The organism is Paenibacillus sp. FSL K6-2862, assembly GCF_038005125.1.
Taxonomy (GTDB): Bacteria; Bacillota; Bacilli; order Paenibacillales; family Paenibacillaceae; genus Paenibacillus; species Paenibacillus illinoisensis_A.
Map to the genome: position 1 here is coordinate 4,267,501 of NZ_JBBOSN010000001.1, position 57,671 is coordinate 4,325,171.

At 47.1% G+C, this 57,671-nt stretch carries 55 protein-coding genes (2 of these 55 only partly in view); 16 read left to right on the forward strand and 39 right to left on the reverse strand.

The window, feature by feature from the left end; genetic code table 11:
* Window positions 1–67 carry the beginning of a hypothetical protein gene (locus MHB82_RS19130; RefSeq protein WP_341175612.1) on the reverse strand. 410 nt of this gene lie to the left of the window's left edge, so the window shows 67 of its 477 coding nt (coding positions 1–67); it begins with the start codon at window positions 65–67; its stop codon lies off the left edge, out of view.
* A gap of 106 nt (window positions 68–173) precedes the next feature.
* On the opposite strand from MHB82_RS19130, the gene MHB82_RS19135 reads away from it, so the two are divergent.
* Window positions 174–473, forward strand: a complete 300-nt coding sequence (locus MHB82_RS19135; protein WP_341175613.1) for a hypothetical protein — start codon at window positions 174–176, stop codon at window positions 471–473.
* 62 nt (window positions 474–535) lie between these two features.
* On the opposite strand, the gene MHB82_RS19140 is transcribed toward MHB82_RS19135, so the two are convergent.
* From MHB82_RS19140 to MHB82_RS19170, 7 genes are read right to left on the reverse strand one after another with little or no spacing between them, the layout of a single operon-like run.
* Window positions 536–1,147, reverse strand: a complete 612-nt coding sequence (locus MHB82_RS19140; RefSeq protein WP_341175614.1) for an SMI1/KNR4 family protein — start codon at window positions 1,145–1,147, stop codon at window positions 536–538.
* Entirely contained in the window at window positions 1,144–1,590 is a 447-nt protein-coding gene (locus MHB82_RS19145) for a hypothetical protein (RefSeq protein WP_341175615.1), read from the reverse strand. Before MHB82_RS19145 ends, MHB82_RS19140 begins: the two co-directional genes overlap by 4 nt.
* A gap of 44 nt (window positions 1,591–1,634) precedes the next feature.
* Complete coding sequence (locus MHB82_RS19150) at window positions 1,635–2,936, reverse strand: hypothetical protein (RefSeq protein ID WP_341175616.1); 1,302 nt, start codon at window positions 2,934–2,936, stop codon at window positions 1,635–1,637.
* 21 nt (window positions 2,937–2,957) lie between these two features.
* Window positions 2,958–3,692 (reverse strand): SMI1/KNR4 family protein, encoded by a 735-nt coding sequence (locus MHB82_RS19155; protein WP_341175617.1) that lies wholly within the window; start codon window positions 3,690–3,692, stop codon window positions 2,958–2,960.
* 55 nt (window positions 3,693–3,747) lie between these two features.
* Window positions 3,748–4,305 carry a hypothetical protein gene (locus tag MHB82_RS19160; protein WP_341175618.1) on the reverse strand — a complete coding sequence of 186 codons (558 nt, stop codon included), beginning with the start codon at window positions 4,303–4,305 and terminating at the stop codon, window positions 3,748–3,750.
* Window positions 4,302–4,955, reverse strand: coding sequence for a hypothetical protein (locus MHB82_RS19165; protein WP_341175619.1), 654 nt, complete (start codon window positions 4,953–4,955; stop codon window positions 4,302–4,304). The genes MHB82_RS19160 and MHB82_RS19165 overlap by 4 nt, the downstream gene beginning before the upstream one ends.
* Window positions 4,956–4,989: 34 nt before the next feature.
* The gene (locus tag MHB82_RS19170) at window positions 4,990–5,598 is read right to left on the reverse strand and encodes a hypothetical protein (protein WP_095361823.1); all 609 of its coding nucleotides are present in this window, start codon (window positions 5,596–5,598) and stop codon (window positions 4,990–4,992) included.
* 303 nt (window positions 5,599–5,901) lie between these two features.
* Between MHB82_RS19170 and MHB82_RS19175 the strand changes: the two genes are divergently transcribed.
* The 3 genes from MHB82_RS19175 (at window position 5,902) to MHB82_RS19185 (ending at window position 8,175) form a co-directional block, all read left to right on the forward strand.
* The gene (locus MHB82_RS19175) at window positions 5,902–6,879 is read left to right on the forward strand and encodes a multicopper oxidase domain-containing protein (protein WP_341175620.1); all 978 of its coding nucleotides are present in this window, start codon (window positions 5,902–5,904) and stop codon (window positions 6,877–6,879) included.
* A 57-nt stretch (window positions 6,880–6,936) separates the two neighbouring features.
* Window positions 6,937–7,620, forward strand: a complete 684-nt coding sequence (locus tag MHB82_RS19180; protein WP_341175621.1) for a Crp/Fnr family transcriptional regulator — start codon at window positions 6,937–6,939, stop codon at window positions 7,618–7,620.
* Window positions 7,621–7,749: 129 nt separating this feature from the next.
* Window positions 7,750–8,175 carry a YlbF family regulator gene (locus MHB82_RS19185; RefSeq protein WP_110758870.1) on the forward strand — a complete coding sequence of 142 codons (426 nt, stop codon included), beginning with the start codon at window positions 7,750–7,752 and terminating at the stop codon, window positions 8,173–8,175.
* 114 nt (window positions 8,176–8,289) lie between these two features.
* Here the strand turns inward: MHB82_RS19185 and MHB82_RS19190 are convergent, their stop codons facing one another.
* Both MHB82_RS19190 and MHB82_RS19195 read right to left on the reverse strand, forming a co-directional pair.
* The gene (locus MHB82_RS19190; RefSeq protein WP_110758872.1) at window positions 8,290–9,021 is read right to left on the reverse strand and encodes a ZIP family metal transporter; all 732 of its coding nucleotides are present in this window, start codon (window positions 9,019–9,021) and stop codon (window positions 8,290–8,292) included.
* 195 nt (window positions 9,022–9,216) lie between these two features.
* Entirely contained in the window at window positions 9,217–9,939 is a 723-nt protein-coding gene (locus MHB82_RS19195; RefSeq protein ID WP_341175622.1) for a YwiC-like family protein, read from the reverse strand.
* Window positions 9,940–9,988: 49 nt separating this feature from the next.
* Between MHB82_RS19195 and MHB82_RS19200 the strand changes: the two genes are divergently transcribed.
* Complete coding sequence (locus MHB82_RS19200; RefSeq protein WP_095361829.1) at window positions 9,989–10,696, forward strand: Crp/Fnr family transcriptional regulator; 708 nt, start codon at window positions 9,989–9,991, stop codon at window positions 10,694–10,696.
* Between the two features lie 91 nt (window positions 10,697–10,787).
* Here the strand turns inward: MHB82_RS19200 and MHB82_RS19205 are convergent, their stop codons facing one another.
* The 6 genes from MHB82_RS19205 to moaA form a co-directional block, all read right to left on the reverse strand.
* A complete protein-coding gene (locus MHB82_RS19205) occupies window positions 10,788–12,299 on the reverse strand; it encodes an MFS transporter (RefSeq protein WP_341175623.1) in 1,512 nt (503 codons plus the stop codon).
* Window positions 12,300–13,031, reverse strand: coding sequence for a respiratory nitrate reductase subunit gamma (gene narI / locus MHB82_RS19210; RefSeq protein WP_341175624.1), 732 nt, complete (start codon window positions 13,029–13,031; stop codon window positions 12,300–12,302). It abuts the gene before it with no gap.
* The gene (gene narJ, locus MHB82_RS19215; RefSeq protein ID WP_341175625.1) at window positions 13,028–13,666 is read right to left on the reverse strand and encodes a nitrate reductase molybdenum cofactor assembly chaperone; all 639 of its coding nucleotides are present in this window, start codon (window positions 13,664–13,666) and stop codon (window positions 13,028–13,030) included. Before narJ ends, narI begins: the two co-directional genes overlap by 4 nt.
* A gap of 23 nt (window positions 13,667–13,689) precedes the next feature.
* Entirely contained in the window at window positions 13,690–15,159 is a 1,470-nt protein-coding gene (gene narH / locus MHB82_RS19220; protein WP_341175626.1) for a nitrate reductase subunit beta, read from the reverse strand.
* Window positions 15,149–18,913, reverse strand: coding sequence for a nitrate reductase subunit alpha (locus tag MHB82_RS19225; RefSeq protein WP_341175627.1), 3,765 nt, complete (start codon window positions 18,911–18,913; stop codon window positions 15,149–15,151). The genes narH and MHB82_RS19225 overlap by 11 nt, the downstream gene beginning before the upstream one ends.
* 78 nt (window positions 18,914–18,991) lie before the next feature.
* Entirely contained in the window at window positions 18,992–19,990 is a 999-nt protein-coding gene (gene moaA / locus MHB82_RS19230; RefSeq protein ID WP_341175628.1) for a GTP 3',8-cyclase MoaA, read from the reverse strand.
* Window positions 19,991–20,312: 322 nt separating this feature from the next.
* On the opposite strand from moaA, the gene MHB82_RS19235 reads away from it, so the two are divergent.
* From MHB82_RS19235 to MHB82_RS19250, 4 genes are read left to right on the forward strand one after another with little or no spacing between them, the layout of a single operon-like run.
* Window positions 20,313–20,546 (forward strand): DUF2249 domain-containing protein, encoded by a 234-nt coding sequence (locus tag MHB82_RS19235; protein ID WP_341175629.1) that lies wholly within the window; start codon window positions 20,313–20,315, stop codon window positions 20,544–20,546.
* Window positions 20,547–20,550: 4 nt separating this feature from the next.
* Window positions 20,551–21,183, forward strand: coding sequence for a DUF2249 domain-containing protein (locus MHB82_RS19240; RefSeq protein ID WP_341175630.1), 633 nt, complete (start codon window positions 20,551–20,553; stop codon window positions 21,181–21,183).
* A gap of 14 nt (window positions 21,184–21,197) precedes the next feature.
* Window positions 21,198–22,430 carry a hypothetical protein gene (locus MHB82_RS19245; RefSeq protein WP_095361838.1) on the forward strand — a complete coding sequence of 411 codons (1,233 nt, stop codon included), beginning with the start codon at window positions 21,198–21,200 and terminating at the stop codon, window positions 22,428–22,430.
* 33 nt (window positions 22,431–22,463) lie between these two features.
* On the forward strand, window positions 22,464–22,763 hold the full coding sequence (locus MHB82_RS19250; RefSeq protein ID WP_110759305.1) for a metal-sulfur cluster assembly factor: 300 nt from the start codon (window positions 22,464–22,466) through the stop codon (window positions 22,761–22,763).
* A 151-nt stretch (window positions 22,764–22,914) separates the two neighbouring features.
* Here MHB82_RS19250 and MHB82_RS19255 read toward each other — a convergent pair whose 3' ends face one another.
* The 5 genes from MHB82_RS19255 to MHB82_RS19275 form a co-directional block, all read right to left on the reverse strand.
* A complete protein-coding gene (locus MHB82_RS19255) occupies window positions 22,915–23,256 on the reverse strand; it encodes a cupin domain-containing protein (RefSeq protein WP_341175631.1) in 342 nt (113 codons plus the stop codon).
* A 102-nt stretch (window positions 23,257–23,358) separates the two neighbouring features.
* A complete protein-coding gene (locus MHB82_RS19260; protein WP_341175632.1) occupies window positions 23,359–24,384 on the reverse strand; it encodes a sugar kinase in 1,026 nt (341 codons plus the stop codon).
* A complete protein-coding gene (locus tag MHB82_RS19265) occupies window positions 24,381–25,421 on the reverse strand; it encodes an SPFH domain-containing protein (protein WP_341175633.1) in 1,041 nt (346 codons plus the stop codon). The genes MHB82_RS19260 and MHB82_RS19265 overlap by 4 nt, the downstream gene beginning before the upstream one ends.
* 163 nt (window positions 25,422–25,584) lie before the next feature.
* Window positions 25,585–29,916, reverse strand: coding sequence for a glycosyl hydrolase 53 family protein (locus MHB82_RS19270; RefSeq protein ID WP_341175634.1), 4,332 nt, complete (start codon window positions 29,914–29,916; stop codon window positions 25,585–25,587).
* 346 nt (window positions 29,917–30,262) lie between these two features.
* Window positions 30,263–30,976, reverse strand: coding sequence for a YceI family protein (locus MHB82_RS19275; protein WP_341175635.1), 714 nt, complete (start codon window positions 30,974–30,976; stop codon window positions 30,263–30,265).
* A gap of 188 nt (window positions 30,977–31,164) precedes the next feature.
* Between MHB82_RS19275 and MHB82_RS19280 the strand changes: the two genes are divergently transcribed.
* Window positions 31,165–31,851 carry a response regulator transcription factor gene (locus tag MHB82_RS19280; RefSeq protein ID WP_095361848.1) on the forward strand — a complete coding sequence of 229 codons (687 nt, stop codon included), beginning with the start codon at window positions 31,165–31,167 and terminating at the stop codon, window positions 31,849–31,851.
* Entirely contained in the window at window positions 31,836–33,299 is a 1,464-nt protein-coding gene (locus MHB82_RS19285; protein ID WP_341175636.1) for a sensor histidine kinase, read from the forward strand. Before MHB82_RS19280 ends, MHB82_RS19285 begins: the two co-directional genes overlap by 16 nt.
* Window positions 33,300–33,414: 115 nt before the next feature.
* Here the strand turns inward: MHB82_RS19285 and MHB82_RS19290 are convergent, their stop codons facing one another.
* Entirely contained in the window at window positions 33,415–34,227 is an 813-nt protein-coding gene (locus MHB82_RS19290; protein WP_095361850.1) for an AAA family ATPase, read from the reverse strand.
* A gap of 457 nt (window positions 34,228–34,684) precedes the next feature.
* Between MHB82_RS19290 and MHB82_RS19295 the strand changes: the two genes are divergently transcribed.
* Window positions 34,685–34,837: a DUF1540 domain-containing protein gene (locus MHB82_RS19295; protein ID WP_095292667.1), complete on the forward strand. Its 153-nt coding sequence runs from the start codon at window positions 34,685–34,687 to the stop codon at window positions 34,835–34,837.
* 203 nt (window positions 34,838–35,040) lie between these two features.
* Window positions 35,041–36,498 (forward strand): 4-hydroxyphenylacetate 3-hydroxylase family protein, encoded by a 1,458-nt coding sequence (locus MHB82_RS19300; RefSeq protein WP_341175637.1) that lies wholly within the window; start codon window positions 35,041–35,043, stop codon window positions 36,496–36,498.
* Window positions 36,499–36,524: 26 nt separating this feature from the next.
* Here the strand turns inward: MHB82_RS19300 and MHB82_RS19305 are convergent, their stop codons facing one another.
* Genes MHB82_RS19305 through MHB82_RS19315 form a run of 3 tightly spaced genes read right to left on the reverse strand, consistent with a single transcriptional unit; the run spans window position 36,525 to window position 38,402 of the window.
* Window positions 36,525–37,088, reverse strand: coding sequence for a nitroreductase family protein (locus MHB82_RS19305; protein ID WP_095361852.1), 564 nt, complete (start codon window positions 37,086–37,088; stop codon window positions 36,525–36,527).
* Between the two features lie 52 nt (window positions 37,089–37,140).
* Window positions 37,141–37,944, reverse strand: a complete 804-nt coding sequence (locus MHB82_RS19310; RefSeq protein ID WP_095361853.1) for a hypothetical protein — start codon at window positions 37,942–37,944, stop codon at window positions 37,141–37,143.
* A gap of 5 nt (window positions 37,945–37,949) precedes the next feature.
* Complete coding sequence (locus MHB82_RS19315) at window positions 37,950–38,402, reverse strand: flavodoxin (protein WP_251643628.1); 453 nt, start codon at window positions 38,400–38,402, stop codon at window positions 37,950–37,952.
* Between the two features lie 250 nt (window positions 38,403–38,652).
* Here MHB82_RS19315 and MHB82_RS19320 point away from each other — a divergent pair, with 250 nt between their 5' ends.
* The 3 genes from MHB82_RS19320 to MHB82_RS19330 all read left to right on the forward strand — a co-directional run bounded on the left by MHB82_RS19320 (window position 38,653) and on the right by MHB82_RS19330 (window position 40,747).
* Entirely contained in the window at window positions 38,653–39,516 is an 864-nt protein-coding gene (locus tag MHB82_RS19320; RefSeq protein ID WP_095292682.1) for a class I SAM-dependent methyltransferase, read from the forward strand.
* Window positions 39,513–40,241 carry an RluA family pseudouridine synthase gene (locus MHB82_RS19325; protein WP_261780034.1) on the forward strand — a complete coding sequence of 243 codons (729 nt, stop codon included), beginning with the start codon at window positions 39,513–39,515 and terminating at the stop codon, window positions 40,239–40,241. The genes MHB82_RS19320 and MHB82_RS19325 overlap by 4 nt, the downstream gene beginning before the upstream one ends.
* 161 nt (window positions 40,242–40,402) lie before the next feature.
* On the forward strand, window positions 40,403–40,747 hold the full coding sequence (locus tag MHB82_RS19330; RefSeq protein ID WP_095361857.1) for an MGMT family protein: 345 nt from the start codon (window positions 40,403–40,405) through the stop codon (window positions 40,745–40,747).
* A 128-nt stretch (window positions 40,748–40,875) separates the two neighbouring features.
* On the opposite strand, the gene MHB82_RS19335 is transcribed toward MHB82_RS19330, so the two are convergent.
* From MHB82_RS19335 to MHB82_RS19400, 14 genes are all read right to left on the reverse strand, one after another.
* Window positions 40,876–42,387, reverse strand: a complete 1,512-nt coding sequence (locus MHB82_RS19335) for a DHA2 family efflux MFS transporter permease subunit (protein ID WP_095361858.1) — start codon at window positions 42,385–42,387, stop codon at window positions 40,876–40,878.
* Entirely contained in the window at window positions 42,384–42,830 is a 447-nt protein-coding gene (locus MHB82_RS19340; RefSeq protein WP_095361859.1) for a MarR family winged helix-turn-helix transcriptional regulator, read from the reverse strand. Before MHB82_RS19340 ends, MHB82_RS19335 begins: the two co-directional genes overlap by 4 nt.
* Before the next feature lie 269 nt (window positions 42,831–43,099).
* Window positions 43,100–43,540, reverse strand: coding sequence for a MarR family winged helix-turn-helix transcriptional regulator (locus tag MHB82_RS19345; protein ID WP_110758922.1), 441 nt, complete (start codon window positions 43,538–43,540; stop codon window positions 43,100–43,102).
* A gap of 228 nt (window positions 43,541–43,768) precedes the next feature.
* Complete coding sequence (gene gyrA, locus MHB82_RS19350) at window positions 43,769–46,231, reverse strand: DNA gyrase subunit A (protein WP_183521571.1); 2,463 nt, start codon at window positions 46,229–46,231, stop codon at window positions 43,769–43,771.
* 12 nt (window positions 46,232–46,243) lie between these two features.
* Window positions 46,244–48,223 carry a DNA topoisomerase IV subunit B gene (gene parE / locus MHB82_RS19355; RefSeq protein WP_095361862.1) on the reverse strand — a complete coding sequence of 660 codons (1,980 nt, stop codon included), beginning with the start codon at window positions 48,221–48,223 and terminating at the stop codon, window positions 46,244–46,246.
* A 76-nt stretch (window positions 48,224–48,299) separates the two neighbouring features.
* Window positions 48,300–49,289: an ABC transporter permease gene (locus tag MHB82_RS19360; protein WP_095292704.1), complete on the reverse strand. Its 990-nt coding sequence runs from the start codon at window positions 49,287–49,289 to the stop codon at window positions 48,300–48,302.
* Window positions 49,282–50,247, reverse strand: coding sequence for an ABC transporter ATP-binding protein (locus tag MHB82_RS19365; RefSeq protein WP_095361864.1), 966 nt, complete (start codon window positions 50,245–50,247; stop codon window positions 49,282–49,284). Before MHB82_RS19365 ends, MHB82_RS19360 begins: the two co-directional genes overlap by 8 nt.
* Window positions 50,247–51,113 carry a GDSL-type esterase/lipase family protein gene (locus tag MHB82_RS19370; RefSeq protein ID WP_341175638.1) on the reverse strand — a complete coding sequence of 289 codons (867 nt, stop codon included), beginning with the start codon at window positions 51,111–51,113 and terminating at the stop codon, window positions 50,247–50,249. Before MHB82_RS19370 ends, MHB82_RS19365 begins: the two co-directional genes overlap by 1 nt.
* 233 nt (window positions 51,114–51,346) lie before the next feature.
* Window positions 51,347–52,156: a CAP domain-containing protein gene (locus MHB82_RS19375; RefSeq protein ID WP_341175639.1), complete on the reverse strand. Its 810-nt coding sequence runs from the start codon at window positions 52,154–52,156 to the stop codon at window positions 51,347–51,349.
* A 443-nt stretch (window positions 52,157–52,599) separates the two neighbouring features.
* Complete coding sequence (locus MHB82_RS19380) at window positions 52,600–53,058, reverse strand: GNAT family N-acetyltransferase (RefSeq protein WP_095292715.1); 459 nt, start codon at window positions 53,056–53,058, stop codon at window positions 52,600–52,602.
* On the reverse strand, window positions 53,048–54,235 hold the full coding sequence (gene purT, locus MHB82_RS19385) for a formate-dependent phosphoribosylglycinamide formyltransferase (RefSeq protein WP_341175640.1): 1,188 nt from the start codon (window positions 54,233–54,235) through the stop codon (window positions 53,048–53,050). The genes MHB82_RS19380 and purT overlap by 11 nt, the downstream gene beginning before the upstream one ends.
* Window positions 54,236–54,486: 251 nt before the next feature.
* Complete coding sequence (locus MHB82_RS19390) at window positions 54,487–55,509, reverse strand: NAD(P)/FAD-dependent oxidoreductase (RefSeq protein WP_341175641.1); 1,023 nt, start codon at window positions 55,507–55,509, stop codon at window positions 54,487–54,489.
* A gap of 62 nt (window positions 55,510–55,571) precedes the next feature.
* Window positions 55,572–56,561: an ABC transporter substrate-binding protein gene (locus MHB82_RS19395; protein WP_341175642.1), complete on the reverse strand. Its 990-nt coding sequence runs from the start codon at window positions 56,559–56,561 to the stop codon at window positions 55,572–55,574.
* Window positions 56,562–56,692: 131 nt separating this feature from the next.
* Window positions 56,693–57,671, reverse strand: the 3' portion of a protein-coding gene (locus tag MHB82_RS19400; RefSeq protein WP_341175643.1) for an AraC family transcriptional regulator. 671 nt of this gene lie beyond the right edge of the window; 979 of the gene's 1,650 nt are visible here — the last part of the coding sequence; its start codon lies off the right edge, out of view; its stop codon occupies window positions 56,693–56,695.

Here is a 57,671-nt window from a genome sequence, read left to right on the forward strand (position 1 = left end):
TCAATTCATCAATTAAATATCTATAGGCATCGCCAGTTGGAGCCGTATGAAAAGGTATTATTCTCATGTCTATCCCCCTACATGTTCAATATCTCTGACTATTTCTACAGTGTCATGCGATTGCATTGTGGCATAGGCTGATATCATCTATTCAATAACAGGAGGCTGATCACATGGCATACGGACCTGGTTCGACTTCATCTCCGTCCTCTACGGGGTATCCTTATCCATATTATCCACCAACACCGCCACCCCCTTATCCCTATCCTTATCCGTACCCCTATCCATACCCGCCATATTACCCACTGCCTTTGCCCATCCCCTTTGGCGGTCCTTGGTGGCATGGAGGATATCCGGGAGGCGGGTACCCAGGCGGACATCACGGACCATTCCCTGGAGGCGGCTATCCCGGTGGACCACATGGCGGAGGTCCTGGAGGTTTTCACGGTCATCGCTTTTTCCAGCAGGGATAACATTTGGAATCGTGCAGGAGCTGCTACAGGCAGTTCCTGCAATTTATAATTTCACTAGTTATCTAATACTCAATCTCATCCATAATCTCCAGGTTTCGATTAGAGTCTTTCAGCAGGTTAGTGAACGTGTCTGTAATAAAATAAACAAAATCGGGATCATGTACATAAATAATAATCTGGCCATAACTCCCCTGTTCTGACGGGTCAACGTCCAGCATCAAATACAGGGAACCACCGGCCATTGTCGCAAAGGGAATCCACGGTTTATGAAATAAATAAGGTTTGATCTCGGGGTCAAGTTTGCTGATCTCTTCTGCGGAATAATACTCACTCAGCTTCTCATCACGCTCACAGAAATATTGCTTGGTTTCCCGTATCTCATCAAGTGACATCATGTAAAACGGGGTGCATTCCTCTCTCTCGGCATCTCCGGGATACAGGATATGAAAGGCATAACCGCTACCATCTTTACATTTGTAGAATTCGCGAAAATCTTCGGGCAGCCGGACATCCATCTCGGTTTCAAAAGCAGCCAAACGATCCTCAGAGGCTCCTTTCTTCTCCTGATACTCGTTGTAAAGCTGCCTAATCTCTTCATCCTTCACTTTAACATCCAATAATTCATTCAAATGATTCAACAGTTCATGCATTCTTTCGCGTATATCTGACTTCACAACCTTCTCCCCTTCTCACCATTTTCTGCCTGTTCCCTCACATATTCCTTATATCCCCAGAACGCTTCTTCTTCACCGCCATCTTCAATCAGAATCATGACGGCGTAAGATAGAAGGTCCAGCCATTCTTCCATTAAAGCAATCTGCTCATCCGAAATAAGTTTGTTCCTGCGCAGCATGCCATCAGGCAATATCGCCCACGCTCGCCCCAAATGGATGATGCTCCATAAGCAGGACATCACTTCCCGGTTTAGTACGGGCTGCTTAAGTTGTGGTGCCAACGTGCGGACAATTTCCATTAACTCGTGAAAGTTATCTTCAATTAACTGTCCGCGAAAAGGGCGCAGGCTTCCCAGAAAGCCGTTCTCCATCTTGGGATGATCCAGATCGTTATGAACAAAGGCATGACATTTCAACAAAAGGACAGCTTCTTCAATTCTCAATGAGCGTTCCCCATTTCTGTTTGCATGTTATACAGCACGCCACTCTACCATCTTAAAGGCTGCTCTCCACGCCACACAATAAAGCGCTCTACTTCACGGAGTGTTCCTGTTCCAATACTATAGTCATCCATATGGTCAGCATGCAGATCAAGAATATGCACCATGCCTCCAAACGTACCTACAGCAAGCCTGGATTGGTCAGACGAAAGTGCCAGTGAATAGATGGTGCTGCCTACAAAATGTCTCCAAACTTCCTGACCCTTCTTATCTATACATTTGAGATAGCCGTAAGCATCACCAAGAACCATGCCTTCAGGTATTTCTACCGAAGCGTAGACACGAGCAATCTCATCCATTATCGGCCAATCTTCTCTGGATTGATTGCCTTCCACTTCACTCAATTCCACCTGCATTGTAACTCCATTATATAAATGACATGCATTAAACCATACCTTCAGGCTATCTCTGGTAAATAACGCATGATGCGGATAGCTGGACTCCGGATAGAGCGAATAAGTATGATTACGTTCAAGATCCAGAAGCATATGGTCACTGACCTGACTGCCAAACGCAATCCATCGTCCAGCCTGTGATACCGCAGCGTGACCCATGGAAATTTGTGTATCCTCCAATTCATGCTCCTCCACCTCTGCAGGATCAGGATGAATTGGAGATACCTTGCCATGTTTCACCAGATAAATTCCGTAAGTGGACAAAATGAGGAGTGCCTGACCTTCATTAAATGGAATAAGCCCTTCAAGTGTACGCTCCGGGTATTCACAGTCTGCAAGAGATTCAATTCGAGGCAGCGCCTGATGAATGGCCGATTGAATCTCGTCCCAGCGGAACATGGCCACTTCTTTTCCTTCCAGATGACGATCTGGATGTGTTATCACCCGAATCCCTTCACTGCCTGCTAGAGCATACTGTGCAGCATCCGGGGACTGCCCCGCAAATTGATATTGCGGAAAAGAAAGTACTTGCTCGGAATCCGCAGTATACACACATCCTTGATCCGTATGAAAACCACTATTGAATACAACGGTACTGTTGTTCAGATATCCGGCTATACGCACGGCCTGCATGGATGACTGGAAGGTTTCACTGAAAGGCCATGTCGCTGCTGGCAACTCCGTGCGCAGCCTTTGCAGATCGTTCTGCTCATTGGCCTTTTTCACCATGTCCCATACTTGCGCACTGATTCCGGCTCTTCCGTCGTCTGTCAGTTCGGATTCATCCGGCTCTTCTCCCGCCATACCTCTGCGCACAAAATCATTTACACTCTGGGCATAGCGTCTCCCTTCATTCCTCCACTGCTCCGCGATCTGTTCATTTAACCAACTCATCCATGATTCCTCCACTCCGTGTCAATTCATCATTTTACAGTGATGTGCCAGCAAAAATTGTTCGATGTCATAATCTGTCGTGCCTCGGTTGCCGTCCGTTTGCTCATAGAAAAGAGCAACTTCTCTCCCATACGCGTAATTAAAACGCAGGTATCCACCGATCGAAGCCATAAACAGCTTACAGGTATATTCATTTTCCATCACGGCATCCCACTTGAACTGCGATTGGCATAACTTGGACAAGCGGTGTAGGGAGAGCCCTTCCCCGTTATCCTGCAAGTGGTAAAAGATATGATTCCTCAGCTCATTCCACGGTTCATAATATCTTAGCGTGCTTGGAGCAGCTTGGCGGTAGTATCCACCATAGATCTTATCCAGCATATCTCCAAATTCCGATTCGGAATGTTCCCACAACGTAATCTGTTCATCGTGGCGAGGGAGCCACAGCAGCCCGTCAATCTCCGGATGAATGGCCAGAAAATCTCCATCCACAGAGCTGCCAATACTAATGCACTCCTTCAGCTGATCTTGACTGACAGGCGTATCGTCGGTGTGCATCCAAAAATCATACTCTGCAAAAGGCTTCAATACCTCCTGATCGGGCCGCTGGATATTCATCCAACCCGAATAGGTTCCTTCTCCGTATTGTTCAAGCCACTGACGATAGGATGCAGGCAATGATACAGAATACTGCTGCTCAAAATGTCCAAGCTCCTCCGCAGATACCGGTTTTAACCTATGAGTTACCACGTACATGAACGACATCTCCTATCTTCCAATCAGATCTCTGTCCTATAATTCAAATGAACAATCAGGCAAGCTCCTCCTGAACAATTTCCGTTGTTACGCCTTTACGATTCACGATCCTAATCGAGAATGCATCATATCCATCCCGTTTAACCTGGTCAAATTCCATATGTTCACCCGTAATCAATTCGTAGGTTCCGTCTTCATCCACATCTTCACCGAATTCCTCATCCCATGGAACGTTATAAAAGGCGGACAAGTGAACTTCAAACGTATCTTCTCCTTCTACATCCAGATAAGGACGCAGTGTCCTTTTGCTTAGCTCTTCCTCAGGATAAGTTTCACACAGCATCGCATCATAACCATGTTTGGCTGCATCAATAAGCAGGTAACGCTCTCCGGTCACCGTGTGCTCGGCATATACAAGTAACGGTGTCGAATCCTGCCAGGTTATCAGATCATCTTCCATCAAGTCACCATAATAAAAGATATGGAACTTGTCATGCCCATCACTCATTTGCAGCTTGCCTTTCCACTCCACTTCCTGGTTCTCCCCATCCGTTACTTTCTTAATGATCCCTTCCAGATATGCAGGTCCATTATGTACGCCAAACAAATTCATGGTCTCGCCTCCGCTTTATTCATTCGTATCCATACGATTTTCTTTTCTTCATCTACGGTCAGGTTGACATCCACATTCAGCTTATCGTGAAATAGTGCCGTAATGTTCAGGTACGGGTCACGTGCCGGTTCACTTCCTCCGTTATGGGAGCGTGTCATCCCTTGGTGAATAATGGATTGTACCAGATTCCCATCGCCTTTGCCCGTAGATTCATAAGTATAAATCTCCTGTCCTTCTTTGTTGTAAAAATGAAGGAAGGTGGTGTAATCCTTGGCATTGGAATATTCCATTTCCGATTTCACATACGTGGTTTCAAGGCTATGGTAGTCCACCTTCCCTGCCAAATAGGGATTCTCATTGTCGGGTGAAATGTCGTACTCCTGATAAGCCAATTGAAAAAGGTAGTTAATATCGCTCATATCTACCCGGTAATACAGCTGGGGATGGTCTCCACTCTTATCCATGGCAGCGAAACTGTTAATAAGCGGCCATGCAGCATACGGTTTTCCATCCACATCTATCGCGAGCGCATAGTCCGATAAAACTTTTTCTTTTTGGAACACGCCGAACGCCTGCAAAATAAAAAAAGCCGGGATCATCAGGATCCCTAAAATAATAGCCAAAGTAAGCAGCTTGCCGCGCAATTTCATTCCTTTCCTCCTTCAAACATGTACAGCACCAACCTTAGCCCGTCTTGTGCTGAAGCTTGGTGAGTGTACGCACCATTTGATCCCTGTTTTTTGCTTCCTTCATATATACAGGTAGATAGTGTGATGCTGTTTTTAACGGCACATTTCCACGTCGTACCCGCAGATCAGCGGAAACATACGAAATCAGATAATTTAAATGTGCCCTGTTAACAGCCCATACCAATTTGCCTCGAACGTGATCCAGGAAATATAACTCCATCCCAAAAACGGGGTCTCTCCCGTCACGGGTATCCATAATATATCTTCTGCTAACCGGCTTGCTATGCAGCTCGGCCTGATTGACTGCGCCGCAATGTGGACAATGGATGTGCGTTGATTTATGTGATACTTTTTTCTCATCTGTTACTTCAACATTGAACCATCGTTCACAGAGAGCACAACTACCCTTGGCATGATACTGATACACTTGTTTCTCCACCCCATGCGCATAACATGACGGGCACTTCCACGTGATTTCATCCTGACATTCTTCAATATACGCATGACCACCGCACGATTGACATGTGACATCCACACGCTCACCTCGGCGGAGTACCCAATAAAAATTATATTTATAGGCCCCTTCGTCCACAAATCGCTTCATTAATAAAACGACTCCTTTCTTGACTGAATTTTATTCGGCTTTCATCCACATGGCAGTAAACAGAAATTTCAACCCTCAATATTTCCCATCCGGCGCTACCTAAAATTATAAGTAACTCCATCGCGTAGTACAAGAAACATGACTATGTCTGCGGAAATTTTGAATATCGAGCCTCTGGGGAATGTGTTTCACGTCACACCTGTCTCCACTGAACTGTCGTACACTAGACATGGCTGCAGCAAGATATTGATTAGTTTGTGAATGATATCACTTAAATAAGGTTGTGTTCCCATGTTCTCCTGGATGAGTCTCATCAAATTGTCTTTCGCATTGGCATTAAGTACGGCCGTCCTATCCCATTGCAATGCTGCAGAAATAGATAAACCGGATCATCACGATACTGCTCCTGTTGACTCAATCAGTCATCAACCTGTTGACCCCATCATCCGTAGAGAAGGCACTAACGTATACATCGAGATGACGGCCCAAGTGACCGATATCGAGATCTCCGCAGGTGTCGTCTATAATGCCTGGACTTTTAACGGCACTGCACCTGGACCCGTTCTGCGCGTAACCGAAGGTGACACACTGATTTTCACTTTGAAAAATAAGGATTCTTCCTTGCCCCATTCTATGGATTTCCATGCCGTACACGCTTCACCAAGCAGCAAATTCGTCGACGTTATGCCAGGTGAGGAGGGTACATTCACTTATAGCACATCGTCGCCCGGAGTCTTCATGTATCATTGCGGAACCAGTCCGGTACTTGCCCATATTGCAAACGGTATGTATGGCATGATTATTGTTGAACCGAAGGCCGGCTACCCTTCTGACGGACAGATTGATCGGGAATACACACTCGTACAAAGTGAATGGTACAAAGAGCATAGCTACGATGCTTTTATGAATGATGAGCCGGATTATGTTGTCTTTAATGGCAACGACTATGGACTGGTCAATTCTCCTTTGCTCGCTAAAACGGGGGATACGGTTCGAATATATGTCAGCAATGCAGGGCCGAACGAAGTTTCGTCCTTCCATGTGGTAGGGACCATTATGGACCGGGTTTACACGGATGGAAATCCCCGCAATATCCAATATGGATTACAGACCGTTATGCTTCCTGCGAGCGGAGGTGCAGTCGTTGAGTTTACCGTAACAGAAGAGGGCGATTATCCCATTGTAACTCATCAGTTTAACCATGTATCCAAGGGTGCTTCAGCTGTTTTGCGAGTTACCTCTGATGGCAAGGATCACGGTGGTAAAGCGATGCAGCATTAAGTCCGTCTCCGTGCTTAAACAATAAAAAATTTGAACCCTGCGAGGTGAATTTTGATCATGCTATGTAGTTCTCAGGGTAAGACTCCCTGCCATGTCAAAGTCCCCCTTTTTCAGCACCTTGGACCTGAAGCATCATCCCTGCTCGTTTCCCTGCTGCAATCGCAGGTCTTTCATAAAGGGGAAATGGTCGTGAAGGAAGGAGAAGGTTCAGCTAAGTTATACATGGTTCATCAGGGATGTGTGAAATTATCCAAATACACCGAAAACGGCAAGGAGCACATTGTCCGTTTTCTGTTTCCTGGTGATTTCTTCGGGCATGACGCTCTGTTACATCAAAAACCGTATGGATTTCATGCAGAAGTATTGGAAACATCAAGTTTATGCACCCTTCATAGGCAGGATTTTGACCAATTGATAGAACATGATCCGAAGCTTGCTTATCATTTTCTTCTAGCTGTCACCGAACTTCTTGAACAATCTGAAGAATGGAATACCGCCCTCAGTTCCATGAACCCTGAACAACGAATTACTAAACTATTATTGAATTTTCATGTGAAAAATATAGAGACAGATGGAATCAAGCTTCCTGTTTTTAAAAAGGATCTAGCATTACTGGTAGGCATTACGCCCGAAACCTTGAGCCGCAAACTGGCCATTATGCAGTCCGAAGGTCTGCTTCAGGTAGCTGGGAATGTCATTCACCTTCTTCAACTGGAAGAGCTTCAGCAACGAATCCAATAACTCGGTATAGAGAATCCTGACAGGAAACGTTACATATTTCACACAAGATGTGAGTATCGTCACAGTGCACTATGGGGATCAGGTATACAGTGATACGTAAGAGAAACCACTCTACAGGAGGTTAACAAGATGAGTACAATCGTAAAAATGGACAAACAGGCGATCATGCTAAAAATGGAGGAATTATGCTCCGTGTTATTACAGGATGAAGGTTACCGTGAGATGCGGGAGATGATTGATCAGTTTGCCGCAGATGAGCAGGCTACAGCGCAATATGAGCAGTTTATGGAGAAGCATCAGGCTCTGGAAGAAAAAGAACGTCAAAATATTGAATTGCTGACATCTGAAATGCAGGTGTACGAACAAGAAGAACGTGCCCTCTACGATCACCCGCTTATTCGCAGATTCATGTATGCACAGCGTGAGTTTAGCCAGATGCATCAGCAGATCAGCCAGTATTTCACCAAGTCCGTTGAGTTAAACCGACTGCCCAAACCGGGCGAAGTATATAAGGAAGCATGTGGTTGTGGAGGGAACTGTTCAAGCAATCACTAGTCAATGGTCACTGGGGAACAATGTATATGCATTGGTAAGCAAAAGAGTATCCGTACCTCAAAATTACTTGAGCGGATACTCTTTTTTTGCTATGTTGCTTTTTTCGTGGAGATCTTACAGATCAAGCAGCAGGGATACAAGAAGCCCCATGGAAGCAATGAAGCCCACGACAGGACCACCTTCTTCAAAAGCTTCAGGCATCATGGTAGAACAGATCATGGCTATAATACCGCCGCCTGCAAATGCCCCAATGGCCGCAGCCATCTCATCCGGAAGCTGTTCGAGAAAAAGATATCCGCACAAGGCTGCAAGTGCAGAAATCAATAGTACACCAAGCCACATCCATATGATTCTGGACTTGGTGTAATGATTGCCTCGCAAACCAACAGTGCTGGACAAACCCTCCGGGATATTGCTGACGAATATAGAAACGATGAGTACTACGCTCACGCCTTTTCCGGTCAGCAAGCTAGCACCAAGCATGATGGATTCAGGAATGGCATCCATCACTGTTCCCGCAAAAATGCCGAGCCCGCTTTGGCTGCTGCCTCCGGGTTTCGGATGTGCTGAACGTTTACGTCCGGCACCACCCTTACTGGAAATAAGCAGGTCGAACAAGGTATACACTACAGCACCCGCCGTAAACCCTATGGCTGTTGGGACAATTCCGCCATCATTCAATGCATCTCCAATCAGCTCAAATGAAGCTGCCCCAATTAATGTCCCCGTACCGAAGGCCATAATCCAGCCAATCACTCGTTTCGGAATCTTGAGAAACAGTGCAGCAAGTGCACCAATAACTACTGCTGAAGCGGAGATGCCTCCCCACATGAATGCAGTCCACATTCGGGTCATCCCCTCTCATGTCTATATCACATCTATCCTTTCATTAACCTGCCTTGCTGCCGCAAAAACATATCGGGTAGCACTTGCTGCAAGATACAACCCATCTTGTCTGATCGTTAGTATTCCTCATCACATCCCATGTGATCTATGTCACTCGTTCATTTCTAATATCACGTTATGATAAAATGATGTTGATTAAAAGAGAGCAAACCAAATCAGGAATTGCACCGCGGCAGCAATCTCAATCATACCCACTTTCATCGGACGCAAAGTGCGACCAGCATATAGAAATGCTCGAACAGCTGAGTAGATATACGCTAAGCTCATCCATGGATATCCGGCGATGACGGGAATGATGAGCAGGATAATATGCAGCAGACGGGTCATTGTTACCCAGCGTTTGTTGTTTCGCTCCCGGAAGACTGATTTCACAAAGAACGTACTTCCTGTAAAATGTAAAAAGGAAAACAACAGCACGATCGCCATCCGGTAATCCCATACTCCTGATCCAATGAGATATGCTGCTGCACCTCCAAGCGAGAACATCAACATGGCGCATAGATCATTCGTAAGCGAACGCTCAGCCTTGTGTCTGACATGCCAGATATTAACGAGCAATAATATGACCAGAACCGGGGCAAATGCCAGTATGGAAGGATGTCCGATTAACGGGGGGACCAGACATACCACTGCAGCCATACTATATATCACCGCCCATGTGTACAGGCGTCGAAGATCCGCTTTTCTTTTAAGAGATTGCAGCAAAGGGTACGCCGCCAGGTATAGCCCAAGCCATGCCATGGATAGTGGCAAATGCAGCCACTGTGGTCCGCTGGCCATTACGCCTGCCGCAAAAGGCACACTTACCATGGCCCAACCGCCATGTTCATGTGGAATAACAATTTTATGTACTGTCACTTCACCATTGACCTCCTAATTGATAAGGATATAGAAAGGAAGAATCATAATGCGCAGGGAAAACAAAGATACGGCAGCAGAGTTTCTTCAACAGTTCCCCATTTTTCAGGATCTAAGTCCTGAGGAATTGAAGCAGGTTGAAGATATCGCCATTTCCAGAAGCATTCATAAAAAAATGGTCATTTTTGCCGAAGGTAGCGAAAAGGAAGCTGTATTTTTTATCCGAACCGGCATCGTAAAAGCATATAAAACGGATGAGAATGGGCACGAGCAGATCGTTTCCTTCCTGAAAACGGGAGATATGTTCCCACATACGGGGTTCTTCAATACCCATCCTTATCCCGCTACAGCAGAAGCCATTACTCCAGCTGAACTGATTGCCATTCCGGTCAGATTGTTTGAACGTCTTATGCTAAATACGCCATCCATTGCGATCAAAATTATGCGGGTCCTCGGCGATAAAATCCGCGAACTGCAGGATAAACTGCAAGTGCTCTCCGGCCAGGATGTCCGGAACCGCGTGCTGTCCTTCCTGCTGATGTTGGCAGAGCAGCACGGTCAGCTTTCCGGTCAAAAAATCATTATCGACCTGCCCATGACGCACCAGGAATTTGCCAATTCCATTGGCACGACCAGGGAAACCGCCAATCGTTTGTTGAATCAGCTCACCAAGGAAAATCTGCTCGAAGTCGATCGGAGACAGATCATCATCCATGATCTGCAGGCCTTGAAGCATCAGCGTGATACTAGACCCTAGCATGGTATACATCTATTTACGAATGAAAAGACCTTAACAAGAGTGGCATGTTGTTAAGGTCTTTTGCTGTATTTATCCTGTCATGTGGCTACTATGCTGAAGGAAGATCCCTTTTTCCCATATCACTGAACATGCCCGCGTAGAACTTTACTTCCCCTGCTTCATTGCGGATCGCTGTAATACTCAGCCATTCCAGATATATCTCTCCGTTTTTCTTCCGATTCCATATCTCTCCCTGCCAGTACCCTTGCTGCTTCAGATCAGCCCATAGCTGTTCGTAGAACGATTTATCCTGTTTACCTGATTTCAGCAAGCTCGGCTTCTGTCCCACCGCTTCATCGGATCGATAACCGGTGACTGCCGTAAATGCCGGATTCACTGAGCGAATAACGCTGTTTGTATCCGTAATCAGGATAGCCTCAATCGTATTTTCCAGTATGCTTGCGGACAGCTGAAGCTTCTCTTCGTAGAACATCCAGAAGACAAGTACCAAACTTACCAGTGCAACCATGGAGAGTGCCATGAATCCAATCGCATAGTGACCTGTCATGCTGTAGAGCAGCGTCAACATTAGTGGCGGGAAAAAGCCACCGAGTCCCCCCATTGCAGATATAATACCGTTAGCGACACCTGGTTGTTTAACGAAATACATTGGGACCAATTTAAAAATAGTTCCGTTTCCTGTACCGGCGCATAAGGCTACGGTCAGGCAGCCAACCGTATACATGTAGATTGACGGAGCGAAGGATAATACGATCGCCGCTACCGTTAAACCACCGAATACAAACATCAGTATTTTAAAAGAATTAAATCGGTCTCCAAGCCAGCCACCGACCGGACGCATAATGGTAGCAACCAGGATGAATCCCGCTGTGCGTATCCCTGCATCCACTTTATCCATCTGAAAGTGACTGACCAGGAAATTGGGAAGGTACACGGTGAATGCTACGAAGGAACCAAAGGTCAGGAAGTAAAATAAACAGAGCAGCCATAATTTAGGGCTACGCGATACCGCTTTTAATTGTTGAATTAGCGGCACGTTAACCCTTGTTTCCTGTTTGTCGCCCAATACAAAATTCAAAGCGGCTATTCCCAGCAGCAAAATGCTGTACAGAAGAACCGTTTTGGACCACCCTATGTGATCCGCAATCAGTGGGGCACCAAAAGCAGACAATGCCGTTCCCAGATTACCGATACCATAGATCCCATTAACAAACCCATGTTTCTCTTTTGGATAATATTTGGGCAGTGAAGTTACGCCTACAGAAAATACCGCTCCGCCAATCCCGAGAAAAAAGCCACCTATAATCAAATCCAGAAAAGAAGTGGATCGACTGATCCACCATACTGGCGCGAGCAGCAGAACAAAACTGATCATAAAAATATTGCGTGCTCCATATCGGTTCGTCCAGTATCCAATGGGGATACGGGCAACGGAGCCAATGAGAACAGGGATGGCTGTAGACCAGGCTAGCTGCGAAGAGGTTAACGCAATATCCTCCTTAATAAATGGCATTAAGGAAGACAGTATAACCCACACCATGAAGCCCAGAACCAAACTTGCCGTCTGCAAGGGCAGTTGGACTTTGCCTTTGTTTTGCATCTACATCGCCCTTTCTTTGTTCGGTTTTGCTTTTGGATCCGGATAAACAGATCCGTCACGTCTGCGGTACAATACGTAGCTTCGCTTGAGGTAGCCGAGCGGCATGCTCAGCATATGCACAAGACGCGTAAACGGAAAAACGCAGTACAGGACAAACGAAAGCAGGATGTGTACTTTAAAGTTCATAGGCACGGTCACCATCAGCGTTGGATCAGGCTGAAATACCATCAAACCGCGCAGCCAAGGGTTAATTGTCGTACGGTAATCAAAGCCCGTATGGTTCATCGCATTTGCAGATGTCGCCAATATGCCGGTTATGATGACAACAAGAAGCATGATGAGGGCCATCCAGTCCCCTACACTGCTCGTCGCTCGTACTTTGGTGGCCACATATCTACGCACCAGTAGTATGACTCCCCCGGCAAATGCGATAATCCCCGCAGGCAACCCGCCCGCTATGGCAATCAGATGATAACCTTCGTCACTTAGCCCGATCCAGCGATAGAATTCTACCGGAACAATTAATCCGGCAATATGGCCGCAGATCACTGCGAAGATGCCAATATGAAACAGCAAGCTTCCCCATTTCAGCATGCGTTTTTCTAACATCTCACTGGACTTGGATGTCCAACTGAACGGATTCGTCACGTACCTCCATATGGTTGCAGTGACACAAAAAATGAGAACCATGTATGGGAGAGCCACCCATAAGAACAAGTCCGGTGTACTCATCGGCTTCCCCTCCCCATCCAGATTGGCACGGTATGGGCTGCTGCAGAGTGGTCATGAACTTCTTCGTCAACATGAGCTGGCTTAGGGATAACCTTCAGCACTTGCTCCAACAATGGACCGTAGGGACTCTTCTGCCCTAATACACTATCTGTGATCGTTACCAAAGACTTATAACAACTCGATATCACTCCAAAAGCATCTTCAGAAGGAGCCTCCGCTATAAATTCAAGCACCATGGGTAAATAATCGGGCAGTTCATTCAATTCCATGTAGAATCCCGCAGCTTCGTATCTGCGCTTTAATTCAATTAGTGCCGGTCCACGGTCTCTTTCGTCACCATAGAGAGCATAGGTTAAGTACAGATTTGATTTTTTGTCAAAATCAAATGTCCGTACGTATTTGTCCTGCCAATACGTGGAATCTACTGATTCCGCTTCACCCACGAAGGTCAGAAGAATTTTTTTCATTGTTTCATCCGTAAGGGATTGCACAGCAGTTCGTACACCCCGCAATCCTTCCCTCCACGCAGGATCTGGATATTGCAGCAGATAGGAGGTCAGCTTACATGCTTTTCTGGCCTCATCCATTCGTTCATCCGATGCCTGACTCCATTCCGTATTCATATTGGTCGCCATCGTAGTCGTTGTCTCCTCTCCCATCAGAATACACCGCAGGAACCTGGACCCCCTGCAAAATCAAGCCCGCAGCTTCCTTGTTCCTTGAAGAGATCCGCTACTTCTTCCCGATGAGCAGGCGGGATCACGAAGCGGTCATTATATTTGGCTATGGCGAGCAGTCGGTACATGTCTTCAACTTCCTGCGTGTCCATCCCCACTAGCTTAAGCAATGCAGGATCACTGGTTTTTCCGGTTTGCTGATTCCGCATGTGAATCCGCATTACCGCCATTTTGCGCAGTACATCACGAATTCGTTCCGTGTCTCCTGCAGTGAGCAGATTGGCCAGATATTCCACAGGTATGCGCATATTGTCAATGGCAGGGAAGATATCACTCGCATCCAGTGAACTCCCCTGTCCTTCAACCCGATTCGTGATTGGACTCAGCGGCGGAATATACCATACCATCGGCATGGTCCGGTATTCCGGGTGAAGCGGAAGCGCTATGCGCCAGTCCACAACCATTTTATAGATAGGCGACTGCTGAGCAGCGATGATCCAATCTTCCGGAATGCCGGCCTCCCTTGCTTCATGAATTACTTCAGGGTCATGTGGATCCAGGAAGATATCCATTTGCGATTCATATAAATCCTGTTCATTCTCCGCTGAAGCCGCCGCTTCAATACGGTCTGCATCGTACAACATCAGACCAATGTAACGGATACGACCGACACATGTCTCTGAACAAATCGTTGGTAAACCCGCCTCAATCCGCGGAAAACACAAGGTGCATTTCTCGGCTTTGTTGGTTTGCCAATTGAAATACACTTTTTTGTAAGGACAGCTGGACACGCAGAATCTCCAGGCACGGCATGCGTTTTGGTCGACCAGTACGATGCCGTCTTCTTCCCGTTTGTACATCGCTCCTGAAGGGCAGGAAGACACACAGGAAGGATTGAGGCAGTGTTCACAAATTCGCGGAAGGTACATCATAAACACCTGTTCAAAATCCATTTTGATCGATTCCTCGACACCCTTCATGTTGGGATCTTCCATCCCCGTTACATGGGCACCTGCCAGATCATCCTCCCAGTTGGGTCCCCACTCCAGGTTCATGTATTCACCCGTAATTTGGGATTTGGGTCTCGCCACAGGCTGATGCTTTTTCTCCGGACTGCTCGTTAGTTTCTCATATTCATAGGTCCAGGGTTCGTAATAATCGTCGATGGTCGGCTGATCGGGATTGTGGAAAATGTTAAGCAATCGTCTGGCACGTGTGCCCGACTTTAACTCAAGCTTGCCATTCTTCATTTCCCAACCGCCGCGATACCTCTCCTGATCCTCCCACTGTTTGGGATAACCTACCCCTGGTTTGGTCTCCACGTTATTCCAGTACATGTATTCCGCGCCCGGTCGGTTCGTCCACGTGTTTTTGCACGTTACGCTGCACGTATGGCATCCGATACATTTATCCAAATTCATGACCATGCTGACTTGTGCTTTAATCTTCAAGCCAATCCACCTCCTGCAGTTTTCTTATGATGACATTCAGATCACGCTGGTTGCCTGTTGGGCCATAATAATTGAATCCATAGCTTAACTGGGCGTATCCGCCAATCATGTGGGTCGGCTTCACATGAATCCTCGTCGGACTGTTGTGCGTACCTCCACGTGTTTGCGATATTTTCGTTCCGGGAACGTTAATATGTCGATCCTGGGCGTGATACATGAACGCCATTCCACGAGGAATGCGGTGGGTGACGACTGCACGGGCAACGACTACACCGTTCCGGTTAAAACATTCGATCCAGTCATTATCGACGAGTCCTGCCTCTTCGGCATCCTCATGATTCATCCAGATTGTCGGGCCACCTCGGAACAGGGTCAGCATGGGCAGTGCATCATAGTACATGCTGTGAATCGACCACTTGTTGTGCGGAGTCAGATAGTTCAGGACAATTTCCTTGCCACCTTCGATTGGACGTTTGCTGCTCGGATGAAAAGGTGTATGTTTCAGTACAGGTTTGAACGTCGCCAGTGTCTCTCCAAACTCGCGAAGCATCTCATGATCAATGTAAAATTGCTGTCTGCCTGTCAACGTGCGCCAGGGAATAAGCCGTTCCACATTGGTTGTAAATGGCGAGTAGCGTCGGCCGCCCTTCTCCGAGCCGCTGAATGCGGGTGAAGTGATAACCGTTTTGGGCCTGGAAGTAATCTCATCAAAAGTAAAACATTCTTCCGATCGCTCTTCAGCCAAATCCTTCAGATGTAAGGCCGTTTTTTGCTCAAGCGACTCCCAAGCACGTACCGCCATTTTGCCATTTGTTGTTGTGGAGAGCGTCAGAATGGCTTCCGCCACATTTCGGTCTGTACTCAGATCAGGACACCCTTGCCCCACTCCTGCTTGCCTGCGCGTACCCAAAATACCCTTGAGCTTCTCATATTCTTCGCTTGCTGACCAAGAGATCCCCTTGGTTCCAATGGGTTTATCCTTGACTACAGGGCCAAGAGTGATCATCTTGTTATATACCGCCGCATAATCACGTTCCACAATCTGAATGTGAGGCATCGTTTTGCCCGGAACAGGTTCACATTCTCCTGCACTCCAGTCCCTGATCTCGCCATACGGTTGAGCCAGCTCATCAGGTGAATCATGCAGCAGCGGTGTCGCCACAATCTCATGCTGGGGTCCGTCGAATTGCTGCGCAGCCATCTCCGAGAAGACACGTGCAATCTCCTTGAATGTGTCCCAGTCCGAACGGGACTCCCACTGCGAGGCGACTGCCGGATTAAACGGATGTACAAATGGATGCATATCCGTGCTGCTCAGGTCACTTTTTTCGTACCAGGTTGCCGCTGGCAAAACAATATCGGAATACATCGCTGTTCCCGCCATGCGGAAATCCAGGTTGATCATCAGATCCAGCTTACCCTCGGGTGCTTCGTCCACCCACTCCACGTGTTCTGGCCGGAGTCCGTGATCATCATCGTTCAGCAAACCGTTCGTCGCACCAAGCAAATGCTTCAGGAAGTACTCATGACCTTTCCCCGAGCTGGAGATCAGATTCGCTCTCCATACGAACAGTACTCGCGGGAAATTCGCAGGGTTATCCGGCTGCTCAATGGAGAACTTGAGTTTTTGACTTTTCAATTCGGATGCCACATATGCACCGATTTCGTCTTTCGTTACAGCTCCGGAATCTATAGCATCCTGATGCAGATCAATCGAATTCCGATTGAATTGTGGATAGGACGGAAGCCAGCCCATGCGAGCAGCCATGACGTTATAATCTGCAACATGCTGGAATCGGGGTTCACCCTCCAGTGCCGAAGTCAGCTCGCCTACTTTCGTTTCTTCGTATCTCCATTGATCTGTTGCAAAATAGAAAAACGATGTACCGTTCTGAAGACGGGCTGGCCCTGTCCAGTCACGGGCAAAGGCAATTGTCTGCCACCCCTCCGCAGGACGAAGCTTCTCCTGTCCGACATAGTGAGCCCAGCCTCCGCCGTTCACGCCCTGACAACCGGTCATAAGAATCAGATTGATAATCGCTCGGTAGATCACGTCCGAGTTATACCAATGGTTGATTCCGGCTCCCATAATAATCATGGAACGCCCCTGGGTATCGATCGCATTCTGGGCAAATTCACGTGCAATCTGCACCACGGTTTCCTGCGGAACGCCTGTAATCTGTTCCTGCCATGCGGGGGTGAAAGGCTTCTCGTGCTCGTCATTCAGCTGACCATTCACTGCATCATACGCTGTAGTTTTTCGAGCACGCCGCATGTCAGAGATTGTGATTACTTCGGCAGAATCTGCGGAACGTGTCATTTCACGTTCTACTCCGTATTTGGCAAGAACCAGATCATACACCGCTGTAACCATAATCCAGTGATCCTCAAGCCAGATTTGACGAACAGGAATTTGACGTTCCATAACATGTCTTCCCTCGTCGTCAAAATAAGGCAACTGAATCGTGACCAAGTCATGATGCACCCCTAGAAGAGATAACCGTGGATCAATGGGTTCCCCATTCTCGACCTGTTCCATTTTCAGATTCCAGGTCCCTTCCTCACCCCAACGGAATCCCAGGCTGCCTTTCGGCATCGCATATGTACCGCTGTTTTCGTCATAGACGAGTGTTTTCCAGGCCATATTGTTGCCCGTAATGCCTAAGTCTTCCCCGACAAGAAATCTCCCTGCTGTATGAACCCCGTTCTTCTCCTCAACGATCAGGAGATTAGGAAAATCCGTATATTGTTTGGCATACTGCATGAAGTATTCCGTAGGTTGTTCAATATAGAATTCTTTGAGAATCACATGTCCCATAGCCATGGCAAGAGCTCCGTCGGTTCCCTGTTTGACTGACATCCATGTGTCCGCAAATTTGACATATTCAGCGTAATCCGGGCTGATGGATACGACCTTCGTTCCCCGGTAGCGTGCTTCAGCCAAAAAGTGAGCATCAGGTGTACGAGTCATTGGCAGGTTGGAACCCCAGACGAGAATATACCCGGAATTGTACCAGTCGCTGCTCTCCGGCACATCGGTTTGATCACCCCAAATCTGCGGTGAGGCCGGAGGCAGATCGGCGTACCAGTCGTAGAAACTGAGCAGTGGCGATCCCATCAGGGACAGGAATCTTGAACCTGCGGCATAACTGACCATCGACATGGCAGGAATAGGCGAAAAGCCGATAATCCGATCAGGTCCGTACTGCTTGATTGTATGAATAAGGGAGGCCGAAATAATCTGCGTTACTTCACTCCATGACGCACGAATCAATCCGCCTTTGCCTCGAACAGACTTGTATTTTTTGACCTTATCCGGATCATCTGCAATACTGGACCAAGCCTTGACGGGATCACCATGCAGCTGAAGTGCCTCACGCCACAGATCCAGCAATGCTCCCCGAACGTATGGATATTTGACACGCAGCGGACTGTAAAGGTACCAGGAAAAACTCGCTCCGCGCGGACACCCTCTTGGTTCAAATTCCGGCATATCCGGACCCGTGGAAGGATAATCGGTAGCTTGCGTCTCCCAAGTGACAATCCCGTCTTTCACATAGATCTGCCAGCTGCAGGATCCGGTGCAATTCACGCCATGTGTCGAACGCACAACTTTGTCATGCTGCCAGCGTCGCCGATAGACGTCCTCCCAGTCCCGGTTATCGGGTGACATCTCGCTCCATCCTTCTGCATTCTTTTCACGTTTCGCAAAATATTTAAGTTTCCCCATCCACGGTGTGCTTTGCTTACTCATTGTTTTCCTCCTGCTAATATGACATGTAGTTTCAGATCGGAATAACATCCCTTGCCGACATTTATCACTTACATCCAGCTAACCTCCAACTTGGGACATATGTCGGAGAGACGGAACACCTCGAATTTCTTCGCCTTTAAGAGCTTTGAGCATGTCATGCGTTTTGGGCTTAACCCCCAGCGCTCTAAGAAACATGGCTTGAACCGCACTGGCATTACCGACATGTGGACGTACGTTGAATTCATCCGACCAATAAAGGCAGGGCTTGATATTGCCGTCTGCCGTAAGTCTCAATCGGTTACATGTACCGCAAAAGTGACTGCTTACAGGATGAATCAGACCGAATGTGCCCGCCGCTCCTTCAATACGGTAACTATCTGCCGGTCCATGGCTATAGACATCACAGCTTGTGTAATTCCAGCTGTTCTCACATGTATCCAGTACATGCTGCAGTGACATAAAACCCGATTTCCAGGCTTCTCCGCTCTCCCCTATGGGCATGTATTCGATGAAGCGAACATGTATCTCTTCATCGAGAGTCAAGCGCAAGAAGTCCTCAACCTCGTCATCATTCACGTCTTTCATAAGCACCACGTTCAGTTTGATTGGCTGCAGACCAGCTTTTTGGCTGGCTCTTACACCATCGAGCACCCGTTTCAGCTTGCCTCCCCTGGTAATTCGGGTAAACCGTTCAGGTTGCAGGGAATCCAGACTGATATTTACTCTTGTCAGCCCGGCTTCTTTCAGACGATCCGCGCATGCGGCCAGATATATGCCATTGGTTGTCATAGCGATATCCTCAATGCCAGGAATCTCAGATAAACGGGAAATTAGCCCATCAAGTCCTTTTCGGACAAGAGGCTCCCCGCCGGTCAGACGCAATTTCCTGATCCCAAGCGGAGCAAGCGCCTGAACAACCGAGACAATTTCTTCATGTGTCATGATCTGATCCGGTGGTTCAAACTGCATCCCTTCCTCCGGCATGCAGTATACACAGCGCAGATTACAGCGGTCCGTAACCGAGATGCGCAGATAATCATGAACTCTTCCAAAAGGATCAACCAGTCCAGCTTGCATCTCAAACTCCCCCTTCCTCTGGGTGTAATTTCACTATGGCGGGATGGAGGGATTCACCTTTCCTCTCATCACTTGTCATCTTGTCGCTAAATATAAGGATGTCTCTGTAACGTAACTGTGCAAAATATCACAATGAGTGAAACATAATGCACATGATCTATATCTCAATCTCCCGCAATCCCGGTTCCAAGCAGGAATCCGTAAAAAATGAGGCAAGATTATGACAAAACAAAATGTGTGAGCACGCTCACACAGGGGACCGTACATATTTTCTATACTCAGTTTGCAACACCACACTAAACCGATCCAGGAGGAACAACCTATGAACACATATGCAGCAACAATTAACGCAACCGAGTATCCACCGCATCTGAAACATAAAATCATCTTCGAAACGTTTGAACAATTGCCGAAAAATGAGGCCATGCTGCTTATCAATGACCATGATCCGGTGCCTTTGCGATTTCAATTTCAGTCCACTCATCCAGAAGGTTTCACCTGGGAATATATCGAACAGGGGCCATCTGTCTTCCAGGTCAAAATCAGTAAATTGTAAATGGATGGACCAAACAAAGCATGAACTTACAGGAATGGATGTGAGCCATATGTCTTCAACGGATAACCGAATCATTGAACTCGATGTCCGGCCGCATTTAAGCAAAAAGCTTGAGCCGTTCCAACTCATCATGAACACCGTCAAGGGGCTGGACCCCATGGATGTTTTTGTGCTCCACGCTCCTTTCAAGCCGACACCCCTGCTCGGCATACTAAAAATGAGAGGCTATTCCCATTCATCGGAACGAGTCAATGCTGAGCACTGGCGTACCACATTCGTACACAGGAAAAATAAAACGTGGTCCAAGGAAGGGACGTTTCATACTGCAAAAGACCTGAACCAGGAAGAAACTCCTACTGGCTGCGCCGGAGAGCCTGACTCAACTGAATTTACTTACAGCTCTGATGAGATGCCCCTGTCCCCAACCATCACATTGGATAACCGGGGATTGGAGCCGCCACAGCCAATGATGAGAACCCTCGCCGCACTAAAGCGCTGTGAGCCTGGTCAAACGGTTCTCATCCATAATGACCGAGTTCCTGTATTTTTGATGGAAGAACTGAATAATCTCGGATGCTCTTACACCGTAGAGGATCAGGCGGATGGTACAGCCAAGCTAAGAATCGTAAAAGGATAAGGGAGGGAAACGCCATGTCCAGGCTGCCATTTTGGTTTATCGTAACAGGCATCCTCGGATTTATCGCGTACCATGCGTTTTCCCTTCTGTCCCTGACAGGCTGGCTTGGTGATGAGTTACGAGGGCCGGAAGGATGGTTCCATGCCCATCTGTTTGTCTTGGGATGGGCGACCATGCTGGCCATGGGGGCTGTATATCAACTGATTCATGTGATTTTGCAATCGGATATTTATAGTACACGGCTTGGTTACATCCATTACGTGATGTTTAGCATTGGCGTCACTGGCATGTTGTATGGATTCATTCAGGCAGATGTACGCTGGCTTGCAGGTTTCGCTACCTGTGCCCTGATTGGAATTCTGTTGTTCGGATGGAATATGGCGGTCACGTTATTTCGAGCAGCGCAATGGAATCCGATTACGGTAAGTACGGCTTGTGCTTGTCTTTATTTGGTTCTTACCGGCCTGACGGGTATGTTAATGGGCTTGAATTTTGCATTCGGACAATGGAACGGACTGCATGAACGAATATTCGGGGCTCATATCTGGATGGGGACCATCGGGTGGTTCGGCATGTTAATTACAGGATTCAGCTACAAAATGCTGCCCATGTTCTATCTTTCGCACCATTATCCGGTTCGGCTTCAAAAGATAGTCCTGTTGTTGTGGAATGCAGCTGTCATTACAGGCGTTGTGGCATTTCTAGCTGATATGAAACGAGGCTTGCTCTGGCTCGCACTCCTGCTGCTGACAGCAGGTATGCTTGTGTACGTCTACCATTTGGAACAAATACAGGAGAAACGTCACAAAAACAATCCCGGCCCAGGCATACGCTGGTCAGTCTATGTAAGCCGTGCACTGGCAGCATTAATGGTCGCTCTGTTGATCTATGCATCACAAGGACCGGAACTGCTGCTTCATCCGCGGGTAGTCCTTCTGGCAGGCTGGGTCTATCTTGGTGGATGGGTCTCATTAACCATTCTGGGTTATGCTTCGAAGATTGTCCCCTTCTTATGGTGGACACACAAATATGGCAAGCAAGCCGGAAAACCAGGAACACCTCTTATGGCTGGTATGTTAAATCAGCGTCATGTGAGCTGGGGTTTGATTGCCATGGCTACTTCCAGCCTTCTGCTTGTCAGTGGGGTATTGATCAATCTGGCAGAGGTGATGATGGTCGGTGGTACTCTTTTATCGATTTTCTCCATGGCTTATATCTTCATGATCGCAAGGGTGTTCCAACATTAAGAACAGAAATGGAGCGTGGAACATATGGAACAGATGCAACAGGTAAACCCACTGCTTGAGTATCTTAAGGAAGTATACGACCCGGAGCTAGGCGTTAACATTGTTGACCTTGGGCTCGTATATGAAGTGCAGGAGGAGCCGGAACGGGTCTCGGTCCGCATGACCTTGACCACACCAGGCTGCCCGCTGCATGATACGATTCTCGGTGCTGTGAAATGGGTACTGCAGGAGCATACAGACCATAAAGATGTAGATGTACAGTTGGTATGGGAACCTCAGTGGTCTCCCGATATGATGTCGAAAGAAGCCAAGGAAATGCTCGGATATTTTTAAATGGGTAATCCAACTGGCTCCTGATGAACATATAGACACGATAAAAAACGTACTACAACTCTGCATACATGAGAGTGTAGTACGTTTTTTGCTAGGTGTTTTGATAATTTTTTATGAAAAATCTACAGGCCTTGAGTGACTCCGAACCATTTTATATGTCACGGGCGTACGATTCATCGGGTACCTTGTTTAATACAACAAACAACCGAGCTTCACGGTTTCCCTTGTTATGGAAAGCAAATGTGTCTTCTCCACTACAGCAGATTACATCTTCCTGTTGTACTTTCTGTTCGACTCCATCCAATATAATTGTTCCTTCTCCTTCGATAATAAGAACCAGCACATCCGATCCAGGATGTTTATGGACAGGCAGTTGCTGTCCGGGCAGAAAATGCAGCGCAAACGTGACCCCACCATTCTGCTGAAACAGAATGCGTTTGGTAAAACGTTCGGTCTGAAACTCTTTGACGGCTTGCAAAGAAATCTTGCTCATGATGATTCCTCCTTCTCTAATCTTAAGATGAATTCATCATAGAACACCAAAGCTGGATTTTCCTTGATTGAGATCAAGAAATCCCTAAGTGGAAATAATTGATTAGACAACGAGACGTCCCCGCTTCTCTGCAAGACCAATAGTGGCCTCCACCCCGGAATTGAATTCGAGAAAGTCCTGTTCCACCCCATCGCTAAATATGACCCCATCCTCGGGCATTTGCGATACGATCCGCAGGGGCTGTTTCGGGTGAACCTGACCAAACACCAGGTTAACTGCTGTTGTCCGGCTCGGGAACGGTTCACGAACTGTAAAGTACAAATAGGGCGCATCCCACCCAAAGTTCTCCCTTTGATTCCCTCGGGCAACCGGACTAACAGCGTTCACATCATCATTGATGTGCATATGCTTCCAAGCTTCGGACCCCACAATGCCGGCTGCTCCAGCCAACACACTCTTGAACCAGCCTGTCGATCCGAGCCCGGTGGAAACTATAATACCGCTCGATGACTGCTGTTCTACCGAGGAACCCAAACGGACCTCATACCTGGCTGAGACATGGGTCTTCCGTCCGATGAACAGATCGTTAACCCCATACAGAAACTGTCCATCGTTAAGTTCCACTTTTGCCAAAGTTACTTCTTTCAAGGAACGCTGTTTACGCATCACATCTGGAATAATCATCTTCAGATCCTCCACCGTAAAAGGAAGAAGTACGCCATCCCATCGCATGGGATCGGGATTCACACCGATGAGCGGCTGTTCCGTCACATATTTGAGCGTATTCGCCACCAGTCCATCCTGCCCTACAACCACAACGATGTCCTGTTCTCCGAATATAAAATTGGGCACATGTTCCCGGTCAATGGTCTGTACCCGGCCGAGTTGACCCAGCTGATGCTGGGCCTGCTGCACGGAATGTCGATAACGTCGATCCTCTTCAATATAATCACTGAAATCGGCACCAAGACGTTCAATGTAAAATTGGGCCTGCTGCACCGTGTTATAACGCACTACGAGTTCTTCCAATCTTGTTCTGCGTTTGACCAGAATCAGCTTGGCATCGCCAAGATGGTTTTGGTCAGCATGCTGTGTACGTGTAGACTTATTGGAGTGCCCCAGTCTCATCGTGCATGGCCTCCCCTCTCTCTTCCAGGTGTCGACATTAAGCCTTGCAGCAGATCAGGTGAAATGTTGAGCTGACCAATTTTCCCTGCATTCTCTGCCAACTCCTGAAATGCCAGCGCAATCAGTTTATCCGAATTCATTCCCATATTGGCCATTGCTTGAAGTACATTCGGTTCAACATCCTGCAATGATCTCATAACAGCAGCAATTTCATAGGCTTTCGCATCCGCTTCAGCATTTTGGTTGGCAATGGTCAATTCAATGAGCTGCTGTTTCCGTTCCTCCATGGCCGTGTTGAATTGAAGCTGCTCCTGCTCCATTTCATTTTCTTTCTGTTTGACCGAACGCTCCGCCTGTAATTGTGTCTCCCTGATCTGCTGCTTTTTCGTTTCCACGGCTATTTCCGTATTAAGTTCGTTTTCCTTCACTCGTCTCTCCTGCTCAATGGAGGCATTGCGGCGCACATATAAAGCCTCATCCGCTTGACGTAAAATTTCTTCCCGTGCCTGTGCCTCCAGCGCCCGCATCGTTTCCTTATTCGGCAGAATGGCCAGTATGGATAAACTCATCAGCTCAACGCCCAATTTTTCAAGCTCCTCACTTTGCACCACTTCGCGCTTCATGCTGCTTGCAAGCCGTTCACTGGATTGAATGGCCTCCTTCAATGGCATCTGCTCCAAGTGCTTCTTGGTTAATACTTTGGCAGTCGTAATCACACGTTGATCAAGCTTGCCAGGATCGTCAGAGATATATTTGTTTTTGCGTAAGTTGTACGTGTAATTTAAGCTTTGCGTTATTTTCAGGTAATCCACGATGCGGTAGCTTAATTGGCCCTGAACCGTCACCGTTTGATAGTCCGCCGTAATCTCTTCGAACATAAACGGAACATCGACGGATGATACAGGCAGGACAACAACCGACGTTGTAGGCTCATAATAATAAAAGGACAGTCCTACACCTTCGCGCTGCACCTTGCCATTTTTAATTTTCATTACATATTCACTGGGTTGAAACTTCACGAATCGTAATCCAAACATCGCTCATTCCCCATTTCTCAATAATGTCATTGTGATATTATCGAAATGATAACAAACAAAAATGATAATGTCAATATGACATTAATGAATTCCTAAAAAAAAGAAAAGACCCATCTCTTGGCTGCAGCCTTAAGACAGGTCTGTATTTCATTGCTTCCCTATTTCAATATAGCAGTTCCATCATTCTGGCGACGACAACAGCACCTTGTGCACGGTTAGCCGTCTGTTTGGGAGCGAAGTTTCCATCGCTCATGCCCTTCAATAAACCTAACTGCTGCATGGATGACACGGCTTGCTTCGCATAACCTGAGATATCTTCGTTATCCCTGAACTCCGCACCAGTGGATACATCCAAATCGGACGTTTCATCCTGCTTCACAGCATTCATGGCACGTTCCAGTATAACCGCCATTTCTTCACGGGTAACCCGTTCATGCACTCCAAAAGATCCGTCAGGGCGTCCCTGAATAATGTTCATCTCCAAACCAAGACGAATCGAATCTGTATACCATTGTCCTTCGGATACATCATTTAGCAAATATCCGTTTTTGTTCGGAATATGAGACTCACCAATTCCCTGAACAACCATATGCAAGAACTGGGCTCTGGTCAGCACACCCAACGGCTCGAAACGGTCACCGGACATCCCGGAGACAATTCCTTTAGCATACAAACTCTTCACTTCATTCACTGCCCAAGAATGTGCTTGTATATCCGTCAGAGGCACATTCACCTCTCCAATAATGAATGAACCGGATTGAAGCGGCTTGAATGTCATGACCTGTGCAGAATCATCAAATGCGGAATACAGGACTGTCTTCATCTGACCATCTGGCGATATGGATTGAACTATGGGAACTGTATTCGCTGTCGCCGGTTTAGCTATACCCGCAAATGCGACCTCAATAGCTCGATCCGTCCAAGGCAGCACTTTGCCATCCACCAACAGTTTGACATCGATAACGGAGTGATTACCGATCAGTGCTTTTTGCTGCTCGGACAGATTCGCAGTGGACCCCTTCGATATCACCACATCCAGTGTTTTGGCGGTCGATGCATGGATCTCCTGAAGTGATTTCATCGGTATGCGTACCGAAGTCTGGCCCACTCTCAGCTCCAATGACTGTAACGCCTGCATCTGAAGCCATGCTCCGAGTGAACTCACAGGCAATTGGAATGTGACTACTTGGTATGGTTCAGCAATGTCTGCAACCAAACTCAGCTGCTGGTTACCTGCTTCCAGCCCTTTAGCTAATTGAACCAGCTGCTGTTCGTTCAGTGAAACAGAATACTGATCTTTCCCGGTCAAAACTCCTTTGATTAGGGTAGAACCCTTTTCGGTCTGAAGTTCCGTTTCAGGTGCAGGTACTGTAACCGCTGGATTTCCTGGTGAGGATGGCTGTGACGGTTGGACTGGTTGCGATGGTCCAGGTGTTGACTCCTGCCGGACCAACTGACCCATGGCTTCTTTTAATGCGCTGTCTGCTTCACTGATACTCTGAATTGAAGCTTCGATATCGTCCATCCATTCCTTGGCAGTAGTCAGCGCTTCCACCAATCTGCTCCAACTCGCAGCCGTGTATTGATTTTGCTGAAGCTTGGACGCCGAGTCCACGGTCATCTGAAGAGCAGTTTTGTCTGCAGGAAATGTTCCATATGCCTCAAAATCCATGAATCCTACCCACGTCGAACCGGCTGTGATGGTAACCCGAATGTAACGTGCCTGAGTGTTTTCCAGCAGTATGTGTCTTGGACTGGTGGATACAACGACATCACTTGTGGTATCCACCACCGTGACATAATTTTCATTGTCTTCAGAGACTTCGATTCTGTATTTGATGCCTCCACTCCACATGGACATTTCTAACTTACGAATATTGGCAATGGTGCCCAGGTCCACCTGCCACCAGCTGCCTACACTTTGATCCGTTCCCCATGATGTATTCGGGTTGCTGTCAATCGCCCCATCAGGTGAGTTGCTCTGTCCGCCGCCCGTTCCTGCACTGGTGGAGGCTGTTGCTGTCTTTCCTGTTGTTAAGGCTTCGAGTTGAACAAGGTCACGACTGGCTTGCTGAAGCTGTCCCATTGCTTGATTGACTTCAGACTGGATAGCATCGGGTTTGTCTCTTACCACAATGGCTGCCTGCAGCGCCGTCTGCAAAAGGCTCCAGCTTCGGTAAGTATACGATGATTCACTCTGCTGCTGAGTCTCTTCGATGAGCTGTATAAGCAGAGTCTTGTCTACATCGGACAATCCCTGAATGGCTTTCTCCAAATGGATCAATACCTGATTCACTTCGGTCTGGGTCGCTCTTGGATCAGCAAGTACTTGTTTAGCCTTGGAGAGTGCTTTGCTGAAAACGGTCCATGTTGCGGTAGACCAATCTGCTTCATGATATGATTTTGCTTCTGCAATTTTGCCTTCAAGCGCCTTCCGATCAGCCGGAATAACTTCAAGCTGCTGCATAACGGCTTCGAGTACTGCTGCAGCTTCATCGGTCTCCTGTTGTGTCAGAACCTCTGAAGTATAGGCTTTTTGATATGTGTCCTTCGCTGTCTGAATGGCTGGTGCCAGGGTTATCCAGCTAGACGGCGTATAATCAGAAGCCACCATTTCACTCCCACGTTTAATGGCTGCCCATAATTGCTGGCGGTCTACAGGCAGGGTATCCATCCCTCGTTTGTACACATTCAGTGACTCCAAGGCACGACCTTCGAACGAGTACCCTCCATTGGCAGGATATTCATCATAGTCAAACATGGCATGGTTCTCCCACGCATCTCCCTCTGAAGCAATCCAACCCACATTGGCGGCAATCCATGCCGGCTCCCAGTAGAAAAAGCCCGCTCCGCGGCCATCAGGAACTTCTGCAATCATATCCATAATGCCGGCGATGGCATCATGCTGGCCTTGCACCGTAGCCGGGAAAGTCGCTCCTCCCACATTCAGCGCCTCTGGACTTCCAATGATGTTGCCATGGGCATCTCCATTTTTGTAGGAAAACGGATATGAGGTCTCGGCAATGATGACTTCTTTTTTATATTTGTCGGAGACTGTATTCATCGTCTGCCGTACATCTGCGAAGGTTCCATGCCAGAACGGATAGTAGGATAACCCAATGATGTCATAATCCAGTCCGCGATCCTCCAGTTCTCCAAAGTACCAATCAAACAACTCCGGTTTGCCGCCTTCTGCCAGATGAATCATGATCTGAACCTGATCTCCACCATCGACCGCGCGCACCCCATCTATACCACTCTGCAGTAAGGCAACATTCTCATCAAAATTCACATTGCTGTTCAGGCCATTCAGAACACCGCTGTTAATTTCGTTCCCGATCTGAACCATGTCCGGCATGGCGCCCGACAGTTTCATCTCACCTACAACCTCAGACGTATAATTAAATACCGCCTGTTTCAGTTCTTCAAAGGATAAGCCCTCCCATGCCTTCGGCCTAAGCTGCTGACCTGGATGAGCCCACTCATCGGAATAATGGAAATCTAGCAGGATCTTCATTCCCTTTTCCTTAACACGTTTAGCTAGTCGAATTACATCATCTTTATCATTATACCCACCTGACTTTTGTGGATCATTCCACAGTCGGAGACGAACATAATTGACGCCGCGGTCCTTAAGGATGTCGAGCAGGTCCCTTTCCGTCCCATCACTGTCCAGATATTTACCGCCATTGTCTTCAATTGCCGTTAAGGTTGAGATGTCCACTCCACGTACAAAATCATTCCGGTATCCCCCAACCTGAATATCAGCTACCGGTTGAGTAGGCGCTCCATATACATCCCCCGTAACAGTGAAGCTTCCAGCGGAAGAATACTGAATCGGATCTATCGCGTTCCATGATACGGGAACATCTGCCGTCTTTCCATTTGAATAATGAGCCTGCACTTCAGCAGGCATAACGGGTGCAACACCTTTTACTGTGGAAATAGAAATTGGAGCATACGATGTAATGAGTTCTGGCGTAAGCCCCTCTTCTTGCCCCCAGACTTTCAATTCGGCAATGCCTGGCCACCAATCTGGACCAGCATAATATGGAATCGTAACCTTCACATACCTCACGTCGTTAGCCTGAAAACTCACCTTCGCGATGTCTTCTGCTGTTTCGTTCGTTCGGTGATCCGCTGCCGTTGTCCATTGAGCGCCATCTGCTGACACTTCAACATGGTACTTTACCACCTGGCCTTTATCTTTCCATGTCACTTCAGCTCCCGATACCTGGTACGTTCCTCCCAGATCGACCATTAACCAATGAGGCTGTTCTGCTTCATTCCTGCTGTCTGCACTCCATTTGGTATCGGCGCTGCCGTCCACGGCATTTTCCTTGTTGCCACTGTACTGCAGATCCTCTGCACTCACGGTAACCTGTTTATTCAATGCAACGTTTACCCCTGCTGCCCCAGCCGGACGTACCCAGAAGCCCAACTCACAGAGTAGCATGAGTAAGACCAGGCAGCCGCTTATGTATTTCTTGTTCACTCTTGATCTCCCCCTTTTTCGATTGACTGAACATGATTGAATCATTGATGAAATCTATATTATTGTAAGCGCTTCACAGTAAGCCGGAACACGGCATTTTCCAAAGGAAACAGCAGTTATTTCAAACAGTTTAATATCTTTGCTGCTGGCCGAACCATTCGAACCATGAAGTCGTTCTGCTCCCCCTGTCTTAAAAAAAAGCCTTGACGCAAAAAAACCTGCCCCTTTGCCTACGGCATCTGGGACAGGCTTTACTATCTATATTATTCCTTCCGATGAAATCGGATCAACAGTAATCCTAATTTGAATTAGGATCCGTGTCTTAACCGTTTCATGAACAAATCACTTATTTGTCAAGCTTCAGTTCCAGTTGGATCTGAATATCATTCTCTGTGGATAATACAACAGAGTGAGGATTCTCCATACCGAAGTCTTCGAAAGTCACCGTCGTCGTGGCAGACAGCAGTACCTGATCATTTTCATAGGCAGCCTTTGCATCAAAAGTAACCTCTTTTTCGACACCTTTAACCGTAAGGGTACCGTTCATTTTAAAATCCACGGTTCGTCCTGCAGTCCATTCCGCGGGCATACCTTCAAAAGAAGTGGCCGTAAAAGTCGCTTGCGGATGTGTGCTAACATCGAAGAAATCAGCTTCTTTCACGTGACCATCGCGCTGACCGTTACCCGAATCAATTCCGCTCATCTCAATCTGACCTTCCGCTTTCATCTGGGAAGCATCGTCCACATTAATCGCCCAGGTTCCACTTACCTGCTCGTCCACAAAATTGACGGTCTCCTGTGATGTCGTTACCGAGAAATATACCTTCGAGCCTTCGCTAGTGGTCCAATCCCCGTTTAATTGCTCCGCGCTTGCTGCTTCATTTGCAACCGTTGTACCAGTGCCTGCTTCCGTTGTGGATGCTGCAGTGCTTGCTGGTAGTACCTGCTCAATAGCTACGTTGTTCCCCATATAACTGTTAGCGACATAGTAACCTCCGCCCCCAAGAATTGCGATTGCAGCGACGCCGGATATCACCCATGTTTTTGTCTTTTTATTCATCTCTATCTCCTCCAATTGGTCATTGTATATGTTGGTTGTTGCAAGAATCTTATCACCCCAATGTGTCAGGATGACGTCAAAAAGGATGAAACCCTCATTCTTTCCTGAAAATATTTGCCTAATTGGCTTTAAGCCCTGGCTCATGTAAAATCAGTACACAAGCTTATGTCGTGAAAGGAGACACCTTCTTGAAATCCATACTTATCGTTGAGGATGAGCAAGCAATTGCGCGTGTGCTGGCTGCTTATCTGAGAAAAGCGGGTTTTGAGGTCCGTCATGCCGCCGATGGACCCACTGCTCTCACTTTATTTGATTCTGACGTACCCGCCCTGGTTCTGCTCGATGTCATGCTGCCAGGGATGGATGGTTGGGATCTGCTGAGAGTGATTCGCGAAAAAAGCCCTTGCCCTGTCATTATGCTAACAGCACTGGACGACATTCAGGACCGTCTCAACGGGCTGAATGCCGGTGCCGACGATTATATGAGCAAACCCTTCGTGCCGGAGGAAGTGGTTGCAAGAGTGAATGCTGTTCTTCGCCGCAATCCACATTGGACAGCTGAAGGGGAAGGTAAACGTTATTTTGGCAATCTGGTCATTGATCTGGCAGCCAAACAGGTACTGCTGAATGGTGCAGAAGTGGCTTTAACACCACGTGACTTGTCGCTGCTGATGTTCCTCTCTGAATATCCGAATCGAACATTCACCCGGGAGCATCTCATTGAGCAGGTATGGGGCATGGACTATGACGGAAGTGACCGGGCTGTGGATCTTTCCATTAAACGGTTGCGTCAGGCCCTCTCCCACTGGCTGCCAGAAACAGGAGAAATCCGGACTTTAAGGGGAATGGGGTATCAATTTTGGATCGCAAACTGAGCCGTAAAACGCCTAAACGAAAAACATCCATTCTCTCCTATTGGACGCTTCAATATTTTCTGATCCTCTGTATCGGCTTCATCATTATTGTTGCGGGGGCACTCTACTGGATCAGGACCACTTCCCTGGAGAAAGGTCTCAAAACCGCTGAGCTTCTGGGGCTTGAAATTGCGGAGAAGGTATCAGGGACTGAAAACAAACTGCACATCCCTCCTGATCTGGATCGATTGGTAGACAAGCGTACCAAGCTTTTTAATACCGATAATCATTTTTGCATCATGATTCTCGACAACAACAATCAATTGATCTATTCGAACCCGAAAATGACCCAGCAGGAAGTCTACACTAGACTGTCGGATGATCTATCGGAGCCGCGAAACCACAAATTTGCGGGTGTAACCGTCAATGTAGTGGATGCCGACCAGACGCTGGGTAAAGTATGGGTGCTGCAGTCCAAAAAAGCCATAACGTACAGTGCCGACACGCTGCTGATCGTAGGTCTGCTGTTTGCTGCTCTCATTCTGTGTGGCTGGTTTACAATCTATCTTCTGTCCCGCAAACTGTCCAAGCCCATTCGCCAGGTTGCACATGCTGCAGAGCAGATTCGAACCGGTAATTATGATGTAAACCTGAATCTGGACACCAGAGAGCAGGAAATGAATGAACTCGTCCATTCTTTTCGTGAAATGTCCCTGCGATTACAGCAGCTGGAAGAATGGCGTAATCTCTCACTGGCAGGCGTTACCCATGAGCTGAAAACCCCGGTTACCTCCATCAAAGGACTAGTTATGGCTGTTCGAGATGATATCGTCAGCCCGCAGGAAGGCAAGGAATTTCTTGATATCGCATTAAAAGAATCCGAACGTATGGAACGCATGGTGGCTGACCTTCTGGACTATAATGCCATGAGTGCAGGCAGTGTTGCCGTACGTCATGAGCGCATCGATCTGAGTCTGCTGGTTGGGGAGATTATTTACCAGTGGAAAATCGCTTACGAAGATCAATCACCGGAAGTGGCAATGCATGTACCTGCGGGGGCACTGTATACGATCGGTGACGCATTGCGGATTCAGCAAATTATCGTCAATCTGCTGAATAATGGTTTGCAGGCCACAGCTTCGGGGCAAACCACGTTGTTCGAAATTCGCCTGCGAGCTGAAGAACACGATCTCTACGTAGACGTACAGGACAACGGAACAGGCATTGCCGAGGAAGATCAATCCAAAATATTTGAACGTTTCTACCGTGGCGAGCTCAAGAAGAGTCGGTCTCGGGGATTGGGACTTGGGCTCACATACAGCCTCCTTCTCGCTCAAGCACAAGGTGGAGATCTGACCCTCACCTCAAGCAGCCCAAAAGGAAGTCAGTTTACGCTGAAACTGCCACGCTGGAAGACACCTGATGCAACAACTCCGGAAAAAGCTTACCGTTCACCAGTAAATGCTTAGAACATCTTAAACAGCAGAACAGCCCGGCCCGGTTTCCTGAATGGATTCCTGGCAGGGCTGTTTCGTTATATCATTTACATTTTGTTTATCGGACAATAATGTTTCGGCTCAGCTTCTATGTAGATAATAATCGCGGCATATACTCATCATATGCATCAGCTATCAATTGTTCATGCAATGGACTGTCCGTAATAATCGCTTTCCGTTTGGCTTTGAGCACAATCTGCTCCACATCGGCGTAACTGCACCCTTTTAACTGCTTGCACATATAGGTTTTCAGGTCTGGCTGATGCTCAAATTGTCCAACCAGTTTGTTGATATATCGCTGCCTGCTCTCTTCATCCGGCATGCCATACGTTATTTTGGTATCAAATCGACGCCATACGGCATGATCCAGTTGGGTTTCCAAATTGGTGGCTGCCACAAGTACGCTATCGCCTTCGAATTCATCAAGACACTGCAGCAAGGTGTTAACTACCCTGGCCATCTCTTTCACTTCATCATTGCTCTCCCTGGTGCGGCCAATGGCATCGAACTCATCCAAAAACAGGACACAGGGATTCAGGCGTGCATACTCAAAAAGTTTGCGTACATTCGTAGCCGTCTCTCCCAAATGACTGTGAATGATGGCGTCCAGTCGTACTAAAACCAGTGGGAGATTAAGCCGGGAGGCCAGGTAGGATGCCGTTAATGTCTTCCCGGTACCGGGAGGACCAAACATAACCAATTTGTTTGGCATGGAAACATCATGTTCCACAAAGCGTTCCTTCATGCCGAGAATGGTCAGGAATTCCTCAATGACACGCTCGTTCTCCTGTGAGAAGACGATGTGCTTCACTTTGCGTGTGCACTCTTTCGGTGAATAAAAAGCAGCCATATCTATTCCCTTGGCACGGGGAATACGGTTCATATGATTTGTTTTGCTCATGTTTTGATAACTCTCCTTCGTTCATGCCAGGAGAGTAAATTGCGAATCTCCAAGCCTAAAGTAATTGATGTTTAAGAAACCGAATAAAGAGGTCACGATCAACTAAGATTTATAATCGTCACTTTAAACGACTTATAAATAGTTTGTTGTGAGTTAGTGGTGAGTTTCTTATTTGAACTTCAACTTAATCGTAATTATTACTATTTAATCATAGCATACGACCACCTTTTTGCAAAGTCAGTCTTCCTCCCTCGCGCAAAAAGCTTTTGTATAAGCATTGCACATGTTGCATGCTTTGCCCAAATTTGCTATTCTGAAAGTGCATCGTTGTGTATAACGCAAATAAGCCCTCTTTATTAAGAGGACAAAATGTTCCGAACTTCAAGCGGCAACTTGAAAAGTCGGACTTATCTTAATACCAACGAATGTAATCTAACTCAAAGTGAGGTTATTAATCATGGCAAAAGACGTATTGTGTGAAGTAAATTCCTGCGTTCACTGGGCTGAGGAAAACAAATGTAATGCTGATTCGATCTATATCGTGAGCCACAGTTCTCAAGAAGCAAGCAAGTCTGCTGAAACAGACTGCAAAACCTTTGAAGTAAAATAAAAACTTTACCATTGTTTTAAGTTAAAGGAGCCCTGGCCGGTTCCTTTTTCTTTTTGTATTGTAACAAGAATGATAATTATTATCAAGCCTTTTTGCCAAGTTCGTTATTCCCCTGTCAGGATGCACATAAAGGAGGCTGCCCACGTAAACTACGAGAGCAGTCAATCTGCCCATGAACGATTAGATCCAAGAGGTGAATAACGATGCCTGTTAAAAGTGGCAAGCAGTACATTGAACGAATCAATTCCCAGACTGTCCCCTGCTGGTATAAGGGAGAACTCATTACGGGTAAAAGATCAGAACATCTTGCTTTCAAAGGCCTCATGGAGACACAAGCGCAACTCTACGACATGCAGTCAGATCCACGGCTTGCAGGCAAGATGACGTACGAATCCCCCGTAGACGGTAAACCGGTGGGACTATCGTTTCTGCCGCCCACCACAGTTGATGATCTGCGGAAACGCCGTGAAGCGATGAGTGTCTGGTCAAACGCTCATCACGGGTTTCTGGGTCGGTCACCCGATTATATGAACACGGCCATCATGTCATTCTATACTGCAGCGGATCTCCTTAACGACTTATCTCCGCAGTACGCTGAAAATCTGAGGAACTACTATGCCTTCTGTCGTGACAATGATATTACCCTCTCTCATGCTTTTATACAACCACACGCCAGCAAAATATCCGGGCAGATGGACGCTACCGAGGATGCAATCGCAGCCAAGGTGGTTGAGCACACCAAAGATGGCCTTATTATCACTGGGGCATTCATGATGGCTACACAGGGTGCAACTTGTGACGAAATTTTTGTATACCCGTCTCCCTCACCTGCCCCATTTGACGACGAGAATCCATTCGCCTTTGCATTTGCCGTACCTAATGATCTGCCAGGCATCACCCTCGTTTGTCGGGATACCTATGCATCTGAATCATGCTTTAATTTTCCGCTCAGCTCCAGATACGAAGAAATGGATAACATCGTCATTTTTGATCATGTCTTAGTGCCACATGATCGGATTTTCTTTGCCGGAAACGAAGAAATGTCCTCGCGTCTATTTAGCGGAAGCAACTTCCACATTCACGCGGGACATCAAGTGTTATGCCGATATATTGCCAAAACTGAATTCATCCTGGGAACACTTCAGTTGCTCACCGATACGCTTGACCTTGCCTCTGAAGCACACGTCGTTGAAAAAACGGCACGTGTATTAGCCGGACTTGAGTCTCTTAAGGCCTTAGCCATCGCAACTGAAGCTGGTGCCATCCCTGATGGTAGAGGTTTTATACTTCCTGCACCACAGCCACTGATGGCTGCCAATATTCTGTATCCGAAGCTGTATCCCGAGATGATTGAAATTATCCAGTTGATGGCTTCAAGCGGGATGATTATGGTGCCTCAGGAGGAAGAGTTCAAAACGGATGCAGCAACACATTTGGACATCTACCTGAGAGGAACGGATATGACAGCACAGCAGCGCACTTCCCTTTTCCGTTTGATCTGGGAGCTAGGTGCAGGTTCATTCGGTGGCAGACAGACCCAATTCGAACGTTTTTTCTTCGGGAACAGTATTACCGTATCCAACCGCTTGTACTCAACCTATTCTGGAGTAGACACGTACCGTCAGCTCGTTAGCCATTTTCTGGCAGACACGCATCGTTAATTTCTGTTCGCCCAAGAGGCAACGTTTTAAATCAGATGGTCATAGACTGTCATCAGTTCAGAGGCTGGTCTGCTGATATCCACGTCTCTTAATGCAGGCTGGTCTCCGTAACCGATATGAAAGACTCCTACTACCTGCTCTTCACTGGTTAAGCCCATCAGATTCATAAAAACGGGGTGCTGCTGATAATCATTCATTTTCCAAACGGCATGCAGTCCCTGTTCTGCTGCCAGCATGGAGAATCGCCTGCTCCAGGCTTTTGCAGGCAGCATATGATCCTCTTGACTGCCCGTTGGTGCAACGACAATCAGATGCGCAGGGATGGCTTCTGTATATTGATATGCGGCCCAGTCACCATATCGGTCTGCCAAGTGAGGAGGATAGCTCTGTCTGACTGCTTCCAGATAGAGCTGGCGCCCTTCTCCAGCAAAAAGCATAAATCGCCAGGGTTTAGAGCTCATCACGTACAGAGAAGGGTCTGCCTCATCCAGCAAACGTCCAATCACCGACTGTGGTACCGGAAGTGGGCTGAATTCGCAGCTACCTGCTCGCTTCTTGCCACTCCCCAACTGATTCACACCGGTTAACATTGTATCGCTCCTCCTTTATCTTCACTTTCTGTCAGACACTCTCCTTGCAGATCTACATGAGCCAGTTTTTCTTGGGCTCCACTTCACTTCTTCTTCGGTCAACTTCCTCATGTATCCGGGCTTTGTCACGGGAGGTGAAATGTTCCGTTTCCGAATGTTCCGTTTGTGGGATACTGTCACGTACAAGCCTGATGTAATCCATTGAACGAATCAGGGATTGACGTCCCGGAATGAATCGAATTTTACGACCTTCAAGCAAACAGTAAATTTCAATCATGCCAGGCAGCTTCCCGAAGGCTTCCCAGCAAAACACACTGGCCATATGCTGAAAAGCTTCAACTACGTTTGGATCGTGGACCACCATGAATTTTTGAAGCAGCAGAGAGTCCCACCCTTCCGGTTGCCAAGCTGTCTGGACAATCATCGACAAGTGCATGGAAAGTGCAGGAACTTCGGTTTTCCACTGTTCAAACAGGATCATGGGATGCTTCAAATCATCGTTCATGGCAATTGCCAATGATAGTTCATCAATGACTTTATTTTTCACATCCCAGTAATGAAGGATGGAGTCGAAACCTGCTGCCTTTTTCGGCCACCACTTTTCCAGCAGATATTGTACCGGAACCTCCTTGCGCACATCCGGGTCCATACTATAAAAGGCATTAACCGCATGACTGACCGCATACTGAACGCGGTGTCTCCATTGCAGCGGGGACCGCTCCGCAGGCGCCGATTCTGGGCGAATGAATCGATGCGGGCTGCGAAGCATCTCCTCCAATTTATAATCCTCAAGCAGTCGCTCCGAATGTTCCGTACCTCTCGGTTGAACGGCTGCCTGAACATTAGGTTTCAACATAGTTTCTAGGACACCTGTAATCCGGCAGCAGCGAAGCGTTTACCGAATTCACGGCATGTATCCTTCTCCTGCTCCATCGGACTGTACTCAATCTTCAGCATCTCTGGAGATACCTCCGCCCCGCGCTCCTGCAGCTTCGCAGCTGCAAGATCCACCGCTCCGCAAAATTGTTCATAAGATGTGTCGCCGCTGCCGAAGACAGCCGCTCTTTTGCCACTCAGATCCAGTTCATCCAGCTCTTCGTAAAAATCAAGGAATTCATCGGGCAGTTCCCCGTCGCCCCATGTGTATACTCCAATCAGGAAAGCATCATATTCAAGCACATCTGCTGCATTGCAATCCATTACATCCTTGAGGACTGCCTCATGCCCTCCCTGTGTAATTCCTTCTACAATCAGTTCTGCAATTTCTTCCGTATTTCCAGTCATGCTCGCATAAGCCACCAACAATTTAGCCATCTATTTTTCCCTCACTTTAATTTATTCATCAAGATCATGCAGTTCATAAGGACATCTGAATTATCAAAATCATATGTGATAATGATTATCATTGTCAAATTAAATTTTCATCTTTTCTTCATTTTCAGGATATAGTTACACAGCAAATCCAAAACAACAAAAGCCCCTTCTGCCCACCCCAACTGGCGTACAGCCCCTTTTTTGTTGTACAATAGTATCCAAATGACTTTTGAAGGATGGATAAACGACTATGTACGTAGCATCGAACTGGAAGGACTATGAAGTAATCGATACAGGAGGCGGCGAGAAACTGGAGCGTTGGGGCGATGTCATCTTGCGCAGACCCGATCCACAGATTATTTGGCCTCTCGAAAAAGAAACCAATGAATGGCGCCAGGTGCACGGTCACTATCACCGCAGCTCTTCCGGCGGCGGCAGCTGGGATATGAAGAAGCCAATTCCGGAACGCTGGACCATTGGATACGAAAACCTTAAGTTTCACATTAAACCGACCAGCTTCAAGCATACAGGCCTGTTCCCTGAACAAGCTGCCAACTGGAGCTGGATGATGGATAAAATCTCGAATGCAGGACGGCCCATCTCCGTACTTAACCTGTTTGCCTACACGGGCGGTGCAACGGTTGCTGCAGCTTATGCCGGTGCTTCAGTAGTTCACGTAGATGCAGCCAAAGGAATGGTGCAGTGGGCCAAGGAGAACGTTCAACTCTCGGGTCTTGCAGACCGCCCTGTTCGTTTTATTACGGATGATGTATTCAAATTCGTACAACGGGAACAGCGCCGTGGTAACCGTTACGATGCGATTATTATGGATCCTCCGTCCTACGGCCGGGGACCTAATGGAGAGACGTGGAAGCTGGAAGAGAACCTCTACCCCTTCTTGAAATCTTGTATGAGTATTTTGTCGGATAACCCACTATTCATGCTGGTTAATTCCTACACTACTGGCATCTCATCCACAGTTCTGCGCAACATGCTGACGATGACGATGTCAGCTCAATACGGAGGCAGCATTACTGCAGGAGAGATCGGTCTGCCGATTACACGCAGTGGTCTGGACCTGCCTTGCGGCATTCTGGGACGCTGGGAGTCATGATGTCTGATCACGTACAGCCATCGGGTGATATTCCTGTACTATACGAGGATAATCACCTGTTAGGCATTACGAAACCTGTTAATGTGCCTACCCAGGAAGATGCCTCGGGAGACCCCGATCTGCTCACGCTCCTGAAGCAGGATTTGAAGGAACGGTACAATAAACCCGGCAATGTATATCTCGGTCTGGTTCACAGGCTGGATCGCCCCGTCGGAGGTGCAATGATTTTCGCCAAAACCTCCAAGGCGGCTTCCAGGTTGTCTGAAACGGTCCGCGGACGGCATTTCCGCAAAATATACGCGGCTGTTGTCCATGGTAAACTACCTGCGCAGCAGGGTACGTTGAGGCATACTTTGCTGAAAGATGCGCGAACCAACACAGTAACAGCTGTACCAAAAGGTACACCCGGCGGGAAAGACGCTGTTCTGGATTACCGGGTTATCGGTCAAACGGACCGATACAGTCTTGTACACATCGAACTTCACACTGGCAGATCGCACCAGATTCGTGTTCAAATGAAAGAATCAGGCTGTCCTTTGTTTGGAGATCAGAAGTACGGGGCAGGTGTGAACAAGCCTGGGCAGCAGATCGCTCTCTGGTCTGCCATCGCGGCTTTTCCGCACCCGGTAACCAAGGAAGAGATCACATTAAGATCGCTGCCTCCCCGCGAGTTCCCATGGGCGGAATGGCCATCTGGCGTGTATGAGGATGCGTTTAAAGAATAATGGACTAACCGTGTATCCGAATCTATATTCTCGGTACACGGTTTTTTTAACAACGTTTCTTGATCGAGACGACAATGTATTACGACCATTCAAGATAAAACGAAGATCTGTTAGAGAACAGAGCCAGTACTCCTGGATGGAGAAAGGAAGTTTGCATTCAAATGACACCGTTCACTAAACAAGTCGTGGCCATTATTGCATCTATACCGGAAGGCAAAGTCATGACCTACGGCCAGATAGCCGCTCTTGCGGGCAGCCCACGTGCTGCAAGGCAGGTTGTGCGCATTCTTCACTCCATGAGCCGCAAGGAGCGACTTCCCTGGCATCGTGTCGTTAACGCCAAAGGAGAGATTGCCATTCCGGATGAACACTCTCGCATGATGCAGGAGACCGAGCTCATCAGCGAAGGTATTGAATTTCAGCTGAATGGGACCATTAACCTCCAGCAGTTTGGATATGATCCTGGGCCGGTATTTCTTGACGGTTTATCGGATAACCCGGAATAATTCTTGTCCCCTTTCTCCAATACAAAAAGAGCCCCCGCAGTTCAAACTGCTGGGGCTCTCTCTCATTCAATCGCTTTGTAAACAAGCGTAGATCGTATGAATATTAAACGATGATACCAGTAATATATTTAAGCTGTTGCATTCGCTTTTTGATGCTGTTCCACCGGTGTCGGTTCAATCGCCGGCTTTGTCTTACGGATAAAGAACGCCAGAAGCATTGCGGCAACGGTCATCCAGGTAGCTACCGTAAATGCGTAGTTTACCCCGTAGATGGTTGCATCTGCCGTAGCACCGAGCATAGCAGCTTGATCTTCAGGATTAATCTGTCCCAAGGCAAGTGTATCTGCCAGGTGGGATTTCAATTTACTGCTCATGATCGTAACCAGAATGGCTGTACCAATCGCACCAGCAACCGTACGAAGTGTATTAGACATCGCTGTACCGTGTGCATTCAAACGCTGTGGCAGTTGGTTCAAACCTGCAGTCTGAATCGGCATCATCAACATCGACATACCGAACATCCGTGCAGTATAGATGAACATCATGTAGCCATATGTTGTATCAATTGACAGGCGGCTGAGTCCCCATGTCGTAATTGCAGTAATCGCAAGACCTGCAACGGACAGCCAGCGTGCCCCAACTTTGTCAAAGATACGGCCTGTGATTGGTGACATAATCCCCATCAGAATCGCACCAGGCATCATGAGCAAACCTGATTCAATTGGTGAGAAGCCGCGAATATTTTGCAGGAAAATCGGAAGCAAAATCATGCCGGCAAACATCGCCATGGTCACTAGCATATTAATAATTGTAGTTAATGTGTACATGTTGTATTTGAAAATGCGGAACTCCAGCAGCGGATGATCCGTTGTCAGTTGACGAACAACGAACAGGATCAGCGATATGGCACCTACGACCAGGCAGCTGATAACAATTGCACTTCCCCATCCATCTGTACCAGCATCACTGAAACCGTACAACAAGCTACCAAATCCAAGTGTGGACAAAACAACGCCTGGATAATCGAGTTTCGGTTTGGATTGACGGGTTACATTTTTGACAAATGCAATACCGATTCCTGTTGCAATTATGGAGAATGGCAAGATGATGTAGAACAGCAATCTCCAGGAATAATGTTCAACGACATAACCGGAAAGCGTTGGTCCAATGGCTGGAGCAAGGATCATGGCGATCCCCATTGTACCCATGGCCTGACCGCGTTTCTCGATCGGGAAAATGGTCAGGAATACGACAGTCATCAGAGGCATCAGAATACCTGCGCCTGCTGCTTGAATCACACGACCAACCATCAGAATGGAGAAATTCGGACTAATTCCGCAGACGAGCGTTCCTAATGTAAATAACGTCATCGCCGTAATAAAGATCTGACGTGTTGAAAATCTGGCAATCAGATAAGCCGTAACCGGAATTAGCACACCATTGACAAGCATGTATCCCGTTGTCAGCCATTGGGCTGTATTAGCCCCGATACCGAGATCTTCCATGATTTTGGGAAGAGCCACGTTCATCAGGGTTTGGTTCAAGAAGGCTACAAATGCACCAATCAGCAGCGCGGCTACAATCGGTCCCTTCTTAATGTTGTCCATCGCAGAGGATGGAGCTGCAGCGGTAGTACTCATGGGTTGTTCATCTCTCTTCCTTCTAACTTTTCAATCATTTGAGTATGAATTCTTAGCAGATGCTCGAGATCTTCTTTTGGAATATCCAATATGGGAGATACTCTTTCCATCCACAACTGGTGTGTTTCCTGCTGTGCCTTATCTCCTTTATCCGTAATTTGCAGCATGACGGATCGGCGATCAGAATGGGAACGTGTCCGGACTATGTATTCACCCTTGACAAGACGTTCAACCACAGCACTCATGGAACTGCTGCCCATATGGCACAGTTCAGCCACCTCGTTGATGCCAATGGAAGGACGCTCCTTCAAAATGGATAACACCATAAATTGAATCGAAGTTAACTCGATCTGCTTGTTTTCATTCCAGAATGCCCGAAACAGCATTTGATTCACTTGCCGGAACGAATTGATAATGTAGAATACTTCATACGTATCAATCATTAATTCACCCTTTTTACTTTTGGAATATAATATTTCGCACACGAAATATCAGGGGAACAATTATTTATTATAACAAAAATAATGACATAGTCAACTCTTTACATATAAATTTTCTGAAATTATTCATAGCCCTATGAAACAGACAAATCATCTCACTCCAGACAAAATAAAATACCATAGCACTCCTGCTTGTATCCGCAGGAGTGCTATGGTATAGCATTAACTCTAAATCATATAATCATGAATTATCCCCTGTCCATCATCATTCATTAGGAAGTAGAAGACAACACATGCTCCTTTGTTTTGGGTGCTGTCATCTTACCCAGTAGATAGACAAGCAGCTGTTGGTTGTGCATTGAAATATTGCTGAGTACGGAATTCATGAAATCATTTCGAATGGCCACGCCACGTTCCGTCTCCATTCGTCCCTTGTCAGATAAGGAAACCCATACGATTCTTCGATCGTTGTCATCCCGATCTCTACGAATCAAATTATTTTTTTCCATACGGTCAAGCAGCATGGTTACGGCCGCAGGTGTTGTAGCCAAAAAAGGAATCAGATCGGATGGTTTCATTTTCTGATGATCCTCAAGAACCTCCAATACAGCCAGCTGTGCCTCTGTTAAAGAGGGGGCCAGTTCCTGATCCATATGCAGCTTATAGTCCTTGGTGAGCCTTGACCAGCACTTGGCAAAATCGGAATTATACATCTTGAATCGCTCCTCTCTGCAACCCGGTTTTTCACTTCACTAGCTTAACTTTTCGCGCTAAAAACCCGCATTCCTGCTGCATTTTTTCAATTTCCTAGCGATCGACCGTAATCGACGAAGGTTGTTAAACTTCGCATGGACAGCCTCTTTTAATCCGAGCTTGAACAACAAAAAAAGACTCTTTGCACGACAGAGTCAACTGCTGTGCAAAAAGTCCTTTTACTCATTTTACGATGTTGATGCTGGCTGATTTTCATCGAAATTCATGAGAAGTTCCACGATTTCATCCTGTTTCTCCACATGAACCAGCAGTTTGCCAATATGTTTGCGTTCCGTAATCGGTACACCTTCAGAAGAAATCGGATACGCCTGCCCTTCTTTGGTCATTACCGTAACGTTTCGTTGTTCCCTGCAATAGAAGGCTCCGGCTATGCGGCTTCCGTTCGGCTTCACACGCTTGCCTTCTTTGAATTCGAATGTGGCAATACCTTTGCCTCCACGACTTTGCAATGCATAGTCCAGCAGCAGCGAACGTTTACCATAGCCCAAGTCGGTCAGCACGGCAATCTCACCCTCATCACCTTCCACCCATAGGGCAGAAACGACTTCATCCGTCTCTTTTAACTGAATACCACGAACCCCTCCGGATACCCGTCCCATTGGATTGACTTCATCCTCACGGAAACGAATCGCCATCGCTTCCTTGGTGATCAGCATAATATCCTTGCCGCCTGTGCTCAGATGTACAGACAATACCTCATCGTCCTTACCCACTTTGCAAGCAGCTACAGCTCCGGAACGTTTGGTGACGTACTCTTTCAGCTCGGTACGCTTCACCTGTCCCTTACGTGTAACGAAGACGAGACTGTGACCTTCTTCTTCGAAGGACTTGACTGCGAGCACACTCGCGATACGATCATCCTTCGCTAACGGGATGACATTGACAATGGCTGTACCAGGGTCTTTCCACTTGAATTCCGGCACCTGGTGAACAGGCAGCAAAAAGTACTGGCCTTTTTGCGTGAACACGAGCAGGTTTTCAAGCGTATTGACTTCAAGCACCTGTGAAATATAGTCGCCTTCCTTTACACCGCTTCCGTTGCGTTCGCCGCCTGAACGAGTAAAGGACTGCATTCCCGTACGTTTCACATAACCCTCTTTGGATAATGTAACAAATACATCTTCCGCGTTAACGAGGACTTCCAGATTAACCTTAAGTTCTTCCACCTCGCCCTGGATGGCCGAACGACGGTCAATCCCGTATTTCTCCCGGATCTCCATCAATTCTTTGCGGATGACACCAATTAGCTTGCGGTCGCTATCCAGAATGGAGCGTAATTGGGCAATCTTTTTCATCAGATCGTCAAGCTCCTTCTGGAGGGATGAGATCTCCAGATTGGTCAAACGGTACAGCTGCAGCGTCAAGATCGAATCTGCCTGGCGCTCCGAGAATCCGAACATCCACATCAGATTATTTTGCGCGTCCTGACGATTTTTGGATGCCTTGATTGCTGCGATGACTTCGTCAAGAATGTTTAGCGCCTTGACCAGACCCTCCAGCACGTGTGCACGGTCTTCCGCCTTCTCCAGCTCATACTTGGTCCGGAATGTCACCACCTCGCGCTGATGGGCAATATAGGCTTCCAGGATGGATTTCAACCCAAGCTGTTGAGGTGCCTTGTTCACGATGGCAACCATGTTGAAATTGTAGGTTACCTGAAGATCGGTTTTTTTCAGTAAATAAGCCAGGATACCTTGCGCATCCGCTTCTTTTTTCAATTCAACCACGATACGCAGACCGTCACGTCCACTCTCATCGCGAACTTCGGCAATACCTTCTACTTTTTTCTCAAGTCGAATATTCTCCATGGCTGTCACAAGTCTGGATTTTACCACTTGATATGGAATCTCGGTGATGACAATCTGCTGCTTGCCACCGCGCATGTTCTCGATATCCGTTTTGGAGCGAATGTAAATTCTTCCTTTACCTGTCCGATAAGCATCCAGAATACCTTCGCCACCCATGATTAAGCCGCCTGTAGGGAAATCCGGACCTTTCATGAACATCATGATCTCGTCCAGCTCAATCGATGGTTTTTCCATGACCGCGATGCAGGCATCAATGACTTCACGAAGATTATGCGTTGGTATCTCGGTTGCAAAGCCGGAAGAAATCCCACTTACGCCATTAACCAGTAGGTTGGGATAACGAGATGGCAGCACAACCGGCTCTTTGGCTGTATTATCGAAATTGTCCTTAAACAGAACAGTCCGTTTCTCGATATCTCGCAGCATCTCCATCGCGATCGGCGACAATCGGGCCTCTGTATACCGCATCGCAGCAGCCGGGTCATCATCCTGCGATCCCCAGTTGCCATGACCGTCGACGAGCACATGGCCCATTTTCCAAGGTTGTGCCATCCGCACCATACCATCATAGATGGATGAGTCACCATGGGGATGGTAGTTACCCATCACATCACCGACAGTTTTTGCGGATTTGCGATAAGGCTTTTCAGGCGTATTACCGGAATCGTACATGGCGTATAGAATACGACGCTGCACGGGTTTCAATCCATCCCGAACATCGGGAATGGCCCGATCCTGAATAATATATTTGGAGTAGCGACCGAACCGGTCACCAACGACCTCTTCGAGAAAGGCCGGCAAAAATTGTTCTGATAGACTCATTCCAAGCACCTTCTATTCTTCGTACTCTGTAAAGTCGACGTTCTCTACAATCCAGCGTTTACGCGGATCGACCTTATCACCCATAAGTGTTGACACACGACGCTCCGCTTTGGCAGCATCTACAATCTCCACCTTGAGCAGCGTCCGTGTCTCCGGATTCATCGTCGTTTCCCACAGCTGGTCCGGATTCATCTCACCCAGACCTTTATACCGTTGAAGTTCGACGTTGTTTCCAAACTCCTTCATGTAATTCGCCAGCTCATCATCCGTCCAAGCGTAGCGAACACTTGCCATTTTGCCGGACTTGCGGGTGAGCTTATACAATGGCGGCTGTGCAATAAATACTTTACCTTCATCAATCAGAGGTTTCATATAACGATAAAAGAAAGTCAGCAGCAGCACCTGAATATGTGCACCATCCGTGTCCGCATCCGTCATGATTATGATTTTGGAATAATTGCTGTCTTCAACGGCAAATTCAGTCCCAATACCCGCTCCGATCGCAGCCGTTATCGCACGATATTCCTCGTTTTTGAGGATATCCGCCAGCTTTGATTTCTCCGGATTGAGCGGTTTCCCCTTCAGAGGCAGTATGGCTTGAATCTTCGAATCGCGTCCCTGTTTCGCTGAGCCTCCTGCGGAATCCCCTTCAACAATAAACAGCTCGTTCCGGGTAAAATCCTTGGATTGTGCAGGAGTCAGCTTGCCATTCAGGTTGGAACTTTCACTGCGCTTTTTGCCTGTACGCATCTCGTCACGGGCCTTGCGTGCAGCTTCTCTTGCCTTGGAGGCCTGAACCGCTTTGCGAATCAGCGTCTGAGCCACCTGCGGGTTTTCTTCCAAAAACCGCTGCATGTTCTCCGAAACGACCGAATCGACCGCACTTCGAGCGGAAGCGCTGCCGAGTTGATCTTTCGTTTGTCCAACGAATTCCACTTCGGACATCTTTACGCTGATGACAGCCATCATGCCTTCGCGCAGATCATTACCCTCAAGATTTTTATCTTTTTCCTTAATCATGCTGGTACGTCTTGCATAGTCGTTCATCACACGGGTATACGCCGTTTTGAATCCGGTCTCATGTGTACCGCCGCCCCTGGTCGGGATCGAGTTAACAAACGAAGCCAGCGTTTCGGTATACCCTGCGTTATACTGGATCGCCACTTCGACCTCGATGTCGTCCTTCTCCGCATAGAAGTGAATGACATCATGCAGCACATCTTTATTTTCGTTCAAATACGCAACAAACTGGCTTGCTCCGCCTTCATACATGTACTCATCCTGATTGCCTGACCGTTCATCTTTCAGAACAATTTTCAGGCCCGAGTTCAGAAAAGCAATTTCCTGAAGCCGTTCTGCCAGCGTATCATAATTCAATTGAATGCCATTTTGGAAGACACGTATATCGGGTTTAAACGTTACTTTAGTCCCTGTCCGGTTGGTATTCCCGAGTACTTCGAGTCCCGTTACCGGCTCTCCGACATGTTCAACACCCTTTTTGTCCTGCCAATATTCAAAACGTTGACGATGAATCTTGCCATCACGGAAGATTTCGACTTCAAGCCACTCCGACAAAGCGTTCGTTACCGAAGCACCTACGCCGTGCAGTCCGCCTGATTTCTTATATCCTGATCCACCGAACTTTCCGCCTGCGTGCAAAATCGTAAACACGACCTGGGGAGTAGGAATTCCTGTTTTATGTATACCTGTCGGAATTCCCCTTCCGTTATCCTGAACCGTAATAGAACCGTCCTTATGCAGCGTGATATCGATTTTGGAGCAGAATTTGGCGAGATGCTCGTCGACAGCGTTGTCCACAATTTCCCATACCAAATGATGCAGACCTGAAGTACTGGTGCTGCCGATGTACATCCCGGGCCGTTTCCGAACCGCTACCAGTCCTTCAAGTACTTGAATGTCGTCCGCGTCGTAGCCTGAAGATCCCTGTCCTCCGCCTGTCGAACCTGCCGACATATCGATTTGCTCGACCATTCATGCTCCCCCTTCTTAACTTGCAACTGAAAAAAAACCTAAAATGCAAACAGATGTTTTCTTATCCTTGTCCATTTTAATTCAAGATATCCCGTTTCGTAAAGACAAGGAATGACACAATGAGTGAGGCAATGCCCCAAACACTAAGCACAATAAGGGAAAAACCCAAATTCATTCCTTCAATCGGTGGCAATCCGCCGGACAAATAATCCGGAAGTTCCAGATTAACCATGAACAGGTATTTGGCTGACTGCCAAGAGGCAGCCATATTCGTAAGAATGGTTCCTGCAATAAGCGCAGCCATCATAATAACAATACTTGCTGCCGTGCTGCGAACCAGTACGGAAACCATGAAAGCCAGAATGGCGACAATGACGCTCACAAACCATATCAATCCTGCCTGCATGAGAAGATACAGCCATTGATCCACGGCGTGTACGGCAGACAGATCCACATCGGTACCCACAACCTTGAATCCGGTAAAGATCGGCATGCCGAAACCTTTATAACCGAATACTGCACCTGATATAACGTAACAGATAATATACGCAGATACGACGATTATAGACACAAACATAATCAGGGTGACCAGTTTGCTGAGCAGTACTTTCCAGCGTTTGACCGGACGAGTCAGCAGCATCTTGATGGTACCTGTTGTGCGCTCACCCGACACCAGATCCGAGGCAATGGCCATAATAAGCAGCGGAATAAACAAGCCAACCGCATTGTTCATGAATTCCCGGGTAAAAGTTACGCCATTGGGCTCCTCCGGATTCACGTCATTTTCCAGGTAATATTGCATTTGCTGGATATAAACCGTGCGGTACTTTTTGTATTCCTCAGGCACCCGGTCGCTGCCCAGTGAATTTTGATTATCCGTGATTGCCTGCTGAAGTTCAAGTCTCCAGTCGCCACCAAACTTGTCGCGGTTATTTTCCGCAGATTTCATCTGGGCATACGTAAACATCGGAACCAGAACCGCAAGTACAATAAATATAATATAAAGACGTTTCTTCTTCACCATCTTAATCGTTTCATTTCGGATGAGCGGCATGATATTACTCAATGGATTCACCTTCTGTCATCTTTAAGAATAATTGTTCCAGTGTCGGCTGAACCCGCTGCACACCTTCAACCTGAATCCCTGCCTGAACCATCTGATTCACAAGACCCGCGATGCGATCCTCGTGCATTTCAGCAACAACCGCATTGGATCCAAGCCCTGCGATAATGGTATCATCCATTACCTCGGCAGGACGATCCACTAATGCTATACCTGCATCAAGCAGCATTTTCCTGCCCTCCTCCAGAGGTGAGACATGCCATATGGCGAATTTGGAGTGATCTTCAATTAATTCATCTACGCCTCCAACGGCAAGAACCCGGCCTGCACTGATAATGGCAACCCTGTCACACAGAAGCTGAATTTCACTCAGCAGGTGACTGCTGACGAATACAGCCATCCCTTCGCTTGCAAGTTGTTTGATAAACACCCGGAGCTCCTTAATCCCTTTGGGATCAAGTCCGTTGGTGGGCTCATCCAGAATCAGCAGACGTGGGCGTCCAAGCAGGGCCTGGGCAATACCCAACCGTTGGCGCATGCCTAACGAATAGGTTCTCACTTTATCATGAATTCGTTGATCCAGACGGACAATATCCACCACTTCCTGAATACGGGCATGATCTACACCAGGCTGCATCCGGGCAAAATGCTCCAGATTCTCCCAACCTGTCAGGTATGTATACACCTCCGGATTTTCCACGATGGAACCGACATATTGAAGAGCGCGCTCAGGATCGCGATTCACATCATAACCACAGACTTTAATATTGCCTTCTGTCGGTTTGATCAGGTCAACAAGCATCCGAATGGTTGTTGTTTTCCCGGCTCCGTTCGGGCCGAGAAAACCAAAAATTTCTCCAGGCTTCACTTCAAAAGTGACATCTTTGATAATCCATTTGCGTCCTATTTTCTTCTTAAGATGCTGCACAGACAGTACATAATCGCTCTGCGGCTCTGCCATTAGTTCGTGCTCCCTTCTGCCGGTGTTTCAGCCTGATATTCCTGCGCGATCCGAACCGCAATCTCCTCGTATCCTGCACCGTTCGGGTGGAAGTGATCGGAAGAGAGATACTCGCCCAGATGATTTTCAAACAGATCAAAGGTGGGTACAAGCGTCATCTTATCCTCTTGGTTCAAAATTTGAAGCGCAGCATCATTCCATGCAGCTACAACCGCATTGCCGGGAACCTCCAGCTCCTTCACATCCCCAAATGGGTTATAAAGACCTATGTACGCAATCTGTGCTTCCGGATTGATCTCCTTAACTTTCTTCAAAATTTCCTGGAGACGTTTGGACGTTTCAGGCAATGCTGCAGCCAGGTTTTCGGCGGTCGGCGGATCCTCACCCTGCAATACCTGACCACCCTGAAAGAGATCATTAGCTCCAATGGACAATAAGATAAAGTTGGATTGCTGGAGTACATAGCGTACACCCTGTTCATCCAGTTTACTTAGTAATGCATCCGTTCTCAGGCCATTAACTCCCAGGTTGTTCAGAACCTGAACATCATGTCCCTGTTCCTTTAAAATATTACCTGCACGCCTTACAAAGCCCAGTCCTTCATCATCCCCCGTGCCTCTAGCCAGAGAATCACCAATAACGGCCATTCGAATTTTACCATCATCAACTGGAGTTGCAGGTTTGCTGGCCTCATCGGCCGGTGTTTTCGTCGATTGCCCCGTCCCTAAAGCTGGATCCCCCTCAGGAAAGATGACGTCTTTTATGGCATAACCAAAACCGAATAATAACAGAAGCGTTGCCAAAATGGACACTGTACTGATCGTTCTCCAGATCCATGGCGCTGAATCAAGGGTTTTTCTTTTCATTCATCACATCTCCGCTCATGAACACCTGGTTGGGTGCTTATAATTTAAAATGGTTTGACATTAAGATGACGCTTTTTCTAAATAACATAAATGTTCTGTCGTTAATTTGCAAATTTTGCCGCTCTTTCTTTTTTAAAATTTATAAATGGAAAAAGGCTATGCCTCACACAGATTTCGCTGTGCTGACATAACCTTTTTTCGAATTAAATCTGAACGTTATTCATTCAAATGACTTATTTGCCGATAAATTCTTGAGCCCAGTAACCGTTGTAGTATCCAACACCGATTTGAGTAAAGTTTTTGCTCAGGATATTCGCCCGGTGGCCTTCACTGTTCATCCATGCAGTAACGACTTCCTGAGGCGTTTTTTGACCTTTGGCAATGTTCTCACCAGCGTAGCTGTAAGTTACTCCAAATTGTTTCATCATATCAAAAGGAGAACCATACGTTGGTGATTGGTGATCAAAATAGTTGTTGTTACTCATGTCTTTTGCTTTGGCAAGAGCGACTTTATCCAGAAGTGCATCGGATGCCAGTGCGCTCAGACCTGCTTTGGCACGCTCAGCGTTCACCAATTTTACAACCTGTGCTGCAAAATCGGATTGAGTTGACTCATTACCAGTGTTGCTTGTGTTATTACCTGTGTTACCCGTGTTGTTCGCATTACCAGAGTTGCTGCTGTTCTCAGGCTTTTTCGTTGGCGTAGCAGCTGGTTTCTCTTCTTGCGTTGGTTGAGACGGTTTTGTTGTTGTTTCTGGTTTTGTTGTTTGTGGTTTTGTTGTTTGTGGTTTTGTTGTTTCTGGCTTCGTCGTTTCAGGCTGTGCTGCTGGTTGTTTGACAACCTGGCCATTTGATACCGTAATTCCGTTATCCTTCATCCACTTTTCAAGCAATGTTTTCAGGCTAGTTGCATCCGTAAGTTTAATAGTAGCTTTATATGTGGACACCTCTGCCGCGGAAGCAGAAGCAGGGAGCATAATTCCTACGGCCAGTACAGCTGTCAGACCTCCAGTGACGACGGTTTTCAACAAGTTCTTTTTCAAATTCATTCATCTCCTCGAAAATTAATTAGTTACAACTTTGTAATTAATACTCTAGCAGTATACCAATTCATACGAGTGATGTGAACCTATAAATTATGGAAAAGTTACTTTTTTGTAATCTTTGATTGCGTTTCAAAAGCATCAAACTGGTTTAAATGTTTAAGTCATGCTTTAAGACATGAACCTATATCTGTAAGTGCATTAAAAGTTGAATTATAGTTTTGAAATGATAAGCTCATTGCTTGTATCAATTATATAAGGCATATAGTTTTATTCATGTGAACTGCCTACTACACTATCATATATGAAAAACATCCTTTAAGGGACGTCCTTATTTAACCAAAAAAAAGACATCCGGAATCCATACTTGTCCGAATGTCTCGAGTTACCTGTACATCAACGATCTGGTTGAGGAATAGGTACCTTGTTTTGAAGAATCTTTTCTATAGAAGGACTTTACTGAAACGATATCCTCTCTTTTGAAAGCCAATGTGCTCATAGAAAGAATACGTTGATGAAGCAACTTCACGATTCGCACCGGTGACAAACAATTGTTTCCCACCTTGCTGTCTGCCCCAATCCTCAGCACGAGCCATCAGACGACGGCCAATGCCGCCTCCACGGTACTCTTGCCCTACAATCAAGGACGTAATTTGAGCGGCAGGTTCTGGATAGGCATGACTTTGCACACATTGCAAGCCGATCATACCAATAATTTGTTCATCCACTTCGGCAACAAGCATGCACGCGTTTGGATTACTCTCCAAACCTTCAATGCGCTCTTTCATAACATTGGCTGTTGTCGGATAGCTGACCTCTCGCATCAGTCCCGTTACCGCTTCAGCATCTCGCAGTTCACACTCTCGGATCGTCAGTACAGGGGCCTGGGCATTATTGGACATGATTTACCTCCACTTTCAGCATATTTGCGGCTTGAACCGCCGTTTTTCGAGCTTCTTCCACATCATGGCCTGCACTAAGTGCTACAGCCATCCGGCGTCCCACTTTGACCTCAGGTTTGCCAAACACACGAACCTGCGTACGTGGAAGAGCCAGTGCTTCTTCAATCCCGCCTATAGTAAAGTCTGATGTTTCATGATTGGCTTTCAGCGTAGCTGAAGCTCCAGGTGTAAGCAGATGCACATCTGTCACAGGGAAACCCAGAATTGCACGCACATGCAGCGCAAACTCGGAGCTATCTTGCGTTACCATGGTAACCATACCTGTATCATGCGGACGAGGTGATACCTCGCTGAACACAACTCCGTCCGAAGTCAAGAATAGTTCGACACCGAACAGCCCATAACCACCTAGCTCATCAGTCACAGACTTGGCAATATGGCAAGCTTGCTCCCATTGCTGCGGAGTCATTGCATGCGGCTGCCAGGATTCGACATAATCCCCATCTTTCTGAATGTGACCAATCGGAGGACAAAATACAGTTCCTGATACAGATCTTACGGTGAGCAGCGTTATTTCACTGTCAAATTTCACAAAGCTCTCCACGATGACACGTACAGATTTGCCGCGCGCTCCAGACAGAGCGATATTCCAGCAATTCTCCACGTCATCCGTCGTGTGGCATACACTCTGCCCTTTACCGGAAGAACTCATCAATGGTTTGATCACACAAGGTGTACCCAATTCACGAACGGCTTCTTGAAGCTCTTCCAAGTTGTTCGCAAATAGATATGCTGCTGTCGGAAGTTTCAATTGCTCTGCCGCCAAACGCCGGATGCCTTCGCGATCCATCGTTAAACGGGCAGCACGTGCCGTCGGCACAACACAGAATCCCTCTTCTTCAAGCTCTAACAAGGCTTCTGTCGCAATCGCTTCGATCTCTGGTACGATGTAATGAGGTTTTTCCTTGCGAATCAATTGTTTCAAAGCTTCGGCATCTAACATGTCGATGCAGTAAGACCGGTGTGCTACCTGCATGGCAGGTGCATTGTCATAACGATCAACAGCGATCGTTTCAACTCCCAGTCGATGGGCCTCAATAACGACCTCTTTTCCCAATTCTCCGCTACCCAGCAGTAGCATTTTTTTGGCTTGAGCCGTAAAAGGAGCACCCCACATGTTCTTTCCAATCCTCCCAAAGAGAAATCTTCTATATCTGTCTCTCTATTTTCGGGGTTTTGGTTAAAGATTGCAAGGGTGCTCCCTATTTTTCTTGTGAATTTTACAAGATTTTTTGTGTTTTTTCGATCAATTTTTACAATTACCGTTCACAGATTCGATACTCTTTCCATTGCTCCCAAATCAAGGATATGATTGTAATATTGATCTGAGATCACCAATGAACCTGATCCTACCTTCTTCCCGAGAGTTCAGCAACCTGTAATATGCCGATTTTTCTCTCGGAAAATGTCATTATGTGAAGAAACATAGGCCATCTTAGGCGCCTTCGGATTCAAGTATTGTTTCGCACTGTTTACCGCCACAATCGCATCATTAAAAGCTCCGGCAATCAGTCGTACTTTACTCTCATGGGTTGCACAATCTCCTGCCGAAAAAATACCGGGTACATTGGTCTCTGCAAGCTGGCTCATTACAATCATACCTTCGCTCATCTCCAGACCGCAGCGGGCAAGGCCACTTACGTGGCTTGTATACCCATGACTAACCACAATTTCATCCACTTCGAGCCAAACATTCTCCCCGGTGTCTACGTGAGTTATAACCACCTGGTGTATGCGGTCCCCATTCCCGTGTAACCGCGTAATTTGATAGGGTGTACGCACATCCGCTATGTTTTTCATATATTTCACATTTCGTTCCATGGCGCGAAATTCCGATTGACGGTGAACAACTGTTACAGTTTCAGCTTGTTCCGCGAGTTCGATAGCCCAGTCAACAGCACTATTGCCTCCGCCTGAGATCAACACATGTTTACCCGTAAATCGTTCCAGACTTTGCAACGTATAATGGAGATTGCTCCGCTCATATTCACTTGCTTCTTCCATTTCAAGCCTTTGAACTTCAGCCATTCCTCGACCTATTGCGATAATAATGGAGCGTGTATAATGCAACTCGCCCTCGTCAGTATGCAAGGCGAATAGTCCGTTGTCCAGGCGAGTGAATCTGTCTACGCTACGATTCAACACAACGGTTGGATCAAAAGTGGTCGCCTGCTGGACGAGCCACTCAATCAACCTGGAGCATTTCATAGGTGGCACTCCCCCCACATCCCATATCGTTTTATCCGAATAGGTATGTAGAAACCCGCCAAGCCGATCTTTGCCTTCAATCAATTTCACTTTCATTTCGCGCATACCCGCATAGAAGGCCGCATACATGCCTGCAGGGCCGCCGCCAATGATTGTCACATCATTAATGTCTTCTTTATGCATTTCGGACACATCCGTTCTGGTTTTATCAATCGAAAGCAACTCTGGCAATATTAAGGTCTACCTTATTTGTTCTTCTCTTTAAAAGCAGCAACGATATCATCAATCACATAACTGTCGGCAAGCGGAGACATCCCCAGATTGAACCATTCCTTTCCACCAACCATATAGACATGATCATTCTTGACCGCCTTCAGATTTTTCCACAGTGAGGTGGTTAACATCTCGTCAAACTTGCCTTTTATTTCCTTGTTCGTCTCATCATCCAGTTGTACGATCAGATGATCTGCATCGTATTCGGGCAATACTTCCAAGGATACGGACATTGCAGTTTCGGATTCAGGAAAATTAGGGAGTGGTTGCAAACCCAGCTGTTTATGGACGAATCTTCCCCGATCAATGTTCTCGCCATGTAAAATAATTTCCTTCTCCATCACTCTGATGTACAGCACAGTCTCGTCACCAATCAGGTTGTGCAGCGTTTCGGCGCCTTGTTTCTCATGCTGCTCCAGGGTTTGTATCACCTGTTCGGCCTGCTCTTCTTTCCCCAGAATCGCTGCTATACCACGCAGTTCATCTCGCCAGTCATTATGCTCTGGCAGCAGCACGGTTGGAGCAATCTGCGAGAGCTGATCATAGTCCTTTTTCGACCACCAGACAGGAGCAATAATCAAGTCAGGGCCTGCATCAAGAATCGCTTCAAAGTCAGGTGTTCTTGCGATGCCCATCTTCAACGTATTGGAGAAAGGGTCTTGCAGATACGCGGGAAATTCGGAATGATAGTTCTGTACCGCCACAGGTACGATACCGAGTGCATATAAAAACTCCGGGTATACAACCGACAGAGCGATTACCCGTTGTGGTGATTCCGGTATGGTAATATCGCCCATTTCAGTGTGGACCACTTTTACCTTGTCAGCTTCTGCTGCTGATGAATGGGGCGCTCCTGTTGCTTGCGCTTCACTTGAAGACACCTTCTGACTGGTCGGACTACATGCAGAAATCATGAGTAAAATCAAAATTGCACACACCATTGTAAACCCTTTGAACTTCACTTCGTATGTACCCCCTATATGTCAATGAGATATGATAATGAGCAATTAATAATAATTATCATTATCATTTAGATATAGGAGTAGTATATTAAATTACGTTCCTGCATGATATTGACGATTCGGACTTTTTGCTATGGACGATCTTGCCAGAGCTTTAATATTTCATCCAGCATCAGTTCATGGGTAAACGCAGTGTAATCCAGCAGAACGCCCGGCATGAGTATATCAATGCATCCATTTTGGACTGCTGTCGTATCATTCCAACCTTCAGAGTTTTGAAGAGCGTTCCACGTTTGCTTAGACTTTTCATCCTCCTCCACGATCAACAGCATTCTATCTATTGAGAGCTTCGACAGTTCTGTAACTTTCACTGTTCCCAGCTTCCAGAATGCCTCTATCCCTTCAGGACCGTTCATTTGCAAGTCCACATAAAATACAGAAGCTATGCTCCTCGGCCCCAGCACCTGCAGCACTTCGCCATGTACTCTCAGTACAAGCAGCCGTTCTTCCCGAACGCTGTCTGCAAGCTGTGTTCTGACCATCGCTGACTTCTCATCATATCTTTGCAGCCACGCCTCCGCAACATCTGATCTGTCCAAAAAACGGGCAACATATTTCAGGTGATCCCGCCAATCCCCCTCATCCTGCGGAATGATGCATACTGGTGCAAGAGAACGAAGCTGATGAGCCAGCGTGTCCGACATTTCTCCCTCAACGGTGATGATATAATCCGGATCCACCATGCGAAGCTGCTCCAGCCATATGGCTTCCACCTCAGCCAGCGGCATGACTTTGTTCGTTTCATATTTGCGTCTGTAATACTCAGTCCATGGATGACTCGCCTTTGCGGCACAAGGAATAATCTGCAAGGCAAGGAGAGTTCCTATACTCAAGGAATGAACAGCTGCTATTTTTTGCTTGCTGCCCTGTATAAATGCTGCTGGGGGAATACCCGAGATTTGCTTGAATTTACGCCGGAAGTACATTTCATCCTGATAGCCCACGTATGATGCAACATCCTTGAGTCGATAATTGTGATCGTTTCTCATTAAAATCTGGGCTTGCTTGATTCGGAAAAAGGTCAAATAGTCCATCGCACTGCAACCATGT

Coding starts and splice junctions, on each gene's coding strand:
- MHB82_RS19135 (WP_341175613.1), top strand. CDS start 174: ATGGCATACGGACCTGGTTCGACTTCATCTCCGTCCTCTACGGGGTAT.
- MHB82_RS19150 (WP_341175616.1), bottom strand. CDS start 2,936: ATGAGTTGGTTAAATGAACAGATCGCGGAGCAGTGGAGGAATGAAGGG.
- MHB82_RS19155 (WP_341175617.1), bottom strand. CDS start 3,692: ATGTACGTGGTAACTCATAGGTTAAAACCGGTATCTGCGGAGGAGCTT.
- MHB82_RS19160 (WP_341175618.1), bottom strand. CDS start 4,305: ATGAATTTGTTTGGCGTACATAATGGACCTGCATATCTGGAAGGGATC.
- MHB82_RS19165 (WP_341175619.1), bottom strand. CDS start 4,955: ATGAAATTGCGCGGCAAGCTGCTTACTTTGGCTATTATTTTAGGGATC.
- MHB82_RS19170 (WP_095361823.1), bottom strand. CDS start 5,598: ATGAAGCGATTTGTGGACGAAGGGGCCTATAAATATAATTTTTATTGG.
- MHB82_RS19175 (WP_341175620.1), top strand. CDS start 5,902: ATGAGTCTCATCAAATTGTCTTTCGCATTGGCATTAAGTACGGCCGTC.
- MHB82_RS19180 (WP_341175621.1), top strand. CDS start 6,937: ATGCTATGTAGTTCTCAGGGTAAGACTCCCTGCCATGTCAAAGTCCCC.
- MHB82_RS19185 (WP_110758870.1), top strand. CDS start 7,750: ATGAGTACAATCGTAAAAATGGACAAACAGGCGATCATGCTAAAAATG.
- MHB82_RS19190 (WP_110758872.1), bottom strand. CDS start 9,021: ATGTGGACTGCATTCATGTGGGGAGGCATCTCCGCTTCAGCAGTAGTT.
- MHB82_RS19200 (WP_095361829.1), top strand. CDS start 9,989: ATGCGCAGGGAAAACAAAGATACGGCAGCAGAGTTTCTTCAACAGTTC.
- MHB82_RS19205 (WP_341175623.1), bottom strand. CDS start 12,299: ATGCAAAACAAAGGCAAAGTCCAACTGCCCTTGCAGACGGCAAGTTTG.
- narI (WP_341175624.1), bottom strand. CDS start 13,031: ATGAGTACACCGGACTTGTTCTTATGGGTGGCTCTCCCATACATGGTT.
- narJ (WP_341175625.1), bottom strand. CDS start 13,666: ATGGCGACCAATATGAATACGGAATGGAGTCAGGCATCGGATGAACGA.
- MHB82_RS19225 (WP_341175627.1), bottom strand. CDS start 18,913: ATGAGTAAGCAAAGCACACCGTGGATGGGGAAACTTAAATATTTTGCG.
- moaA (WP_341175628.1), bottom strand. CDS start 19,990: ATGCAAGCTGGACTGGTTGATCCTTTTGGAAGAGTTCATGATTATCTG.
- MHB82_RS19235 (WP_341175629.1), top strand. CDS start 20,313: ATGAACACATATGCAGCAACAATTAACGCAACCGAGTATCCACCGCAT.
- MHB82_RS19240 (WP_341175630.1), top strand. CDS start 20,551: ATGGACCAAACAAAGCATGAACTTACAGGAATGGATGTGAGCCATATG.
- MHB82_RS19245 (WP_095361838.1), top strand. CDS start 21,198: ATGTCCAGGCTGCCATTTTGGTTTATCGTAACAGGCATCCTCGGATTT.
- MHB82_RS19250 (WP_110759305.1), top strand. CDS start 22,464: ATGCAACAGGTAAACCCACTGCTTGAGTATCTTAAGGAAGTATACGAC.
- MHB82_RS19255 (WP_341175631.1), bottom strand. CDS start 23,256: ATGAGCAAGATTTCTTTGCAAGCCGTCAAAGAGTTTCAGACCGAACGT.
- MHB82_RS19260 (WP_341175632.1), bottom strand. CDS start 24,384: ATGAGACTGGGGCACTCCAATAAGTCTACACGTACACAGCATGCTGAC.
- MHB82_RS19265 (WP_341175633.1), bottom strand. CDS start 25,421: ATGTTTGGATTACGATTCGTGAAGTTTCAACCCAGTGAATATGTAATG.
- MHB82_RS19275 (WP_341175635.1), bottom strand. CDS start 30,976: ATGAATAAAAAGACAAAAACATGGGTGATATCCGGCGTCGCTGCAATC.
- MHB82_RS19290 (WP_095361850.1), bottom strand. CDS start 34,227: ATGAGCAAAACAAATCATATGAACCGTATTCCCCGTGCCAAGGGAATA.
- MHB82_RS19295 (WP_095292667.1), top strand. CDS start 34,685: ATGGCAAAAGACGTATTGTGTGAAGTAAATTCCTGCGTTCACTGGGCT.
- MHB82_RS19300 (WP_341175637.1), top strand. CDS start 35,041: ATGCCTGTTAAAAGTGGCAAGCAGTACATTGAACGAATCAATTCCCAG.
- MHB82_RS19305 (WP_095361852.1), bottom strand. CDS start 37,088: ATGTTAACCGGTGTGAATCAGTTGGGGAGTGGCAAGAAGCGAGCAGGT.
- MHB82_RS19310 (WP_095361853.1), bottom strand. CDS start 37,944: ATGTTGAAACCTAATGTTCAGGCAGCCGTTCAACCGAGAGGTACGGAA.
- MHB82_RS19315 (WP_251643628.1), bottom strand. CDS start 38,402: ATGGCTAAATTGTTGGTGGCTTATGCGAGCATGACTGGAAATACGGAA.
- MHB82_RS19320 (WP_095292682.1), top strand. CDS start 38,653: ATGTACGTAGCATCGAACTGGAAGGACTATGAAGTAATCGATACAGGA.
- MHB82_RS19325 (WP_261780034.1), top strand. CDS start 39,513: ATGATGTCTGATCACGTACAGCCATCGGGTGATATTCCTGTACTATAC.
- MHB82_RS19330 (WP_095361857.1), top strand. CDS start 40,403: ATGACACCGTTCACTAAACAAGTCGTGGCCATTATTGCATCTATACCG.
- MHB82_RS19335 (WP_095361858.1), bottom strand. CDS start 42,387: ATGAGTACTACCGCTGCAGCTCCATCCTCTGCGATGGACAACATTAAG.
- MHB82_RS19340 (WP_095361859.1), bottom strand. CDS start 42,830: ATGATTGATACGTATGAAGTATTCTACATTATCAATTCGTTCCGGCAA.
- MHB82_RS19345 (WP_110758922.1), bottom strand. CDS start 43,540: ATGTATAATTCCGATTTTGCCAAGTGCTGGTCAAGGCTCACCAAGGAC.
- gyrA (WP_183521571.1), bottom strand. CDS start 46,231: ATGAGTCTATCAGAACAATTTTTGCCGGCCTTTCTCGAAGAGGTCGTT.
- parE (WP_095361862.1), bottom strand. CDS start 48,223: ATGGTCGAGCAAATCGATATGTCGGCAGGTTCGACAGGCGGAGGACAG.
- MHB82_RS19365 (WP_095361864.1), bottom strand. CDS start 50,247: ATGGCAGAGCCGCAGAGCGATTATGTACTGTCTGTGCAGCATCTTAAG.
- MHB82_RS19370 (WP_341175638.1), bottom strand. CDS start 51,113: ATGAAAAGAAAAACCCTTGATTCAGCGCCATGGATCTGGAGAACGATC.
- MHB82_RS19380 (WP_095292715.1), bottom strand. CDS start 53,058: ATGTCCAATAATGCCCAGGCCCCTGTACTGACGATCCGAGAGTGTGAA.
- purT (WP_341175640.1), bottom strand. CDS start 54,235: ATGTGGGGTGCTCCTTTTACGGCTCAAGCCAAAAAAATGCTACTGCTG.
- MHB82_RS19390 (WP_341175641.1), bottom strand. CDS start 55,509: ATGCATAAAGAAGACATTAATGATGTGACAATCATTGGCGGCGGCCCT.